General features: G+C 59.7%; 53 protein-coding genes (2 of these 53 only partly in view). 29 read left to right on the top strand and 24 right to left on the bottom strand.

Annotation, left to right across the window (positions count from 1 at the left end):
* From EKK30_RS14645 to EKK30_RS14635, 3 genes are all read left to right on the top strand, one after another.
* Positions 1-419, top strand: partial view of a hypothetical protein gene (locus EKK30_RS14645; RefSeq protein ID WP_290986226.1) — the 3' portion only. Its footprint begins 4 nt before the window's first position; 419 of the gene's 423 nt are visible here — the last part of the coding sequence; its start codon lies beyond the left edge, outside the window; it ends in the stop codon at positions 417-419.
* A 281-nt stretch (positions 420-700) separates the two neighbouring features.
* A complete protein-coding gene (locus EKK30_RS14640; protein WP_290986532.1) occupies positions 701-1,723 on the top strand; it encodes a CocE/NonD family hydrolase in 1,023 nt (340 codons plus the stop codon).
* Positions 1,724-1,901: 178 nt separating this feature from the next.
* Positions 1,902-3,212, top strand: a complete 1,311-nt coding sequence (locus EKK30_RS14635) for an ABC transporter substrate-binding protein (RefSeq protein WP_290986222.1) — start codon at positions 1,902-1,904, stop codon at positions 3,210-3,212.
* Here EKK30_RS14635 and EKK30_RS14630 read toward each other — a convergent pair.
* Both EKK30_RS14630 and EKK30_RS14625 read right to left on the bottom strand, forming a co-directional pair.
* On the bottom strand, positions 3,200-3,970 hold the full coding sequence (locus tag EKK30_RS14630) for a GntR family transcriptional regulator (RefSeq protein ID WP_290986221.1): 771 nt from the start codon (positions 3,968-3,970) through the stop codon (positions 3,200-3,202). The genes EKK30_RS14635 and EKK30_RS14630 overlap by 13 nt on opposite strands.
* Positions 3,948-4,754: a hypothetical protein gene (locus tag EKK30_RS14625; protein WP_290986220.1), complete on the bottom strand. Its 807-nt coding sequence runs from the start codon at positions 4,752-4,754 to the stop codon at positions 3,948-3,950. The genes EKK30_RS14630 and EKK30_RS14625 overlap by 23 nt, the downstream gene beginning before the upstream one ends.
* Before the next feature lie 414 nt (positions 4,755-5,168).
* Here EKK30_RS14625 and EKK30_RS14620 point away from each other — a divergent pair, with 414 nt between their 5' ends.
* The 11 genes from EKK30_RS14620 (at position 5,169) to EKK30_RS14570 (ending at position 17,825) form a co-directional block, all read left to right on the top strand.
* Complete coding sequence (locus EKK30_RS14620) at positions 5,169-6,962, top strand: APC family permease (RefSeq protein ID WP_290986218.1); 1,794 nt, start codon at positions 5,169-5,171, stop codon at positions 6,960-6,962.
* Positions 6,963-7,059: 97 nt separating this feature from the next.
* Entirely contained in the window at positions 7,060-7,662 is a 603-nt protein-coding gene (locus tag EKK30_RS14615) for a dimethylamine monooxygenase subunit DmmA family protein (protein ID WP_290986217.1), read from the top strand.
* Positions 7,659-8,624, top strand: coding sequence for a PDR/VanB family oxidoreductase (locus EKK30_RS14610; RefSeq protein ID WP_290986216.1), 966 nt, complete (start codon positions 7,659-7,661; stop codon positions 8,622-8,624). The genes EKK30_RS14615 and EKK30_RS14610 overlap by 4 nt, the downstream gene beginning before the upstream one ends.
* 37 nt (positions 8,625-8,661) lie before the next feature.
* The gene (locus EKK30_RS14605) at positions 8,662-9,702 is read left to right on the top strand and encodes a DUF3445 domain-containing protein (protein WP_290986215.1); all 1,041 of its coding nucleotides are present in this window, start codon (positions 8,662-8,664) and stop codon (positions 9,700-9,702) included.
* 64 nt (positions 9,703-9,766) lie between these two features.
* Positions 9,767-10,894, top strand: coding sequence for an aminomethyltransferase family protein (locus tag EKK30_RS14600; protein WP_290986214.1), 1,128 nt, complete (start codon positions 9,767-9,769; stop codon positions 10,892-10,894).
* Between the two features lie 54 nt (positions 10,895-10,948).
* Positions 10,949-12,313, top strand: a complete 1,365-nt coding sequence (locus EKK30_RS14595; RefSeq protein WP_290986213.1) for an NAD(P)/FAD-dependent oxidoreductase — start codon at positions 10,949-10,951, stop codon at positions 12,311-12,313.
* 86 nt (positions 12,314-12,399) lie between these two features.
* Complete coding sequence (locus EKK30_RS14590; protein WP_290986212.1) at positions 12,400-14,751, top strand: DUF1989 domain-containing protein; 2,352 nt, start codon at positions 12,400-12,402, stop codon at positions 14,749-14,751.
* A gap of 132 nt (positions 14,752-14,883) precedes the next feature.
* Positions 14,884-15,867 carry an MDR family oxidoreductase gene (locus EKK30_RS14585; protein WP_290986211.1) on the top strand — a complete coding sequence of 328 codons (984 nt, stop codon included), beginning with the start codon at positions 14,884-14,886 and terminating at the stop codon, positions 15,865-15,867.
* 18 nt (positions 15,868-15,885) lie between these two features.
* Positions 15,886-16,290, top strand: a complete 405-nt coding sequence (locus EKK30_RS14580) for a tautomerase family protein (protein ID WP_290986210.1) — start codon at positions 15,886-15,888, stop codon at positions 16,288-16,290.
* Positions 16,291-16,299: 9 nt separating this feature from the next.
* Positions 16,300-16,671 carry a tRNA-binding protein gene (locus EKK30_RS14575; protein ID WP_290986209.1) on the top strand — a complete coding sequence of 124 codons (372 nt, stop codon included), beginning with the start codon at positions 16,300-16,302 and terminating at the stop codon, positions 16,669-16,671.
* Positions 16,672-16,853: 182 nt separating this feature from the next.
* A complete protein-coding gene (locus EKK30_RS14570; RefSeq protein ID WP_290986208.1) occupies positions 16,854-17,825 on the top strand; it encodes a FecR domain-containing protein in 972 nt (323 codons plus the stop codon).
* 4 nt (positions 17,826-17,829) lie between these two features.
* Here EKK30_RS14570 and EKK30_RS14565 read toward each other — a convergent pair whose 3' ends face one another.
* The gene (locus EKK30_RS14565) at positions 17,830-20,007 is read right to left on the bottom strand and encodes a CHASE2 domain-containing protein (RefSeq protein ID WP_290986207.1); all 2,178 of its coding nucleotides are present in this window, start codon (positions 20,005-20,007) and stop codon (positions 17,830-17,832) included.
* 302 nt (positions 20,008-20,309) lie between these two features.
* Here EKK30_RS14565 and EKK30_RS14560 point away from each other — a divergent pair, with 302 nt between their 5' ends.
* Positions 20,310-21,557, top strand: coding sequence for a PQQ-dependent sugar dehydrogenase (locus EKK30_RS14560; protein WP_290986205.1), 1,248 nt, complete (start codon positions 20,310-20,312; stop codon positions 21,555-21,557).
* A gap of 108 nt (positions 21,558-21,665) precedes the next feature.
* Positions 21,666-22,433 (top strand): SDR family oxidoreductase, encoded by a 768-nt coding sequence (locus EKK30_RS14555; protein WP_290986204.1) that lies wholly within the window; start codon positions 21,666-21,668, stop codon positions 22,431-22,433.
* 82 nt (positions 22,434-22,515) lie between these two features.
* Here the strand turns inward: EKK30_RS14555 and eutC are convergent, their stop codons facing one another.
* From eutC to EKK30_RS14540, 3 genes are all read right to left on the bottom strand, one after another.
* The gene (gene eutC, locus EKK30_RS14550; RefSeq protein WP_290986202.1) at positions 22,516-23,292 is read right to left on the bottom strand and encodes an ethanolamine ammonia-lyase subunit EutC; all 777 of its coding nucleotides are present in this window, start codon (positions 23,290-23,292) and stop codon (positions 22,516-22,518) included.
* A gap of 1 nt (position 23,293) precedes the next feature.
* A complete protein-coding gene (locus EKK30_RS14545; RefSeq protein WP_290986200.1) occupies positions 23,294-24,679 on the bottom strand; it encodes an ethanolamine ammonia-lyase subunit EutB in 1,386 nt (461 codons plus the stop codon).
* Positions 24,680-24,779: 100 nt separating this feature from the next.
* Positions 24,780-25,472 carry a TetR/AcrR family transcriptional regulator gene (locus EKK30_RS14540; protein WP_290986199.1) on the bottom strand — a complete coding sequence of 231 codons (693 nt, stop codon included), beginning with the start codon at positions 25,470-25,472 and terminating at the stop codon, positions 24,780-24,782.
* Positions 25,473-25,822: 350 nt separating this feature from the next.
* On the opposite strand from EKK30_RS14540, the gene EKK30_RS14535 reads away from it, so the two are divergent.
* From EKK30_RS14535 to EKK30_RS14500, 8 genes are all read left to right on the top strand, one after another.
* Positions 25,823-27,208, top strand: coding sequence for an aspartate aminotransferase family protein (locus tag EKK30_RS14535; protein ID WP_290986198.1), 1,386 nt, complete (start codon positions 25,823-25,825; stop codon positions 27,206-27,208).
* Positions 27,205-27,957, top strand: a complete 753-nt coding sequence (locus EKK30_RS14530; RefSeq protein ID WP_290986197.1) for a gamma-glutamyl-gamma-aminobutyrate hydrolase family protein — start codon at positions 27,205-27,207, stop codon at positions 27,955-27,957. Before EKK30_RS14535 ends, EKK30_RS14530 begins: the two co-directional genes overlap by 4 nt.
* Positions 27,954-29,300, top strand: a complete 1,347-nt coding sequence (locus EKK30_RS14525; RefSeq protein ID WP_290986196.1) for a glutamine synthetase family protein — start codon at positions 27,954-27,956, stop codon at positions 29,298-29,300. Before EKK30_RS14530 ends, EKK30_RS14525 begins: the two co-directional genes overlap by 4 nt.
* 12 nt (positions 29,301-29,312) lie before the next feature.
* Positions 29,313-30,800 carry an aldehyde dehydrogenase gene (locus EKK30_RS14520; RefSeq protein ID WP_290986195.1) on the top strand — a complete coding sequence of 496 codons (1,488 nt, stop codon included), beginning with the start codon at positions 29,313-29,315 and terminating at the stop codon, positions 30,798-30,800.
* 20 nt (positions 30,801-30,820) lie between these two features.
* Entirely contained in the window at positions 30,821-32,275 is a 1,455-nt protein-coding gene (locus tag EKK30_RS14515) for an NAD-dependent succinate-semialdehyde dehydrogenase (protein ID WP_290986193.1), read from the top strand.
* An 81-nt stretch (positions 32,276-32,356) separates the two neighbouring features.
* On the top strand, positions 32,357-33,652 hold the full coding sequence (gene gabT, locus EKK30_RS14510; RefSeq protein WP_290986192.1) for a 4-aminobutyrate--2-oxoglutarate transaminase: 1,296 nt from the start codon (positions 32,357-32,359) through the stop codon (positions 33,650-33,652).
* Positions 33,653-33,697: 45 nt separating this feature from the next.
* Positions 33,698-35,020 carry an aspartate aminotransferase family protein gene (locus EKK30_RS14505; RefSeq protein WP_290986191.1) on the top strand — a complete coding sequence of 441 codons (1,323 nt, stop codon included), beginning with the start codon at positions 33,698-33,700 and terminating at the stop codon, positions 35,018-35,020.
* A 139-nt stretch (positions 35,021-35,159) separates the two neighbouring features.
* Entirely contained in the window at positions 35,160-36,656 is a 1,497-nt protein-coding gene (locus EKK30_RS14500; RefSeq protein ID WP_290986190.1) for a CoA-acylating methylmalonate-semialdehyde dehydrogenase, read from the top strand.
* Positions 36,657-36,769: 113 nt separating this feature from the next.
* On the opposite strand, the gene EKK30_RS14495 is transcribed toward EKK30_RS14500, so the two are convergent.
* Together EKK30_RS14495 and ald are read right to left on the bottom strand one after the other, a co-directional pair.
* A complete protein-coding gene (locus EKK30_RS14495; RefSeq protein ID WP_290986189.1) occupies positions 36,770-37,126 on the bottom strand; it encodes a hypothetical protein in 357 nt (118 codons plus the stop codon).
* A 279-nt stretch (positions 37,127-37,405) separates the two neighbouring features.
* Entirely contained in the window at positions 37,406-38,530 is a 1,125-nt protein-coding gene (ald, locus tag EKK30_RS14490; RefSeq protein ID WP_290986188.1) for an alanine dehydrogenase, read from the bottom strand.
* A gap of 138 nt (positions 38,531-38,668) precedes the next feature.
* Here ald and EKK30_RS14485 point away from each other — a divergent pair, with 138 nt between their 5' ends.
* The gene (locus EKK30_RS14485) at positions 38,669-39,148 is read left to right on the top strand and encodes an Lrp/AsnC family transcriptional regulator (RefSeq protein WP_290986186.1); all 480 of its coding nucleotides are present in this window, start codon (positions 38,669-38,671) and stop codon (positions 39,146-39,148) included.
* 29 nt (positions 39,149-39,177) lie between these two features.
* On the opposite strand, the gene EKK30_RS14480 is transcribed toward EKK30_RS14485, so the two are convergent.
* The 8 genes from EKK30_RS14480 to nrdR form a co-directional block, all read right to left on the bottom strand.
* Positions 39,178-40,536: a L,D-transpeptidase family protein gene (locus EKK30_RS14480; RefSeq protein WP_290986185.1), complete on the bottom strand. Its 1,359-nt coding sequence runs from the start codon at positions 40,534-40,536 to the stop codon at positions 39,178-39,180.
* A gap of 219 nt (positions 40,537-40,755) precedes the next feature.
* Positions 40,756-41,772 (bottom strand): thiamine-phosphate kinase, encoded by a 1,017-nt coding sequence (gene thiL, locus EKK30_RS14475; RefSeq protein ID WP_290986184.1) that lies wholly within the window; start codon positions 41,770-41,772, stop codon positions 40,756-40,758.
* 32 nt (positions 41,773-41,804) lie between these two features.
* Positions 41,805-42,305 carry a transcription antitermination factor NusB gene (nusB, locus tag EKK30_RS14470; RefSeq protein WP_290986183.1) on the bottom strand — a complete coding sequence of 167 codons (501 nt, stop codon included), beginning with the start codon at positions 42,303-42,305 and terminating at the stop codon, positions 41,805-41,807.
* Positions 42,302-42,805 carry a 6,7-dimethyl-8-ribityllumazine synthase gene (gene ribH / locus EKK30_RS14465; RefSeq protein WP_290986182.1) on the bottom strand — a complete coding sequence of 168 codons (504 nt, stop codon included), beginning with the start codon at positions 42,803-42,805 and terminating at the stop codon, positions 42,302-42,304. The genes nusB and ribH overlap by 4 nt, the downstream gene beginning before the upstream one ends.
* An 8-nt stretch (positions 42,806-42,813) precedes the next feature.
* Entirely contained in the window at positions 42,814-43,959 is a 1,146-nt protein-coding gene (gene ribB / locus EKK30_RS14460) for a 3,4-dihydroxy-2-butanone-4-phosphate synthase (protein ID WP_290986181.1), read from the bottom strand.
* On the bottom strand, positions 43,959-44,552 hold the full coding sequence (locus EKK30_RS14455) for a riboflavin synthase (protein WP_290986180.1): 594 nt from the start codon (positions 44,550-44,552) through the stop codon (positions 43,959-43,961). Before EKK30_RS14455 ends, ribB begins: the two co-directional genes overlap by 1 nt.
* A 4-nt stretch (positions 44,553-44,556) precedes the next feature.
* Positions 44,557-45,678: a bifunctional diaminohydroxyphosphoribosylaminopyrimidine deaminase/5-amino-6-(5-phosphoribosylamino)uracil reductase RibD gene (gene ribD / locus EKK30_RS14450; RefSeq protein ID WP_290986179.1), complete on the bottom strand. Its 1,122-nt coding sequence runs from the start codon at positions 45,676-45,678 to the stop codon at positions 44,557-44,559.
* Positions 45,679-45,682: 4 nt separating this feature from the next.
* Entirely contained in the window at positions 45,683-46,210 is a 528-nt protein-coding gene (nrdR, locus tag EKK30_RS14445) for a transcriptional regulator NrdR (protein ID WP_290986178.1), read from the bottom strand.
* A gap of 158 nt (positions 46,211-46,368) precedes the next feature.
* Between nrdR and EKK30_RS14440 the strand changes: the two genes are divergently transcribed.
* On the top strand, positions 46,369-46,518 hold the full coding sequence (locus EKK30_RS14440; protein ID WP_290986176.1) for a hypothetical protein: 150 nt from the start codon (positions 46,369-46,371) through the stop codon (positions 46,516-46,518).
* Positions 46,519-46,584: 66 nt separating this feature from the next.
* On the opposite strand, the gene glyA is transcribed toward EKK30_RS14440, so the two are convergent.
* The 5 genes from glyA to EKK30_RS14415 form a co-directional block, all read right to left on the bottom strand.
* Entirely contained in the window at positions 46,585-47,889 is a 1,305-nt protein-coding gene (gene glyA / locus EKK30_RS14435; RefSeq protein WP_290986175.1) for a serine hydroxymethyltransferase, read from the bottom strand.
* Between the two features lie 194 nt (positions 47,890-48,083).
* The gene (hemA, locus tag EKK30_RS14430) at positions 48,084-49,316 is read right to left on the bottom strand and encodes a 5-aminolevulinate synthase (RefSeq protein WP_290986174.1); all 1,233 of its coding nucleotides are present in this window, start codon (positions 49,314-49,316) and stop codon (positions 48,084-48,086) included.
* A gap of 238 nt (positions 49,317-49,554) precedes the next feature.
* A complete protein-coding gene (locus EKK30_RS14425; protein ID WP_290986173.1) occupies positions 49,555-50,895 on the bottom strand; it encodes a L,D-transpeptidase family protein in 1,341 nt (446 codons plus the stop codon).
* A gap of 154 nt (positions 50,896-51,049) precedes the next feature.
* A complete protein-coding gene (locus EKK30_RS14420) occupies positions 51,050-51,559 on the bottom strand; it encodes a winged helix DNA-binding protein (protein ID WP_290986172.1) in 510 nt (169 codons plus the stop codon).
* 220 nt (positions 51,560-51,779) lie between these two features.
* Positions 51,780-52,895, bottom strand: coding sequence for an enoyl-CoA hydratase/isomerase family protein (locus EKK30_RS14415; RefSeq protein ID WP_290986171.1), 1,116 nt, complete (start codon positions 52,893-52,895; stop codon positions 51,780-51,782).
* Between the two features lie 279 nt (positions 52,896-53,174).
* Here EKK30_RS14415 and EKK30_RS14410 point away from each other — a divergent pair, with 279 nt between their 5' ends.
* Both EKK30_RS14410 and hemB read left to right on the top strand, forming a co-directional pair.
* Positions 53,175-54,293 (top strand): extensin family protein, encoded by a 1,119-nt coding sequence (locus tag EKK30_RS14410; RefSeq protein ID WP_290986170.1) that lies wholly within the window; start codon positions 53,175-53,177, stop codon positions 54,291-54,293.
* Between the two features lie 154 nt (positions 54,294-54,447).
* On the top strand, positions 54,448-55,491 hold the full coding sequence (gene hemB, locus EKK30_RS14405) for a porphobilinogen synthase (protein WP_290986169.1): 1,044 nt from the start codon (positions 54,448-54,450) through the stop codon (positions 55,489-55,491).
* Between the two features lie 19 nt (positions 55,492-55,510).
* Here hemB and EKK30_RS14400 read toward each other — a convergent pair whose 3' ends face one another.
* Genes EKK30_RS14400 through EKK30_RS14390 form a run of 3 tightly spaced genes read right to left on the bottom strand, consistent with a single transcriptional unit; the run spans position 55,511 to position 56,775 of the window.
* Entirely contained in the window at positions 55,511-56,056 is a 546-nt protein-coding gene (locus EKK30_RS14400; protein ID WP_290986168.1) for a DUF2155 domain-containing protein, read from the bottom strand.
* Positions 56,053-56,343: a DUF1330 domain-containing protein gene (locus tag EKK30_RS14395; protein ID WP_290986167.1), complete on the bottom strand. Its 291-nt coding sequence runs from the start codon at positions 56,341-56,343 to the stop codon at positions 56,053-56,055. Before EKK30_RS14395 ends, EKK30_RS14400 begins: the two co-directional genes overlap by 4 nt.
* A 33-nt stretch (positions 56,344-56,376) precedes the next feature.
* On the bottom strand, positions 56,377-56,775 hold the full coding sequence (locus EKK30_RS14390; RefSeq protein ID WP_290986166.1) for an NADH:ubiquinone oxidoreductase subunit NDUFA12: 399 nt from the start codon (positions 56,773-56,775) through the stop codon (positions 56,377-56,379).
* Between the two features lie 562 nt (positions 56,776-57,337).
* On the opposite strand from EKK30_RS14390, the gene EKK30_RS14385 reads away from it, so the two are divergent.
* Positions 57,338-57,438, top strand: partial view of a vitamin B12-dependent ribonucleotide reductase gene (locus EKK30_RS14385; RefSeq protein WP_290986165.1) — the start only. Its footprint extends 3,655 nt past the window's final position; the window shows 101 of its 3,756 coding nt (coding positions 1-101); its start codon is at positions 57,338-57,340; its stop codon lies beyond the right edge, outside the window.

The raw sequence follows: 57,438 nt of genomic DNA, 5'->3' as shown, positions 1-57,438 counted from the left end.
GAAAATGGCTTTCGCTCATCGCGCTCTGCTGCGCGATGAGCATAGGATTTGGGATCTACTCGCCAGGGGCGCGCGCCGCTGCGCTGACCAGCAGCATTCTGGCGCTCAAGGGTGACCAGTCGAACCTCGTCGAAAAAACCCGGTATCGCTGCTGGTGGCAGGACGGCTATCGCCGCTGCGGCTATACGCGAGGCTGGCGGCATCGCCATTACTGGCGTCATCGCTATTGGCGGCACCGCTACTGGCGTCAGCGCCACTGGCGTCAGCAGTACTGGCGTGAGCACTACTCGCGCGAGGGCTATTACGACGACTCCGGGTACCATCCCTATCGCCGCCACTACTATTACAATTCCTATGCCCGGCCGTACTCCGCGTATCGCCGTGCGTACGGATACTGCATCGGTTTGTGCTGGTGGTGATCACGGCTGAGCCCGTCACGTAAGTGTCGCCGGAGCGTCACGCTCCGGCGCAATTTTTTCTACCGGGCGTCTTGCACGCGGTGTTACCAAATACGGAAATTCCAAGACATTTCATCAGCGTGCCTCCCACGTCCTCGGTCGGATTTCCGTGCATTCTCAATGCATCAGCGTAATCGGGGAGATCGATCGTCAGGCACTTGACGTGCGCCTTGTAGGGCCTTCCAATGCTGCGACGCGAAATTACGCGGCACGGGGAACTTTGGATGGTTTTCTTAAGGGGAATGTTCGTGTCTCGCATCGGCATGGCGGGCACACGACACTCGGGCAAGTTTGGCTTCGCTCTGGTTGCTGCCTTCGCAGCGTTTATCTCACTCTCGTCGAATGTGCGGGCTGCCGACGCGCCGTATGGCGGTTTCGGGCCAGAAGGTCCGCGTATGCGCGAACAACTCTGGATCCTCCCGAGTGGGGAACCTGGACGGTTTTTACGCGCGACAGTTTTCAGGCCCGATGCCGATCCTCGCGAGCCAAACAAGAAATTTCCGCTGGTCGTGATCAACCATGGGACGGATGAATCGACGCGACTGGCGGTGTCGATGCCCGTCTACTACTGGCTGTCTCGGTGGTTCGTAGAACGCGGCTACGCCGTGGTGCTGCCACAACGGCGTGGGCATGGCGCGACAGGCGGAACACTCTCGGAAGCGATCGGCACATGCGCCAATCCGGATCACTACGATTCCGGCAATATCGCCGCCGACGACATCACTGCAACCGTCAACTACATGACCGCTCAGCCGTTCATCGCCTCCAAGGGGGCGATCGTGGCGGGAATCTCGACCGGGGGGTGGGCATCCCTTGCCGTCGCAGCACGCAATCTTCCGCAGGTGCAGGCCATTGTGAATTTCGCCGGCGGCCGCGGTGGCCACGCTTATGGCCAGGCGAATGCAATTTGCGGTGAGGCCGATCTTTTGAAGGCGGCGCGTCGTTACGGCGACAAGGCTCGTGAGCCAACGATTTGGTTCTACGCTCAAAACGACAGTTATTTCGGACCCACGCTCGCGCAGAAACTCGCCGTCGCCTGGAGTGCTGGTGGCGCCAATGTTGAGGAGCACATTCTCCCGGCATACGGAAACGATGGCCACACGGTTGCCGATGATCGGCAGGGTTGGGATATTTGGGGCCCTAGTCTCGACCGGTTCCTGACGCGCGTTCGCGGTTCTGAAGTGGAGGTTGCAGCGGGGCATTCTGCGCCGTTATCTGCGCCTCTGGAGACCTCATCGATCGCCACGACCGGAGCAACGCGCTAAGAGCGTTTTTAGGCGCTTGACGCTCTTGGTCGCTCTTGCACCTATCGACAAGACGCTCCCCGCGATCTAGCGTATCGCTGTTTCGTGCCAGTAAACCGTCGCGACTTCCAACCGCGCGTAGGTGCTCCGATGTTCAGTCAGGCGCGGACGCAATTTTAAAGTCCGGTTAGACGAGGCCATGGCCGTTAGACCAAAAAGTGCGGTTCAGTCGGCTCTTTCAGTGGCGATGCGAGATTTCGGGCTCGGCTCTTCGACCGTACTGAAAATTGGTTTTCTCGCACCTCTCACCGGTCCTCTCAAAGCTTGGGCCGTGCCTGGGCTGAATGGCAGCCTTATCTGGATAGAGCGCATCAACGCGAGCGGCGGCCTGAAGGTCGGCGGGCGACGGTACATGCTCGAACTCGTCCAGTATGACACCATGTATGAGCCGGAGCGGGCGTTGCAAGGTGCGAAGTCTCTGATCGTCGATGCGGGCGTGAAGCTCGTCCTCATGATCGGCGGCAACGATATCACGAGTGATGTGCGAAGAATTTTCAAACAGCACCGCATGCTCGCCGCGACACTGCTTCCGAGCGATCTCTCACCGGACTCGCCAACGCTTGTCGCGCCCAGTGAAGTGCACCCGATCTATAACGTAACGGGCGTCGAGTGGCTTAAGCGCTCCGATCCCAGCATCAAGACGGCCGCTCTTTGCGCGCAACGCGACCTCCTCGGCTTGCCGTCGATTGCGACCTACAGAGCGGCCTTCGAGGCAGCAGGCATCGAACTTTTAGCTGAGCGACTATTCGAACCGGAGACAACCGATTTCGGCCCTATCGTCGATGAAATGATGGCTGGAAATCCAGATGTGCTCTGCTGGGACACGGCGTATGAACCGTTCGTGCACGCGTTGACTATCGAAGCGTTCAAGCGAGGCTATAAGGGCCGGCTTCTGTCGTGCACTTGCGACAACTATCCAGAACTGATCCGGCGCACGAGCCCGGAATTCATGGAAGGCTTCGTCTTCCAATTTCCCGATTTCGACGACCCGCGCCTCAACGAGGGGCATATCAACTTCGAAGATCCTCATGCCTTCTACGACGAGTTCTGCCGGCGCTTTCCAGGGACGTGGAGCGCGGTGTCATGGGAATACGCGTCGACGCTCGAGCTTTGGAAATCAGCCGTTCAGCGCGCGCGTACGTTCGAGCCCTTCTCCGTTCTTGCGGCCATGAAGGTCGGCGGTGTCGGGCCGCATGCGTTCGGGGAAGCGCGGTGGTGGGGGAAGGAACTCTTCGGCATTGATAACGCCCTTGTCGGCGATTGGCCCGTCGTCGCCATCGTGAACGGGCGCGCGCGTATCCAAGAGTTCGGTTCGATCGCCGATTGGTGGAGCAAACACCGGGCCATTCTCATCAAGCACCTACGCTCTCTGAATTTGATGTGGGACCAGCGCGAACATCTTGCTGCCTCCGCAGAGCCTGTCGAGCGGCTGACGGCTCAGGATTCGTAGATCATCTCTTCATGGGCATTCGCCATGTAGAGTTTTATAATCTCGACGGCGGTCTCCACGTTTCGCCTCTCGATGGTATCGTAAAGCGAGCGAAACAGCAGCTGAATGCTCTTGATCTTCGCCGGTGTCAGTGCCTGACGCCGCGCTGCTGCCCACTGGGGATGAGTTCGAACCCCGTGCAGAATTCCATACATCGCGGCAATGAGCGAATTGTGTGTACCACGCGCGATCGTCATCATGAACTCTTCTTCAAGCTCGGCGAATACATCCGACTCGGTCACGATCGCTTCGATGCGAACGAGCTGCGCGTGAAGATCGCTGATATCGCGCGTCGACATGTAGATCGTAGCTAGTCGCGTCATCTCGGGCGCCAGGATCGAACCGGCTATGTTCATCGCAAACGGCGACGCGGTTTCAGCAAGTTGATCTCCACTTAAAAAGGCCGCCGACTGCTGCGCCCCGGGCGCCGATGATCGCGCCTTCTTCCGGTAGGATACGAAAGTGCCGCTGCCAGGCCGGCGAGAGACGATTCCGTAGACTGAAAGGAACTCGAGCGCCTGTCGGATGGAGGCGCGGCTGTCTCCGAATGTCTCCGCCAGCTCCCGCTCAGCGGGAATGCGCGTGCCAAACGGAAACTCTCCTGATGCCACACGCGAGAAAAGACTCGTCGCAATTTCCTTCACCCGTGACGTCACCATGGGATGGCGGGAAACGTCGTCAATCCAAGGCGGGGCTTCAAAGTCGTACGTGTCGGACATCGTTCTGGCTCGTCTCGTGATGTGAAATGCGGTTGGAGGCGGCATCCGCCGATTGGTGCGGCCGTGCGAAGATGGGTACGGCGAGGAGCGCTGTCATCAAGGTGGCGCGCTCCAACTGCTCACACTCCGGCGATAAGGCCGTAAGCAGAGTGGCGGGACGACCTGCGATATCGGCAATTTTGGCGGCATAGATCTCACCGATCACCGATAGATCATTCACCGCCGCCGACGCGGAGAGCAGGCGCACTTCGGGTGAAGCCGGCCCGAAGGCATCGGAGAGCAACAGCGTCAGACCGCGCGCGCTATCCGGAAGAGAGCGTGATGTTTCCAGATGGCCCGTTATAAAAAGCCGGTTGAACCTAACGATGGCGAGGGCCGTTTCGGCGAGCTGGACGTATCGCTCTCGTCGAGCGGCGATCAACGGACCGGGAACTGTCGCTGCCAGATGAAAATGAAACGAGGAACTTGCGCCAGCCATAGGCACATCGAGTGTCGCGAGCGCATCAGTCGTGCGCCGCCACTCGTCCTCGGCCGCATCGAAAAATCGCATAGCCGCTTGATAGTGTCCCAGCAGCAAGCATGCTGCGGCAGCGTTCGACTTGCTGGCGGCGCCAACAGGATCGAACGCCGTCGTGCGGATCAGAATGTTTTCTGCGGCCAGCCAACGACGTGCCGCATCAGAGAATCTAAGGCCGGCTAAATGTTCGAAGCCGCAAAGAGTTGATTTGGTCCAATCCGCTGTTTTGTCAGCGAATTCGAATAGCGCGCAATTTTCCGAATTCATTCGCCGACTCCATTCCCGAAATCAAAATTGCGCGTTTCGAACCAAGAAGCAACCAGATTAGACCAATTCGGGCCAATGTAGTCTCGCACATGCGTGATGTGTGCTAAAGCTCAGTGATCCCAATAAAATAGCGATTTTGTGCCTGCGAAATAATCAAATCAGGTTTCTTTCTGGTGATTTTTTTGACTTGAAGGTAATTGACCGTTCCCTAACATGGGCCGCGTTGGGCGACTGCGGTAATATCTGGTCCGAATTGGTTTTTGGCGCAATTTCATTCGGTTGCACAAAGCCCGGGGCGGAGCCCGACGGTACTTCGCCGGCTCTTTCGACTTTGATCGCTTCGCAATTTAGAGGCGGTTGAAGCTCGGAAGTTGCTCGAATCTTTGTCACCGAACAGGCTCTTCGGGAGAGAACATGGCCACAGATATTGGAACGATAACTGCGGACGGGCCTGGTGCCTCGTCCGGTCAACTGGTCCGGGCGATCGATTGGAAGGGTGCTTTCTGGGTCGCAAGTGGCGTCCCTGCTCTCGTCCTCTTTTCGATCGGCGGCATCGCAGGCGTGGCGGGCAAAGTTGCCTTCCTTGTCTGGTTCATCTCGATGATCATGGGCTTCATTCAGTCCTTCACCTACGCCGAGATCGCGGGTCTCTTTCCGAACAAGTCGGGCGGCGCTTCGGTCTATGGGGCGGCGGCTTGGGTTCGCTACTCAAAACTGATCGCGCCACTTTCGGTGTGGTGTAACTGGTTTGCTTGGTCGCCAGTGCTCTCGCTCGGCTGCTCTATCGCCGCCGCTTACATCCTGAACGCTCTCGCTCCGATCCCGCCTGCCGATGCCCCGCAAGTCGCGGCCTGGATCAGCGCCCATGCCTCCTCGATCCCGGCCGACTCTCCGCGTATCGCCGAATGGTTGGCTGCAAACCAAGGTAAGACGGCCGCCGACGCGATGTCGGCTCTCCTGTCGACAGATGCAGTCTCGGCGCTCACGCCAGCAATCCGCAATTGGACCGCGCTTCACGGCACGCTCGGCCCCGTGTCGTTTTCCTTCAATGCCGCATTCTTCATTGGCGCGGTCCTCATGCTGATCACCTTTGCCATTCAGCACCGCGGTATTCTCGGTACGGCCAACGTGCAGAAGTATATCGGTCTGGCGGTGATCGTGCCGATGTTGATCGTCGGCGTCGTTCCAATCCTGACCGGACAGATCAACTGGTCGAACTTCACGCCGCTTGAACCTTTGAAAGCCGCTTATGCGCCCGACATGGGATCTTGGAATATCGCCGGCTGGACGCTGATCCTCGGTGCTATGTTCATCGCGGCTTGGTCGACCTACGGCTTCGAGACGGCCGTTTGCTACACGAGCGAGTTCCGTGATCCGGGCACCGATACGTTCAAGGCGATTTTCTACTCCGGTCTCCTCTGCCTCGTGCTCTTCACCCTCGTGCCGTTCACGTTCCAAGGCGTGCTGGGCTTGCAGGGCATGTTGGAACCGTCGATTGTCGATGGCTCGGGCGTCGCTGCGGCGATGGCCAACATGGTCGGGCACGGAAGTGCTTTAGTCACGAACCTCCTCGTCATGCTGATGATCCTCGCTCTTATGCTCTGCCTCATGACGGCAATGGCGGGATCGTCACGCACGCTCTACCAGGGGTCTCGTGACGGCTGGCTGCCGCGCTACCTCAGCCACGTGAACGAACACGGCGCGCCCACTCATGCGATGTGGACAGACCTCGTGATCAATCTGGCGGTGCTGGCGATTGCCTGCGCCGACGCCACGAGCTTCTTCTTCATCCTCGCCGTCTCGAACTGCGGCTACATCATTTTCAACTTCTTGAACCTCAACTCCGGTTGGTTGCATCGCATCGACAATGCCGATGTGCCGCGTCCGTGGCGTGCTCCGTCTTGGGTGCTCGGGCTCGGTGCGATCTTCGCTTTCGTGAACGCCGTGTTCATGGGCGCGGGCGCCAAGGTGTGGAACCCGTCGGCTCTCTGGGCCGGTTTGTTTACCGCCGCGTTGATCATCCCGGTTTTCTGCTTCCGCCATTACGTGCAGGATAAGGGCGTGTTTCCTGCTCACATGCTGGAAGACCTCGGGTTGCACGAAGCGGATTTCAAGAAAAAGAAAGCTGGCGCGCTGCCCTACATCGTGCTCGTCGCTGGCCTGCTCGTCGTTCTCGCATCCAACTGGTTCTTCCAGTTGCCTGCTTAAACGAACTAAGGACCGGAGCGACCCTCGTGCCGCTCCGGTCTTCCAGAGTTTTCCGCGGGCTTCCCCGTTGGGAGCCGTTCGGATCGAGGAGCACTTGATGACGCCTATCACGATCAAAAGCCGGCCGGTCTATCCTGGCCTTAGTCCCGACCTAAACGCCCGGATCAATCTCATCGTGTGCGACAAGGGCGGAGCCGCTGCTGTCTCCGAACTCTTCGCTCGCGCCGAGCCGCCATTTGCAAAGCGCTCGACGGTTTTCGTCGCCGATACGCTGAGCACTTCCGAGATGGAAACATTAAAGAAAGAGCTCGCGCCGGCCGCTTGTGAGTTCCTGCCGACCCTTTCCTCCGGTATCGGCCGCTTGCGTGAAGTGCTCAACGACGCCCCTATGGGCCTCCGCCTTTACGCAGCCGGAACCGAGCCGCTCATCGGCTCTGTCGTTCAGGCCGCCGCCGATTATGGCATCGATCACTTGTCGATCCGCACTGAGCATCGCGGCTCGCTGATGCGCCGCGTCCAATGCGTGCACTGCAAGGGCTTCATCGAAAATGTCACGACCAACCCGGTGACCTGCACGCATTGCGGGCTGACCCTCTTCGTCCGCGATCACTACTCGCGCCGCTTGGCGGCATTCCAGGGCGTCTGCATCGACGCCGAAATCCCTGGCGACGTGCCACCGACGGAGGCTATCTATCAATGAGCGGTTCACTTCTTCGCCGCGTTCGCGTTGCCGAGGTTGAGCAGGTCGCTGCCCGGATTAAGCGCTTTCGCTTCGTCGATATCGATAACGCGCCGCTTTCGGAATTTTCCGGCGGCTCGCACATTTCAGTCGTCATGCATTCCGGCGATCGGATGATGCGCAACCCCTATTCGCTCATGGGATCGCCGACGGATACATCGAGCTATCAGATCAGCGTCCTGCATTGCGGCAAGGATTCCCGCGGCGGTTCGCAGTTCATGCACGAAAACGTGGCTGTCGGCACGGAGCTCGAGATCAGTGAGCCCCTCAATCTCTTTCCGCCGGCGAAGCTTGCAAAGAAGCATGTGCTGCTCGCGGGCGGCATCGGCATCACGCCGTTCATGTCGATGATGAATGATCTTGACTCGCTTCGTTCGGATTTCGAGCTGCATTACGGAGTTCGTTCGCTCGAGGAAGGCGCTTACTGCAAATATCTCCAGTCGCGCTATGGCTCTCGCGTGAATATCTATCGTCAGGATCAGGGTCAGATGATCCCGCTCCAGACGATCCTCGGCGAACAGCGGCTTGGCTCGCACATGTACGTTTGTGGTCCCAAGCCAATGATCGATTGGGCACTACAGACTGCAGAGCTTCTCGGCTGGCCTGATGAAAACGTCCATTACGAGCAGTTCTCCGCGCCGCCGTCGGGAACTCCGTTTATCGTCAAGCTCGCCAAGACCGGGCGTGAAATCATGGTCAAAGGTCATCAGAGCATTCTCGAAGCTCTTGAGGAGAATGGCGTTGACGCGCCTTTCCTATGCCGCGGCGGCGCTTGCGGTCAATGCGAGACCGGTGTGATCGCGTGTGACGGCTACATCGAGCACAATGACCATTTTCTATCCGAAGCCGAACGCGTCAGCGGAAAGAAGATCATGATCTGCATGTCGCGCATTCAAACCGGGTCGATAACCCTCGACCTCTGACAACATCTTATAATTCGCATCTTGAGGAGACCCAGCCGTGGCGCTGATTTTCAAGGACGAGACGTTCCGGGACGATTTCACCTACACGAATAGCCCGGCGACGATCCGTAGATTCCCCTTCCCCTTCATCGAAGATCAGTACCGATACTCGGTCAACATCGAGCCGCATACGCCGGGTCCGAAGGGTTCGGTTTTAGAGTTCCCGTTTGACATCGACGAACACTACGTCTCGGAAATGCGCGACCGCGCTATGGTATTGCAGGACGATCCCGGTCGCTGCCAGGCTCTGCCGCATATGATGACGGCGCAGTGGGACATGCTCGAGCTCGTGATGGTTGCGCTGGCGCGTGATTATCCCGATCATTTCACGCTCCATCGCGACGGTGCGCACTGGCACTGGATCAACAAGCCTCTCAAGATCGACCAGAAGTTCGTCTTCGGCGAGGTGAACTCTCTGCCGTATGAGCCGATGGAGTACATCGGCCGCCAGGTTCAGGGCGACTTTTCGATCCAAGACCAACGCGACAATCAATTGTGGATGGACGCAGGCATCATCACCTCGCAAGCAGACTGGTCGCTCGACTTCGACGTGGGGATGAACTTCTTCGAATGGCACGCTCCGGTTCCGCTTGCCCATGAAGCTGGCGTTTTCGAGAGAGCTTTGAAGTTTCTTCTCAACCTGCAGATCGGTAAACCGGTTCGTCGGCTCAACTGGACGATGACTATAAATCCTCGTCTCGACACCTCACCTGAAAACTATCCGAAGTGGGGTACGGACCGCACCACGGTCACACCCGAGAATGTTGGCAAAAAGGTGCATCTGCGCGTCGAAATGCAGGGCCTTTTCCGCCTGCCGCGCTCCAACGCGATCCTGTTCTCGATCCGCGGATATCTCATGAGCCTCGAGCAAATCGTCACCGTGCCCAAATGGGGTCGCCGACTGCCGCGTGTGCTCAAGTCGTTGCCGCAGGAGCTCGTCGATTACAAGGGTCTCAGCCGCTATCGCCAAACCGCGATCGATTGGCTCGAGAAATATGACGACGGCGCACCGACTACGCCAGGCAATGGACCGGATTGATCGCGGTCAACTCAGAGCATCCACCCCACAACCAGTTCAGAAAAACAGCAAGAGGTAATGCCCAATGTCGCTAGCCCACCTGCCCCGGCAATCAATTCTGAATGATCGCCACCGGGCCAACGGCGCCGATCTCGACTCGGTCTCGTGGAACAACATGCCACTGCCGCAGACCTATAAAACGGATCCCTATTTCGAGACCGAAGCCGTGCGCAATCGCGCCGGACTGTTCGATGTCTCGTCTCTTCAGATCATCAACGTTTCGGGTCCCGATGCGCAGAAGCTTTTGAACTACATGTTGACCTCGGACATCTCGAAAGCGAAGCCGGGCGACTCCCACATCTCGAACATCGTCAACGAAAACGGTGGTCTGATCGACGACGTACTCGTCTACATCGACAGCCCGACAGAGTTCCGGCTTTCGCACGGCGCCGGCACGCTCGAAGAGGTTATCTTCAGCCTCGCGCCGAAATACGATGTGAAGGTCGAGAAGGACGACGACGTCCACATCTTGGCGCTGCAGGGACCTGCATCACTCGACATTCTGGCGCCGCATACGCCGATGAACCTCGCCGGCCTCGGCTATTTCAAACATGAGCCGACGACGCTTTTCGGAACGCCGATTCGCCTCGCGCGCGGCGGCTATTCTGCCGAGCGCGGCTATGAAGTCTTCTGCAAGGCCGCCGACGCGCACAAGATGTGGGATTCCATTCTTGAGGCTGGCAAGGACAAGGGGCTCATTCCCGTTTCATGGGCCTGTCTCGACATCGTTCGTGTCGAAGGCGGCCTTCTGTTCTTCCCCTACGAGATGCCGCACAAAGACACGACGCCGTGGGAGGTTCGCGCCGACTGGACCGTCGATTTGTCGAAGCCTGATTTCATCGGCAAGAAGGCGCTGGCGGAGAAGAAGGGCAAGGAGCGTTCCTTCGTCACCGGCCTGGAGGTCGATACTGACCGCGCGATTGAGCCGGGAGCAAAAATCACCGCGAATGGCAAGGAAGTCGGCGTCGTGACCAGCACGACCTACAGCAAATACCTGATGAAATCGTTGGCGATGGCGCAGGTCGATCCGGCTTTCACGAAGCTCGGCACCGAACTCGTTGTGCACGACAAGGGCGATTTCCCTGCCACGGTCGTGAGGATGCCCTTCTACGATCCGCTTCGTCTGCGCACGCATCCCCGCGAGGCGGCTTGATCCCATACTTCACTCTCAAGATCAGAACATAAATCATTGTCGGAAGGACAAGAGATGGCACAACGGATAGCGATCATTGGTGCAGGCCCGAGCGGCATGGCGGTTTTGCGCGCGTTCGAAAGCGCGCGCAAAAAAGGCGCCGAGATTCCTGAAATGGTCTGTTATGAGCGCCAGAAGGATTGCGGCGGCATCTGGAATTATACGTGGCGCACCGGAACGGACGAGTACGGCGAGCCCGTTCACGCGTCCATGTACCGATACCTCTGGTCTAACGGACCGAAGGAAGCGCTCGAATTCGCCGACTATTCTTTCGAAGAGCACTTTGGACGGCCCATCCCATCGTTCCCTCCGCGCGCCGTGCTGCACGACTACATCAAGGGCCGCATCGAGCGCAGTGGCATCCTGCACTACATCAAGCTCAACCACACGGTTCGGTGGGTGAGCTACGATGAAACGACGGAGAAATTTACGGTCTCCGTCAAAGATCTTGTGACGGATACGATTTCCTCGTCAGAATTCGATTATGTCTTCGCTGGCAGCGGCCACTTCTCAACGCCGAATATCCCGGAGTTCCCCGGCCTCACCAAGTTCCTCGGCCGCACACTGCACTCGCACGACTTCCGGTCGGCTGACGAGTTCGCCGGAAAGGACGTTCTCTGCGTCGGCGCCAGCTACTCGTCGGAAGACATCGGCATCCAGTGCTACAAGTACGGCGCCAAGTCGGTCACGTTCTCTTACCGCACGCGGCCGATGGGCTTCAAATGGCCGGCGCGGATGGATGAGCGCCCGCTGCTCGAACGCGTTGAAGGCAAGACCGCGTTCTTCCAGGACGGCACATCGAAGGACGTCGATGCCATCATCCTGTGCACGGGCTATCTGCATCATCACCCGTTCATGGAGGACTCGTTGCGCCTCAAGTCGCGCAACCGCCTCTATCCGCCGAACCTCTACAAAGGCATCTTCTGGATCGATAATCCGAAGCTGATGTACATCGGCATGCAGGATCAGTTCTACACCTTCAACATGTTCGATGCGCAAGCATGGTATGCCCGCGACGTCGTGCTCGGGCGCATCAAGCTGCCGTCGAAGGCCGCCATGATGGAAGACATTCACAAGTGGACCGTCATGGAAGAAGCCATTCCGGATGCGGAAGGCGCAATCGACTTCCAGACCGAATATATGCGCGATCTGCTCGCTCCGACCGACTATCCGCGCCTTGATGTCGACGCCGTCGCGAAGATGTTCAAGGAGTGGGAGCACCACAAGATGGAGGACATCCTCACCTACCGCGACCGCTCGCACAAATCGGTGCTGACGGGCACGCTGGCGCCTGTCCACCATACGCCGTGGATGCGGGCGCTCGATGACTCGATGGAAGCGTTCCTCAATCAGCCGGGCGCGAAGGTCGCCGCCGAGTAGGCGAAAACGAGAAGCAACGATCGATCGTGGGCTGACCGCACAGGTGCGGTCAGCCCCTCGATTGCTTTCAGCGAGACGAGGACACCATGAGCGACAATGTTCTGACGTCCCCCGCACGGCCGAAACTCTTCGTTCCGGGTCAATCTTCCCTTCTGCCTGGCGTCGAGCGTTACGTCCTGAAGGGCGGCGGCACGGCCGTGTACGAACTCGACAAAGGCGATTGGATGGAGATCAGTCCGCTGGAAGGTGGACAGACCGTCGAGATCGTTGCTTTTGCGCCTGGCGGCAAAAGTGACCTCGGCGCGATCGGTCTCAAAGGCAAGGGCAAGCCGACAGGGATACAGAAGGCGCTCGATGCCGACAGTGAGGACGCGCAGCGCGTTCGCTTCGGTCTCTTTCGTCGCGGCCTCGACCTCGGCCGCGTCAAGGCTGCGACAGTTCTGGGTGCAGATTCGGTTCCTGGAGACCTCGTGTCGCTGCAGGCGGAAAAGTCAGTCCTGCTCGTGCTCGGCGCGCCCGCGGAGCCGATGGTTGTATGGGACCAAACCCCCGCTACGGATGTTCTGGTCTTCATTCAGCGCGCAAATCCCAAGCTTCTCAACGAAGCGAAACTCCCCGATCCGATCGCGGAGCCCCGTCTCGACATTCGCATCAATATCGCGAGCGCGGAGAGCTTCGAGGTGCATGAGGGAGAATACATTCAGATCATCGACATTCAGGGCCGGCAATGCTCGGATTTCCTGGCATTCAATCGCAAGGAACTCGACAAGGGCAACGTCCTTGGACTTGACGCCACGACCACGCGAACGATGACGGGCATGGCTTATCCGAAGCCCGGTCTGTTCTCCAAGTTCTTCGACCGCGACCGCAATGCGTTGGTGGAAGTGGTGCAGGATACGGTTGGCCGGCACGACACGTTCAATCTCGCATGCACGACCCGCTATTACGAGGATATGGGCTACTTCGGTCATCCGAACTGCTCGGACAACTTCAACAATGCGCTGAAGGACTATCCGATAGGCAGCTACAAAGGCTGGCCCGCGATCAACTTCTTCTTCAACACGAACGTCGACTGCCACAACAACATCTGGTCCGACGAACCGTGGTCGCGTCCAGGCGACTACGTGATGATGCGTGCCTTGACGGATCTCGTTTGCGGCACCTCTTCCTGCCCGGCCGACATCGATGCGTCGAACGGCTGGAACCTCACGGAGATACACGTTCGGGTTTACCCCAAAGACACCCCGTTTAAGCGCTCGATCGGATACAGAATGGCACCGGATGCACCAATGCAGCTGACAAGAGAATCGGGATTTCACCCGCGCACGTCAGCCCTCACCCGCAACTTCGGCGACTATCGCGGTTTCTGGGTTCCTCATTGCTACGCCAACGCGGGCGCCATCGAGGAATACTGGGCCTGCCGCGAACGCGCAGTCATCATGGACCTTTCGCCTCTGCGCAAGATGGAAGTGCTCGGGCCAGATGCCGAACAGTTCCTCAACGGCATCATCACGCGCGACGTGCGCAAGCTGTCGGTCGGGCAGATCTACTATACGCCGATGTGCTATGAGCACGGCGGCATGGTCGATGACGGGACGCTCTTCCGATTGGGAGAAAACAACTTCCGTTGGATCGGGGGCGATGACGCGAGCCTGATCTGGCTGAAGGAGCAACTCGCCAAGACAAACTTCAACGTTCATCTCAAGACAGCGACGTCGGAGATCAACAACGTTGCTGTTCAGGGGCCGAAGTCCCGCGAGATCCTCGCCTCCATCGTCGAGACACCTCCGGGTCGTCCGACAATGCAGGAACTGGGCGTCTTCCGCTTCACGGTCGGACGCATCGGCGGGGTTTCGGGGATACCGGTGATGGTTTCGCGGACGGGTTACACGGGCGAGCTTGGCTATGAGGTCTTCTGCCATCCCAAGGATGCGCCTGCCGTTTGGGATGCGATCATGACGGCGGGAGCACCTTTCAAGATCCAACCTTTCGGCTTCGATGCGCTGGATATGGTTCGCATCGAAGCGGGGCTCGTATTCGGCGGTCATGACTTCGATTCAACGACCGACCCCCTTGAGGCCGGAATCAGCTTCACGGTGCCTTCCAAGAAGGAAGAGGACTATATCGGCAAGGCTGCTATCGAGAACCGGCGCGCGCACCCGCTGAGGAAGCTCGTTGGTCTCGAAATCGAAGGCAACGAAAAGCCGTCGCATGGCGATCCCGTTTACATCGGGCGCGCGCAGGTCGGCATCGTCACGAGCGCCATGCGTTCGCCGCTGCTCAAGAAGACTCTTGCATTTGCACGGGTGGAAGCAGTCCACGCGGAGAATGGGACCGCCCTTGAAATCGGCCGTCTCGACGGCATGCAAAAGCGTTTCAAGGCGACGGTCGTGCCATTCCCGTTCTACGACCCGAAGAAAGAGCGCGTCCGCATGTAAGTTCGCACATAGCACGCATGCAAACGCGGCCGGGGAGCCAATCCGGCCGCGTTTTTATTTCGGCTGTGTGTTGCATCGCGTACCTCCTGAGGGTAAACGCGCCGACAAGCGCAGCCGCCTAGGAGACGCAAGATGTTCAGAGCCATTCTCCTTGAAAGAAGCAGCGAGCGGTCAGGACCGCGACTAGCAAAGCTAGAAAAGTCGGATCTACCCGAAGGCGATGTCACTGTTCGCGTGAGCCATTCCACGCTCAATTACAAAGATGGTCTTGCCTTTACGGGCAAAGTGCCGGTCGTGCGATCCTATCCCATGGTTCCGGGGATCGACTTTGCGGGCGTTGTCGAAGAGAGCTCAAACCCACGTTTCAAGGTTGGCGACCACGTCATCCTCAATGGCTTCGGCGTCGGAGAAGATCATTGGGGTGGCTTGGCCGAGTATGCACGCGTCAAAGGCGACTGGCTGATACCGCTTCCGAAGGGGATGAGCGCTGCACACGCTATGGCGCTCGGCACAGCAGGCTATACGGCCATGCTTTGCGTGATGGCGCTGGAAAAGCAGGGCGTCACTCCCGATAAGGGCGAAGTGATCGTCACCGGCGCGGGAGGCGGTGTCGGCGGCATTGCCGTGCTTCTTCTATCGCGTTTGGGCTACGACGTCGCCGCATCCACCGGCAGGCCGGAAGAAGCAGATTACCTAAAGGGCCTCGGCGCCAAGACGATCATCGAGCGCAAAGAACTCTCAGAAGCGGGGCGGCCCTTGCAGAAGGCACGATGGGCTGGCGCGGTGGATAGCGTTGGTAGTCATACGCTCGCTAATGTCTGCGCCCAGATGAAGGACGACGGCGTCGTCACCGCATGCGGTTTGGCACAGGGATTGGACTTTCCGGCGAGCGTCGCCCCCTTTATTCTGCGCGGCGTTATTCTCGTCGGCATCAATTCCGTCTACCGCTCACTGGCCGATCGGACCGAAGCGTGGAAGCGACTGGCAAGCGAAATCGATTTCAACAAGGTCGATGGCATGACCCGCACCATCCCGCTTTCGGATGCCATCGATGCCGCGCGCGATCTGATCGATGGAAAGATTCGCGGTCGCGTGATCGTCGACGTCTCAAAGTAATTCAAGCAAGGATCGACGATGCCGTTTCTAAGATTTGACCTCATCAAAGGGCGCACCGACGATGAACTCGCGGCTCTACTCGATGCCGCGCACGACGCCATGCTCGAAGCGTTCAAGGTGCCGGTTCGTGACCGCTATCAAATCGTGCACGAGCATGAGCCGAGCCGTGTTCGTATCGAAGACACCGGTCTTGGAATTCCGCGCACCAACAACGTGGTCCTCGTGCAAGTGACGACACGCCCGCGAACAACGGAAGAGAAGACGGTGTTCTACAAGCTTCTTACAAAAGCCCTGTTCGAAAAGTGCGGGATCTCTCCGAGCGACGTGATGGTGAACTTCGTCACGAATACGGACGCGGATTGGTCTTTCGGCAATGGCGAGGCGCAGTTCTTGACTGGCAAGCTCGGCGGCAAATCGGATTGAGGAACTAAAGTGCATCTTACACACGATCCGAATGCTTCGGCCGCTCCAGCCATCACTTTTGACCAGTTCCTGATGGTCGATATCCGCATCGGCACCATCCTGGCCGCGGAACCTTACCCTGAAGCGCGTAAACCGGCGTTCAAACTCACGATTGATTTCGGCGACGGCGTCGGCGTCAAACAGTCAAGCGCGCAGATCACACGACATTACACGTGCGAAGAACTCGTTGGTCGACAGGTCGCGGCTGTGGTGAATTTTCCGCCGCGTCAGATCGGCAAGTTCATGTCGGAAGTACTTACGCTTGGCTTCCCTGACGCCGCCGGCGAGGTCGTACTGTTTACGCCAGACCTAAAAGTGCCTAACGGCGCACGCCTGTTCTGAAATTCCGCATGCCGTTCCAGGTCAGCTGAGCGACGTTCAAAACTTTTCAAACACATTTAACATGCGGCTGTCACCGAGGTGACAGCCTCGGGGCGCGTTTTTCTCTCTAAATGAGCAAGGAGAGGCGCGCCTGTGATATGGTGCCATGACGTGTCTGAGACTCCGAGGCCGGGAGCCGTGAGATGCTGCGATCTTCATTGACACCTTTAGCGTTTGCGTTGTCCGCCACCATGGCGGCCAATTTGTACGGACCTGCGTTCGCGGCATCCGGTGACCGGATCGGCGATGCAGTGGTTATCACCAACATCGTCATGGCGGACTTCGCAAAGGAAGAGCGCCGGCTCTCGCGCGGAGACAACGTCCGTCAAGATGAGATCATCGAAGTCAACACCGACGCGCAAGGCGAGTTCAAGCTCGATGATGACACCAAGCTCGCGCTCGGACCGGGCTCTCGCCTCGTACTCGACAAATTCGTCTACGACAGCGACAAGAAGACAGGCTCAATCGTCATGGAGATGGCGAAAGGCGCGTTCCGGTTCATTACCGGCGTCGCAAGCAAGCCCACCTACGTCATCAACACGCCGAACGCCTCGATCACCGTGCGCGGCACAATCTTCGATACTTACGTGCTGCCGGATAAGTCCGTCTGGGTGTTACTGCACGAAGGCGCGATCGAGGCCACAGGAAAGAGGAATGTGTGCCGCGTTCTCGACCGCCCCGGTCAGATGATGCACATTGCTGCCGATGGCACGGTCACGGGCCCGTTCAACTGGGCGAAGCTTCCCGACAACAATGCGGTTGGTTTCGATACGGCATTTCCGTTCGTAATAAACTCGCCGACGATCGATCCCAATCCGCAGTTGACGCGCTCGCAGATCATCGAAGCCAATCTTGCTGACGAGCCCGCGCAGAAATGCATCAATCCGCACCCGCAGATCATTCCCGGCCCGCCCGTGAAAACGAGGAAGGCTCAGGCGCCGCAAAAGACGCCACCGAAAAAGAAGATCGCGACGCGCAGGCCGAAGGGGGATGGCGGTTATGGCGATGATTGCCCGGGTTGCATGACCGGCATCGGCATTGCCATCGGCGCCGGTATGGGCGGGTTCGGCGGTCACCGAGGCGGATATGGCGATGGGGGCAATCGAGGTCGTTGACCATTCAAGCGGTTGCTGACACTTTTGCGGCTGTCTCGCGATAATAGTCGGCCATGCCGGGTGAACAGAACTGCAGACAATCGCTGAGCATTCGCTCGATCGCATCGGCATTGCCTTCGGAGATGGCGATTAGGAAGCCGGCGTGCGCGGCTTCCCAGCGCCGGAAGCTTTCGGTGTTGGCGAAGGCTTCGTCACCGAGTAATGCAAACACCATCTCGGGACGATCTTTGCCGCGCGGCGTCACTGCGCCAAGCTCGAGCATAGCAAGTTGCGGAGCCTCCGCCGCCGTACGCTCTCCGACGATAATGCTTACCGCGTAAGCTTTCGTCGCTTCCTCGAAGCGTGCCGCAACGTTGACGACGTCGCCGAGCACCGAATAATCAAACCGCTGCGGGGAGCCGACATTGCCCACGACGCATTCGCCAGTATTCAAGCCGATGCCGATGCGAATTGGCGAAAACGGCTTGCCCCCCGCAGATGCGTCTTTTTCAAGCTCCGCGTTTAGCCGGCCGAGTGCGTCCAGCATACCGAGTGCGGCGTTGCAGGCGTTAAGAGCATGCGCAGGATCAGCAACGGGCGCGTTCCAGAACGCCATGACGGCGTCCCCCATGAACTTGTCGATCGTTCCTCTGTGCTTGAGGATCTCTTCGGTCAGCGGTGTGAAGAGGCGATTGACGAAGCGGATCAGTTCATCCGCACGCATGCCCTCCGATATTTTCGAAAATCCGCGAACGTCGGCGAACAGCAGAGTAACTTCGCGCGTTTCGCCGCCCAGCTTCAGTTTATCTCCGCTGCGCGCAAGCTCCTCCACCAGAGGCGCGGCGAGGTAGTGCCCGAAAGCCGAGCGGATCTGCGCGCGCTGAAATTCCGACTTCAAATAGCTGGTCAGCGACACCGTCAGGTACAGCGCCGCGATCGCCAAGGAAGGATAGATAGGATCCAGCAATAAACCGTATTGACGGTAGGCAAGCCAAGACAGGGTGACGATCGTCGCGATAGCCCCAATGCCTACTGCCGCCGCAACGAGCGCGCCGGACCGGCCGGCGAGCCACGCGACCAAGCCACCGGCGAGAACCAGGAATGCAATCTCGGCGCCGGTGGCGTACGCAGGGCGAACAAGATGATCGCCAGAGAGAATTTGCTCCAGCGCCTGCGCGTGGATTTCGACGCCGGGAACCGCAGCCTCAAGCGGCGTTGCTCTCAGGTCGAGAAGCCCGGTGGCGGTCGCGCCAATGATGACGTGCCGGCCCTTCAAGTCGGCGGTGTTGAAAGTGCCGTTGAGCACGCTCAACGCCGAAATGGTGCGTCGCGCATCCTCCGGCGCGAACTTGAGCCAGAGCTCGCCGCGTCCATCGGTCGGAAAGATGGTGTCACCGACACGGAGAGTTTCTATTCCTGTTTTTTGGCCGAAGGCGGTGAGGCCACTCGCGCCCGAGGATTTTACAAATATCGTCGACTGTCGGGTCCCCACTCGAAATGCTTCGAGCGCAAGCGAGGGGTAGAGTATGCCGCGGATCGAGACGAGAAGCGGAATTCGGCGGACGATTTGATCGCTCGAAGGCAACCAATTCACGGCTCCAATGCCATGTGCCGCTTGGGTCAAAAGCGGTAGCGTTTCCACGCCGCCGGGGAATGCATGAACGAACACCGAGGGATTGTCGCCGGCAAAGGCAATGGATCCTGGATAAGCAGAAATAGCACGGCCGGAACTCGAGTTGCCTGCAATACCGAGCACCACCGGTGCCCGAGCGATCGCCTTTGCGAGCACAGCATCGTTTGCGGGTAGCTGCTTCAGTTCCTCAAGCAGCGGACCGCGTTGCAGGTCTGTCGCCAGCGAGCGTGCGAGTTCATCGGGGGAAAGCCGGTCGGCCTCGGCCAAGACCATATCGAACGTTATGGAGGCGACGCCGGCCGCAGCGAGTTTGCTTACGATCTCCGCGAGGCGTGTTCGAGGCCATGGCCACTGGCCCACTGAGGCGAGGCCAGCTTCGTCGATCGCGATAATTCGTACCGGAAACGAAGGATCGGCGGCACGCGGCGCCATTCGGTTGAAGGAGTCAAAAACAGACAAACGAAGGCGAGCCACCGGCTCTGGATCGACAATCCGAAGAGCCACACAAGCGGCGAGAACCGAGGCTGCCAGCACGAGGGCGATCGGTTGCCGTGTCCTTCCGAGGCTCATCCAAAGGAGGCTCCGCCATCCGCGTTAACCGATAGTGCCGATCTTATAGGCAGTGGCTTCTTGGGCTCGCGGGCTGCAAATCGTGCGGCATAGTACTCCACATAATCCATTCCACGCGCAGAAACTTTTCGGTCTGCCGCCGGTTTTTTCGCCCGTCGCCGTTTGCAGAGGATACGTGAGCTCGCCTAAGCCAAGCGGGTGACTGAACGTTCACTTTTTAGGCTTGCTCGCGCCAAGTTTCTGCATAGTCTTAAAACTATCACAAATCAGGCAATTGCCGTCAGTTGAGGGAATGGGGCGAATTGGAAATTCAGATATCGGCCCTGAGCAGGCGTCTTGGAATTCAATCGGGTTTTATAACTGCGTTGTTCGCCGCCATGCTCATTGGAACGCCCGAAGCGGCCCGAGCCGAGGTCGGATCAGAAGAGCCCCACATCGACTCTCTTGGCTCGCCCGAAGATCCTCGTGACATACCAGACAGCGATTTCCCATACGAACCGCGCAAAATCGCCGACAAGCTTGAAAGCCCATGGTCGATGGCTTTCCTGCCAGACGGGCGGATCCTGGTGACCGAGCGGCCGGGCCGCCTGCGAATCGTCGAAGGCGATCAATTGGTGCCGGCGGCCATTCGGGGTGTGCCGACGGTGCTTTGCTGCAGTCATTCCGGATTGCTCGATGTCCTGGTCGACCCCGACTTCTCACGCAATCATCGAATCTTCCTCAGTTACATGCACGGTACGCCGGAGGCCGGCACGATTCGTATTTCGAGCGCCGTCCTCCAGGGCAACGAACTTATCGACAAGCGAGTAATCTTCGAAAGCCGGCCGGCGGCGCCTGGCCTTGATCAAATCGGGGGGCGGATCGCCTTTGGTCCTGATCGGATGCTCTATTTGACGATTGGCGATCGGTTTCAGATGGAGCGCGCCCAGAACCTTCTGGATGACGGCGGCAAAATCATTCGCATCAATACCGACGGTTCAATACCCGACGACAATCCTTTTGTCGGCCGCAGTGATGCGCTGCCCGAGATCTACAGCTACGGTCATCGCAATCCGCAGGGTTTGATCGGCAACGTCGGCGATGGACAGCTTTGGTCGATCGAACAAGGACCCAAGGGCGGCGACGAACTCAATCTCGTCAAGGCCGGCGCCAACTACGGCTGGCCTCTCGTAACCTATGGCACCAACTACGACGGTACGATCATCTCCGATCGCACGTCGGCGCCAGGTCTCGTTGATCCCATCTACTACTGGGTTCCGTCCTTGGCGACGGCGAACCTTGTTTCTTACTACGGAAACATCATGCCCGACGATTGGCGGGGCGATTTTCTCGTCGGCGGTCTTGCGGGTGAGTGCCTCATTCGCCTCCGCATGGATTCGGGGCGCGTGGTTAAGGAGGAGCGATACCTCCATCATAAGATCGGGCGCATTCGAGATGTCGCCGTTGGCGCCGACGGATACATCTACTTGCTGCAGGACAACAGTGAGGCCGCGCTCTATCGGCTCGAGCCGCTCAATGACCTCGTTGCCCGCGCCAAACCGCTCCAGTAGCCCTCGCCGCGACGGCAGATGTCAAGAAATCGTACGGGCCGGATCAAATGATCCGGCCCGTTTCTGTTACATGTCCACCCTGACGGCCGACACAGGGAGAAGTTCAAGATGGCTAACCGGCTCAAGGGAAAAATTGCGATCATCTCAGGTGGGTCCACGGGCATGGGAGGCGCTTCCTCGCTTCTGTTTGCTGCCGAGGGCGCCGCGGTCGGCGTGATCGACCGTCGCGAGAAAGAAGGGCAGGCCGTCGTTGATGAGATCAACGCGAAAGGCGGTAAGGCCGTGTTCGTTGCGGCAGACGTCGCCGATGAGGGACAGGTCAACGACGCAGTCAAGAAGGTGACTTCGGCTCTCGGACAGGCCAACGTGCTGTTCAATCACGCTGGCACGATCATCATCAAACCTTTCCTCGAGATGACACTGAAGGAATGGGAATGGCTGATGGGAATCAATGTCACGAGCATGTTCCTCATGACGAAAGCGGTGCTGCCGGGCATGATCGAGATGGGCGGCGGATCGATCGTGTGCACATCGTCAATCTCGGCAATCGCGGCAACCCCGCTTGAAACCGCTTACAATACGTCCAAAGCTGCGTGCCACATGTTTGCCCGGTCGATCGCGGTCGAATATCGCGACAAGGGTATTCGCTGCAATGCCGTCGCGCCGGGTTTCGTCGCAACGCCGCACGGACTGCGCGAAGTGGCCGAGTTGCAGAAGCTGGGCGTCGATGCGTCAGAGGCAGCGCTCGCTGTGCAGCAGGGCCGTCTTTGCAAACCTGAAGAAGTAGCGAACGCCGCCCTCTTCCTCGCGAGCGACGAAGCGAGCTTCGTCAACGGGGCGTCGATCTTCGTCGATAACTGCTTTACGGCGGTTTGATTTCCCGCCTTCTCGAACGCGTTGCGCTGCGCGCGCGTTCGAGGATCCGCGGTAAGACGACCGCTTATAGCTCGTGGCTTAGCTATCCGATCAGCTCGGAGCCCTTATGGCCTTCTATCAAGAACTGGGACTCGTCCTTCAGATTGACCCCAGACAATCCACGACGGAAGGCCTCGCGCAATAGCCAGGACGTCTTGAATGCGGCTTCTTCATAGGAGAGGCCACGCTGACGGACGTTGGAAATGCAGTTCCGGTCAGCATCCTTCAAGCCCACACGCGGCGAGAAAGTGATGTAGACGCCGAGACTGTCGGGTGACGACAATCCCGGCCGCTCGCCGATCAAGACGAGTACCGCCTTGCTGCCAAGGATTTCTCCTGACTCATCTCCCAGCGCAACGCGCGCGTCGTCGGCAAGAAGGATGGGCGAGAGCTTCCAGCCCGACTTCGTGACATGGGGGAGTAGAGCGGCGAGATAAGGGATCGTATTTGCCGCCACCGCCATCGACGACAGGCCGTCTCCAACGAGAACGACCAGATCGGGGCGGCCGCTTTCCATCTCGGCTGCGCGCATCAGCGCTTCGCGAGAATGATCTGACAGCTTGCGCCCAAGATCGGGACGGCGAAGATACTCCGAACGATCGCTGGTCGCGCTTGAGATTCGGAGCGTCGCAAGGCCGAGATCGGCAAGCCCCTTCTCGATTGGATTCCAATCGATCGGCGTGGTCACCGCATCGCGCGCCATCGCGTGAGAGAGCGCGAAGTTCAGCACTTCGTGCGTAGGCATCGCCGAACCGGACCGGCCGAGGCCGATGCGCGCGTCCGTGAATTGCTTCAGGTTGGCCCAGGGGTCAGCTGTCATCTTATGCGGCCAATGCTTGCGCGTGAGAGAGGAGCGGATTGCCCGGGCGATGAGGCGCAAGGTGCCCACTGGCATCGGTCACCCCAATTTTCGTCAGCCACGCATCAAATTCCGGGGCGCGTTTGAGGCCCAGCGCTTCACGCACATAGAGCGCGTCGTGGAATGACGTCGACTGATAATTCAGCATGATGTCGTCTGCGCCGGGAATGCCCATGATGAAATTGACGCCGGCGGCGCCCAGCATCATCAGCAAAATGTCCATGTCGTCCTGGTCGGCCTCGGCATGGTTGGTGTAGCAGATATCGCAACCCATCGGCAGCCCGAGGAGCTTGCCGCAGAAATGGTCTTCAAGGCCCGCGCGAATGATTTCCTTGCCGTTGTAGAGATACTCCGGGCCGATGAAACCGACGACGGTATTTACCAGCAGTGGCTTGAACTGTCGCGCGACGGCATAGGCGCGAGTCTCGAGCGTCTGCTGATCGCACCCATGATGCGCGTCAGCGGATAGGGCGGAGCCCTGTCCGGTTTCGAAGTACATGCAGTTATCGCCGACGGTGCCGCGCTTCAGACTTAGGGCCGCATCGCGGCCCTCCTTGAGATGGGCAAGCGTGACGCCGAAGGAGGAATTGACCCCTTCAGTTCCGCCGATCGACTGGAAAACAAGGTCGACAGGTGCGCCTTTTGCGATCGCATCGATGGTTGTGGTGACGTGGGTGAGCACGCAGCTTTGCGTCGGAATCTCGAAACGGCGGATCACGTCGTCCATCATCACCAGCAGGTCTGTGATAGCCCCGATGTTGTCGCTGGCCGGATTGATGCCGATGACGGCATCGCCACATCCGTACATCAGGCCGTCAACCATGGAGGCTGCGATGCCCTTCTTGTCGTCGGTCGGATGATTGGGCTGGAGACGCGCGGACATGTGCCCCGGCAAGCCAATAGTGTCTCGGAATTTGGTGATTACGTGCGCCTTTTTCGCTCCCAGCACGAGATCCTGGTTCCGCATGATCTTGGAGACAGCAGCAATCATCTCCGGCGTCAGTCCCGGCGCGAGAGCCGACACCTTTTGCGGCGTTGCCTTTTCAGAGAGCAGCCAGTCGCGGAACTCGCCGACAGTCATATGCGAAACCGGCGCGAAGGCCGTCGCATCGTGGCTATCGATAATGAGGCGCGTGACGTCGTCCTGTTCGTAAGGAATGATCGCCTCATTCAGGAATTGCTTCAGTGGCACATCGGCAAGCGCCATCTTGGCGGCGACGTTCTCGGCGGCGGATTTAGCGGCCACTCCAGCGAGCACATCGCCGGAACGTGGTGGTGTCGCCTTTGCCAGAAGCTCCTTCAAGGAAGAGAACGTGTACGTCGTACCGCCCGCGTGCACCCGATACATGGCTCGCCTCCAGAGGTTACCGCTCGCTTGCACCATAAGGTCAGCGGCGCATAAGCGTCAATTCGTGCTGCCGAGTCTCGCTTCTTAAGAAGTCACCCTTTTAAGCGCACTTCGCGGCGCACTCCGGGATGGGGACGAGACGCGGCTTGAGCTTGGCGAGATCGGCGACGCCCGAAATGAAGACTTCGATCGAGTCGTTGAAGACCGCGTTCGGATCGAGGTTCTTCAGAGCCGGGATGAGATCCTGGGTGGCGTGATACATCTTCGGATCGAGATTATTGAGTTCGGCCTCTTCGGCCGGACCGATCGCCTTTAGAAGTCCTTCGGCTTCTGCAAGCGCAAAGCCCAATACGAACGCATAGAAGGCAAGGCCGAGACCCGCAGCAGATGCGTCCGGCAGGCCAGCACGCCGCAAGGCGCAGTAGACGATCTCACTGGAGATATGATCGGCAGGACCGGTCGCGTTATAGCGAAAATGCAGAGGAAAGACGCGCGGGTGCCGGTGCGCGAGCAGTCGGTATGCGTTGGCGACTGCTTTCAAGTCGGCGCGCCAATTCTTGGTGGCGGAGGGCATTTCGACACTCCGCAATGCGTAATCGGCAACAGCGCGCAGCAGTTCATCCTTCGAACCGAAGTGGTGCAGGATCGTCATCGGATCTACTCCGATGGTTGCAGCCAATTTGCGGATCGAGAAGGAGATCTCTCCGACTTCGTCGAACAAATTGAAAGCAGCATCCAGTATGTCCAGCCGATCGACGCCGCGTCGTGCTCGAGATTTAGGTTCTGCCGACATTAGCCCGCCGCCTCTTGACTTCTACGGTGTAGAGTTTAGACTGCTAAAGCTTCAAGATGCAAGCCATGCCCGATCATATTTGTGTTTGGTCCGGACTACCGGTGAGAACAACGCCGCGAGGATTATGCCGTTATGGCGCTGGTAGATATCGAGGATCCGGCCTATTACCGAGGCAGTGATTTTCCTCACTGCCATAGGGCGTCGCGTGCCATGCACAGCATCCCGCATCCAAAACGCGAGCTTATGAAGCTCTGTGCACGCATCGGCTACACGCCGCACTAACCCTCCTAGCCTTTCAAGTCCGGGCTGATGGCCCGTCCAATTTTACCTTTTTCGCTGGAGGCTTTCCCGTGTCCAACCGTATCCCTACCAAGCAGATTCAGCAGCTCGACGCACAGCACCATCTTCATCCGTTTTCGGATCATCAATCGCTCCGCGGCAGCGGAAGCGTTCGCGTGATCGTCAAAGGCGAAGGTCCGTACGTCATCGATAGCGAGGGTCATCGAATCCTTGACGGGATGGCGGGCCTTTGGACGACAAATATCGGCTACGGCAACAAAGAGCTGGCGCAAGCCGCCTACGATCAGATGGTCGAACTGCCGTTTTACAATACGTTCTTCAAGACGACGCATCCGCCGGTGGTAGCGCTGGCACGCAAGCTCGCCGAGATAGCTCCAGCAAATCTCAATCAGGTATTTTTCGGCTCATCCGGCTCGGAATCCAACGACACGGCAATCCGCCTCATTCGGCATTACTGGACGCTAAAAGGCGAGCCCAAGCGGCGCATCATCATCAGCCGCAAGAACGCGTATCATGGCTCGACGATCGCTGCGGGATCAATGGGCGGCATGAGCCATGTCCATCAGCATAGCTATCCCGTGTACGAAGGTTTCCGTCATGTGATGGACCCCTACTGGTACGGGGACTCATTCCCCGGCGAGACGCCCGAGGCATTCGGCCTTCGCGCCGCGCGCGCGATCGAAGAAGAAATTCTACGTTGCGGCCCCGAAAACGTCGCGGCATTCGCTGGTGAACCCGTACAGGGCGCAGGTGGCGTCAAGATCGCGCCCTCCACTTACTGGCCCGAAGTTCAGCGCATCGTCGACAAGTACGGCATCCTGCTGCTCGCTGATGAAGTCATCACCGGTTTCGGCCGCGTGGGCACGTGGTTTGCTTCGGAATTCTACGGAATCCGGCCAAATCTAATCACATTCGCCAAGGCAGCGACGTCAGGATATATCCCGCTATCCGGCGTGCTCGTCGACGACAAGATCGTTGAAGCGCTGATGGCGAAGGACGATGACTTCAACCACGGATACACGTTCTCGGGCCATCCGGTGGCGTGCGCAGTGGCTCTGAAAAACTTGGAGATCATGGAGCGCGAGCGGCTCGTGCCGAAGGTCAAAGAGACCACCGGACCGGCGCTTGCGAAGCTCTTTGCGCGCTTCAAGGATCATCCGCTCGTCGGCGAAGTCCGCACGATTGGCATGCTGGGCGCCATCGAACTCGTCGCCGATAGGAGAACACGCCGCCGCTTCGACAACCCCGGCCGAGTGGGCCTCATCTGCCGCGATCACTTCTTCCGCGAAGGCTTCATCATGCGTGCCGTCTACGACACGATGGTGTGCGCACCGCCGTTGATCTGGACGGAAGAACAGTTCGAAGAGGCAGGACGCGTGATTCAAAAGGCGCTCGATATGACGCTTTCGGCCGTTCAAGGAGAGATGGCTGCATGAGCCGGCCAGTCGTCGTAATTCCTTGCAGCACGGAAACCGTCAGCGGCTTGATCTCGGATACGGTGGGGCGGAAGTACTGCGCCGCCGTAGCCGAGGGCAGCGAATGTCAGCCGCTCCTTCTTCCTGTCGGGAAGGGACTTTCCGATATCGGGTCGGTGCTCGCCATCGCGTCGGGCATCTTGCTGACAGGCGCTATCTCCAACGTCCATCCTGAAAACTATGGGCTGGAGGAGCCGGTTTTGCCTGAGGCGATCGACCGCGATCGCGATGCCGTGACACTGCCGCTCATCCGCGCGGCGGTGGAGCGCAAGGTTCCGATCATGGCTATCTGCCGGGGCTTTCAGGAACTCAACGTCGCGCTTGGCGGCTCGCTCCATCAGGCCGTTCATACCGTCGAGGGCTTCGCCGACCATCGCGAGCCGAAGGTCACCGATTTCGACGTGATGTTTGCGCCGCGCCATCCGGTCACGCTGACCGGAGAACTCAAGACATGGCTCGGCCAGGATCGGATCATCGTCAATTCCCTTCATGGGCAGGGGATACGAGATCTCGCCAAACCTCTCGTCGCCGAGGCGTTCGCGGAGGACGGCTTGGTCGAAGCCGCCCGCGTCGCCGCCGGCAATCCGTTCTCACTTGGCGTGCAGTGGCATCCCGAGTGGCAGCTCCGTTCCAACCCAGCATCCCTGGCGCTGTTCCGCCGCTTCGGTGACGCCGCAAGAGGTATGATCGCAAAAGGCCAGGCCGCATGACCGATAATTTTCTGACAGTTGAAGAAGCCTCTGAATTCCTCGACGCCAATCCAACCGTTTCATGGATCGACATCCTGCTGTTCGATATGAACGGCATGCCGCGTGGAAAGCGGATGCGCAGGGGTGACCTTCTTGGCGCGGCGAAGAATGGACTTTTGCTCCCAGCATCTGTCTACGTTCTCGATCCGCGCGGAAACTCTATCGCAGAGACAGGACGTCTCTGGGAGACTGGCGACCACGATATTCCGTTCCGAGTGCTCTCCGGCACATTAAGGCCCGTGCCCGTCGGCAACCGAACGCACGCGCAAGGCGTGATGGTTCCGGTCGATGCCTGCGATATGGATCCGCGGGCGGTGCTCGCGACACAGGTCGATCGTCTCGCACAAGCGGGCCAGAAGCCGATCGTCGCCGTCGAACTTGAATTTTATGTCACACGACGGATGCCGGACGGAAATTTCAGTCTGGTGACGCCGCCTGGGCTGTCTGCTGATCCGGAACGTCCAATGACGTTCGGTTTCGAGGAGATGGATTCGCTCGGCCCCTTCATCGACGATGTCTATCGCATTGCCGATGCGCAGGGCCTCCCTGTCGACGCCGTGATGCAGGAATCGGGGCCCGGTCAGTTCGAGATCAACCTAAAGCACAGCGAAGCTATGACGGCAGCGCTCGATGGCGTCCTGCTGAAGCGCGCTGTGAAGGCCGCAGCCCGCGCCCACGATCTCGAAGCGACATTCATGGCAAAGCCGCACCATGATTGGACCGGTTCGGGCATGCACATTCACGTGAGCCTCATCGATCCGCAAGGAAACAATCTCTTTGCGGGCGATCCGATGGCGCCCATGTTCCGGCACGCCATTGGCGGCCTGCAGGCATCCATGCCGGATTTCATGGCCGTTTGGGCGCAATCGGCGAACGCGTATCGCCGCTATGTACCGGAATCCTATGTGCCGATGGCGGCGCATTGGGGATTCAACAATCGGACCGTAGCGCTGCGCGTGCCGTGCTGCTCAGGACCAGCCACACGTATCGAGCATCGCGTCTCGGGTGCCGATGCCAACCCGTTCCTCGTTATCGCAGCGATCTTGGGTGGAGTGCGGCACGGGCTCATCAACCGTATCGATCCGGGCCAACATGCGGAAGGCAACGCCGAAGAGCTCGACGGGCCCACATTGCCGACGTCGTGGGTCAACGCGCTCAGCCGATTCCGTTCCTCGGACATTGTGCGCGACGCTTTCGGCGCAACCTTCCAGGACATCTACTATCGCTTGAAGGAAACGGAGCGGATCAGCTTCGAACGCATCGTTACCTCGCTCGATTACGAGTGGTACGCTCAGGTTGCATAGGATTTCACCATCATGACATCGCTCGCCCACTTTGAAGCCGTCGCCGGATCAATCAAGCTTCCGGGCGAGGCGGTGATCGACGGCAAATTGGTCGGCAGCGTCTCGGGAAAAACTTTTGCCAATGTCACCCCGCGCAACGGGCGCGTGCTCAATCATGTCGCGCAGTGCGGACCGGAGGACGTCGACCTCGCCGTGAAAAGCGCGCGTCGCGCGTTCGAGGACGGGGCGTGGCGCAAGCTGCACTATCGCGAGAAAAAGCGCATCCTTTTCAAGCTCGCCGAGCTGATGGAACGCGACATCGAAACGTTAGCGGTTCTGGAAAGCCTTGATGTCGGCAAACCTATTTCCAATGCGCTCGGTGGCGATGTTCCGAACGCAATTCGGACGCTTCGGTATTACGCCGAAGCGCTCGACAAGATTTACGGCGAGGTTGCGCCGGAGGCTCCGGATCGCTTCTCATTCGTGCTTCACGATCCGCTAGGTGTCATCGGCGCAATCGTACCGTGGAATTTCCCGCTGCACATGGCGATGTGGAAGGTTGCTCCGGCCTTGGCGATGGGTAATTCCGTCGTGCTGAAGCCGGCGGAACAATCACCGCTCACGGCCCTCAAACTTGGTGAATTGGCTCTCGAAGCCGGTCTGCCGGCCGGGGTTCTGAACGTCGTCCCGGGGTTCGGCGCAGAGGCCGGCAAGGCGCTCGCGCTGCACAATGATGTCGACATGATCGCTTTCACCGGCTCGGGGGCCGTCGGAAAGCTGCTCATGCAGTATTCGGGACAGAGCAACTTGAAGCGCGTCAGCCTTGAGCTCGGCGGAAAGTCCCCACACATCGTATTCGCGGACTGCCCGGATCTCGATCGCGCCGCGACGGAAGCGGCGTGGGGGATATTTTATAATTCAGGGCAGGTATGCACTGCCGGATCTCGTCTCCTCGTACAAGACGCGATAGCCGATGATTTCACCAATCGGCTCATAACGGTTGCCCGAAAAATCGTTGCCGGCGATCCACTCGAGCCGACGACGACATCGGGCGCTATGGTCAGCGAAGAACAGATGAAGACTGCGCTACGCTATATCGAGACAGCGAAACGCGAGGGCGGTTCATTGGCACTCGGCGGCAACCGCACGCGCGCGGAGAGTGGCGGCTTTTACGTTGAGCCCACCGTCTTCGATAGCGTGACGCCCGAGAACACGCTGGCGCGAGAGGAAGTCTTTGGGCCGGTGCTGGCGATTACGCGCTTCAAGGAAGCGGATGACGCCATCCGTATCGCCAATGACAGCAACTACGGTCTAGCGGCGGGACTTTGGACGAAAGACATTACCCTCGCCCACCGCGCCGCCCGCGAGATCCGTGCCGGGCTCGTCTGGATCAACGGCTGGGACAGCTGCGACATCACGATGCCGTTCGGCGGCTTCAAGCAGTCCGGCTTCGGTCGCGATCGCTCGCTGCACGCACTACATAAGTATGCCGACTTAAAGTCGGTCTCAATCACACTCTGACGCCCCCCGGAGACAGTGAAATGAACGTCAAGCCATCAACTCCCTTTCCCTCAGCCGCCTTCATCGACGGCGAATGGGTGACTTCGAAAAAGACCTTTCCTGTTCTCGATCCGGCGACGGGCGAAAAGCTTGTCGATGTTCCGGATCTGACGCCTGAGGACGCCAAGCGCGCCATCGATGCGGCGCATAAGGCCTTTCCCGCATGGGCGGCTAAGCCGGCCAAAGAACGCGCGCAGATCCTGCGGAAGTGGTTCGAACTCATCGTTGCTGAGACCGAACCTCTCGCCCAGCTCATGACGGCCGAACAGGGCAAGCCGCTGACGGAATCTCGCGGCGAGGTTGGTTACGGCGCCTCGTTCATCGAGTGGTTCGCGGAAGAAGGAAAGCGCGCTTACGGCCATACGATTCCGACGACGATCGCTTCGCGTCGTTATCTAACGATCAAGCAACCGATCGGCGTCTGCGCGGCAATCACGCCGTGGAACTTCCCAATCGCGATGATCACCCGCAAGGTTGGTTGTGCGCTTGCTGCCGGCTGTACGATCGTCGTGAAGCCATCGGAAGAGACGCCTCTCTGCGCGCTCGCGCTCGCGAAGCTGGCACAGGATGCTGGCGTGCCGCCCGGCGTTTTCAACGTGATTACGACGCTCGATGGTCCTGGCATCGGCAAGGTGCTGACGGCCGATGACCGCGTGCGGAAGCTGACGTTCACCGGCTCGACGGAAGTCGGCCGGATTCTCTATCGGCAGTGCGCCGACACGATCAAGAAGCTGACGCTCGAACTCGGCGGTAATGCGCCGCTCATCATTTTCGACGACGCCGACCTGAAGCAGGCGGTCGCCGGAACGATGGCGTCGAAATTTCGCAATGCAGGGCAGACATGCGTTTGCGCCAATCGAATTCTCGTTCAGGCGGGGATTTTCGACAAGTTCGTTGCGGCCCTGAAAGAAGAAGCAGGCAAGCTCGTGGTTGCGCCCGGTCGCGATGCGAAGTCCACGATCGGACCGCTGATCAACGCCGAAGCCATCGACAAGGTGAAGACGCTGCTGGCGGGGGCCGTTTCGGGAGGAGCAAAGGTCGAAATGGGTGGCCAGCCCGACAGCCATGGGCCGCTTTTCTTCCAGCCGACAGTCGTCACCGGTGTCACGACCGAAATGACGATCGCCAATGAGGAGATCTTCGGTCCGGTCGCGTCCCTCATTCGATTTGAAACGGAGGCCGATGCGATCCGCATCGCCAACAGCACACCGTTCGGTCTCGCCGCCTACCTATTCAGTCAGAATGTCTCGCGCGCCTGGCGCGTGGCGGAAGCGCTGGAAGCTGGCATGGTCGGCGTAAACGAGGGCGTGTTCTCGAATGAGGTTGCGCCCTTCGGAGGCATCAAGCAGTCCGGCCTCGGCCGCGAGGGCGCCGACGAAGGCCTTAACGAATATCTCGAAACAAAAATGATCTGCCTTGGCGGCATCAACGCCTAGCAGTCAAGTTTCGGCGGAGCATTTGAATTATTGCTCCGCCGACGCGCTTCGATCCTCGCATTCGAACCACGAAGGATTCCCATGGCTACCTCAGCCGAGCTCCAGGCCCGCCGCGTCGCCGCCGTTCCGAGGGGCGTTGGCAACGTGACTCAAATCTTCGCCAAAACCGCGAAGAACGCCGAAATCTGGAGTGAGGACGGAAAGCGCTACATCGACTTCGGCGCTGGCATCGCCGTCGTCAATACCGGGCACCAGCATCCGCGGCTGGTAAAGGCGGTGGAAGATCAGCTGAAATCATTCAGCCACGTCTGCTTCCAGGTGACCCCTTATGAGAACTACGTAAGCCTCGCCGAGAGACTTAACGCTGTCGCCCCCGTGCCCGGACCGGCCAAGACGATGCTGGCGTCCACGGGTGCTGAAGCCGTCGAGAACGCGGTCAAGGTGGCCCGCGCGTTCACAGGACGATCCGGCATCATTTCGTTCGCGGGCGGCTTTCACGGACGCACCCTCATGGGCATGGCCCTGACGGGTAAGGTCGTGCCCTACAAGAAGGGCTACGGCCCCTTCCCTGCCGACGTCTACAATGTCGAATTCCCGAACCTCTATCACGGAGGAAGCAGCGAGCAGAGCATCAAGAGCCTGAAGTCGCTCTTCAAGCATACGGCAGATCCTTCAAGTATTGCCGGGATCATCATTGAGCCGGTGCAGGGCGAAGGCGGCTTCAACATCGTGCCGAAGGACTTCATGGTCGCGCTGCGCAGCCTTTGCGACGATCATGGAATTCTGCTCATCGCCGACGAGATCCAGACCGGATTCGCACGCACAGGCAAAATGTTCGCGATGGAGCACTACGGCGTGAAGGCCGACGTGGTCACGATGGCGAAAGGCTTGGCTGGCGGTCTGCCTTTGTCGGCGATCGTCGGACGAGCCGATGTAATGGATGCCTCGAACCCGGGCGGGCTAGGTGGCACGTACGCGGGCAATCCCCTCGCCTGTGCGTCCGCGCACGCCGTTCTCGACGTGATCGCGGAAGAGAAACTGTGCGATCGCGCCAACGCCATCGGCAAAATCATCATGGATCGCTGCTCGGCGCTTCAGAACAATTCGAACCTCAATTGTATCGGGGATGTGCGCGGTCTGGGCGCCATGTGCGCGGTCGAGCTGGTGAAAGACAAGGCCAGCGGCGAACCCGCTCCGGAACTGACCGCCGCGCTTCTCAAATCTGCAAGCGACCGCGGCCTCATTCTGCTGTCTTGCGGCACCTATGGCAACGTCATCCGTTTCCTGGTGCCCCTGACAGCGAGCGATGACCTCGTTCGTGAAGGCATGGATGTTTTCGAAGCAGCACTGACGGACGCCGTCGCGAAGGCAGCTTAATCATTGGTCCCGGCCAGTCCGGGACGGCTCGAAGGGACCAGCCCAATGAACGTACAGATCAAACCCAATGACCTTGCATCCTTTTGGATGCCGTTTACCGCAAACAAGCAGTTCAAGGCCAACCCTCGGCTCTTCGTCGGCGCCAAGGACATGCATTACGTCACGAATGATGGTCGCAAGGTGCTCGATGGCACGTCGGGACTTTGGTGCGTCAACGCTGGTCACTGCCGTCCCAAAATCGCAGAGGCAATCAAGCAGCAGGTCGAGACGCTCGATTTCGCCGGCACGTTCCAGATGGGTCATACGCGCGCCTTCGAAGCCGCAAGCCGCTTGACGGCGATTGCGCCTGAAGGGTTCAACCACGTGTTTTTCACCAACTCAGGTTCTGAGTCGGTTGAGACGGCGCTCAAAATGGCGCTGGCGTATCACCGCGCGAAGGGGAACGCTACGAAGGTCCGTTTGATCGGACGCGAGCGGGGGTACCACGGCGTCAACTTCGGCGGCATGTCGGTTGGCGGCATCGCTCCGAACCGAAAGATGTTCGGGGCTCTAGTCGCCGGCGTTGACCATATCCGCCATACGCACGATCTTTCCAAGAACGCCTTCACGCGCGGCGAGCCTGAGCATGGCGCTGAGCTGGCCGACGACCTAGAACGCCTCGTCGCGCTGCATGACGCTTCGACGATCGCCGCGGTTATCGTCGAGCCCGTCGCTTGCTCCACGGGCGTGCTCATCCCGCCGAAGGGCTATTTGAAGCGCCTGCAAGCGATCGCCAAGAAGCACGACATCCTGCTGATCGCAGACGAAGTCATCACGGCCTTCGGCCGTCTCGGCATGCCGTTCGGTTCCGACTACTTTGGGATTTCACCCGACATCATCACCACAGCCAAGGGGGTCACCAACGGCACCATTCCGATGGGCGCCGTGTTCGTGAAATCCCACATCCACGACGCGTTCATGAACGGACCGGAGTGGATGATCGATTTCTTCCACGGCTACACGTACTCGGGACATCCCGTTGCGGCCGCGGCGGCTATCGGAACACTCGACACCTACGCGGAAGAAGGTCTGCTGACGCGGGCTACCGAGCTTGCTCCCTATTGGGAAGAGCGCGTTCATGCCTTGAAGGACCTGCCCCACGTCATCGATGTGCGCAACATCGGGCTTATCGGAGCCATCGAGTTCAACCCGGATCCGGCGCAACCAGGAAAGCGTGCCTATGAGCGCTTCGTCAAGGCGTTCGAGGATGGCATCCTCGTTCGCCAGACGGGCGACATCATTGCGCTCTCGCCGCCGCTCATCATCTCTAAGGCGCAGATTGACGAGCTGTTCGACACCTTCACCAAAGTGCTGAAGACGGCGAGTTGAAATCCGCCCTCCTCCCCCTGGGGAGAAATAGGTGCGCCTGACCCGGCGAGGGAGCTGTTTGGCCGAATGAACGCATCCCTCACCCAGACCCTCTTCAGAGCAGAGAGGGAAACGCGATCGAAATGAGAGACACCTTCCAATGCACATGATCGAAAACGCCATTGACGGCCGCCGCGCTGCGGTTCATGCCGCGCGCACGCAGGCTGTCTTCAATCCGGCGACGGGCGAGGAGGTAGCTCGGCTGCCGCTCTCCAGCGTCGAGGACCTCAATGCCGCGGTCGCGGCTGCAAAGAAGGCTGCCCTTTCATGGGGCACGACGCCCCCGATGAAGCGGGTGCGGCCACTCTTCAAGTTCAAAGAACTGCTGGAGAAGAACGCCGACGAAATCGCGCGTGCAATCTCGCGCGAACATGGCAAGACACACGCCGACGCGCTTGGGGAACTGGCGCGCGGCATCGATGTCGTCGATTTCGCCTGCGGAATTCCGCACCTTCTCAAGGGCGAGTTCAGCCGCAATGTCGGTCCGGATATCGACAGCTGGTCGGACAGACAGCCGCTCGGTGTCGTGGCAGGCATCACACCGTTCAACTTCCCGGCCATGGTGCCGATGTGGATGTTTCCCGTCGCCATCGCATGCGGAAATACCTTCATTCTGAAGCCTTCCGAGCGCGATCCGTCGGCGCCGATGCTGATCTGGGAACTGTTTCAGCAGGCGGGTCTTCCAGCCGGCGTTTTCAACATCGTCCACGGCGACAAAACGATCGTCGACGCCATTCTCGACCATCCCGATATCTCTGCCGTGTCCTTCGTGGGATCGACGCCCGTCGCGCAATATATCTACGCTCGCGGTTCGGCGAACGGAAAGCGCGTGCAGGCGCTCGGCGGCGCGAAGAATCACATGATCGTCATGCCGGATGCCGACATGGATCAGGCGGTCGATGCATTGATGGGAGCCGGCTATGGCTCCGCCGGTGAACGCTGCATGGCGATCTCCGTCGCGGTGCCGGTAGGCGATAAGACTGCCGACAAGCTTGTCGAGGCACTCGCGCCGCGCGTTCGCTCGCTTAAGGTTGGCCCGGCGACGGACCCAGAGTCCGAGATGGGTCCGGTCGTAACCGCCGATGCGAAGCGAAAGATCACAGCATTGATCGACAAGGGTGTCGCGGAAGGCGCGAAGATTGTCGTCGATGGTCGCGGGCTAACGCTCCAGGGCTACGAGAATGGGTATTTCCTCGGCGGCACGCTGTTCGATCACGTCACGCGGGACATGACGATCTATCGCGAAGAAATCTTTGGGCCGGTGCTCTCGGTCGTTCGCGCGAAAAACTACGACGAGGCCGCCGATCTCATCAACACGCACGAGTACGGCAACGGTACCGCAATCTTCACGCGCGACGGCGATACCGCGCGCGCCTTTGCCGATAGGATCGAGGTCGGCATGGTTGGCATCAACGTGCCGCTTCCTGTTCCCGTCGCCTACCATTCGTTCGGCGGATGGAAGCGATCGATATTCGGCGACCATGCCATCTACGGGCCGGAGGGCGTGCACTTCTACACGCGTTTGAAGACGGTAACGGCAAGGTGGCCCGCCGGCATTCGCAAGGGCGCGGAATTCAACTTCCCCAGCCTGAAGTAGCAGCGCAGGCAGAGGGATTGGCCGCCCTTAGATCGGCTATGCTTGGGATGATCGCAAAAACGGCGCCTGGATCTCACGATCCGGCGCCGTTCGATTATCTAGTTACTCGACGTCTAGCGAAGATAGGGGCAGACCCGCTCGACACCGCGGCCGTCGATATACGTGCCGGTGCGATAGCTGAAGTCCGGGAAGTCGCGCGCGCAGCGATCCATATCGCGCGGGGCGGCGCGGTGCTCGGAAATGGCCGCCGCGATGATAGCGCCTCCGATAATGCCGCCGACGAGCGCGCCCGGACCCCAACCCCATCCACCATGCCGCCAGCCAACCTGGGTTGCGGGTCCGGCATTATGAGAGACGACCGGAACGCTGGCGCTGAATGGTGTCGCTGCCGCTTGCTCGGTTGCCGCAAAGGTTGCGGTGAGCGTCGCTGCGACAAGTGTCGAAGCAATGAATTTTTTCGATTTCGTCATCGTACGTTCCCACAGAAACGGTGTGCCTATCCGCGAAACGCGGTCGACGGATTCAATCCGTCGCTTACCCGAAAACGATCATGATTGCTGATGATTCGTTGAAGCGAGGTTGCATCGGCTTCGCGTCATTTCGAAGGCGATCCGCCGCCATCGCCGGCGCTAGAACACGAACGCTTATCACGCATTTAAAATAAGAAAGCCGGTCGCTCCGGGGGGACTTAGAGCGACCGGCTGGATGGCCGCCGGTGAGGGATCCAGCGGCACGGGGGTTCGTAGACTTCACTCGGCGGCGATGCGCGCGTTTTTGCTGCCTTCGAGGCTATCAAATCCGAGCGACGCTGCGACGGCGGCGTGAGTGATGCGACCGCCCTTTACGTTCAAGCCTGCTGCGAGATGGGGATCGCGATCGAAGGCTGCAAGACCCTTATCCGCAAGCTTCAGGACGAATGGCAGCGTTGCGTTATTGAGTGCTTGCGCCGACGTGACAGGGACAGCGCCGGGCATGTTCGCTACGCAGTAGTGAATGACGCCATCGACTTCGAAGGTCGGATGCGCGTGCGTCGTGGGCTTCGACGTTTCGAAGCAGCCGCCCTGATCGATCGACACGTCGACGAGCACAGCTCCCTTCTTCATGTCCTTCAACATTGCGCGCGTGACGAGCTTGGGTGCGCTCGCCCCGGCAACCAGCACCGCACCAACGACGACGTCTGCCGCAAGAACCTCGTTCTCGATCGTATCCATCGTGGAGGCGAGCGTGCGAACTCGGCCTTCGAACAGCTCGTCGAGCTGGCGCAGACGCGGAAGCGACCGATCGATGATCGAGACCTCGGCGCCGAGACCGGCCGCCATCCGTGCTGCATGCGTACCGACGACCCCGCCGCCGAGTACAACAACCTTTGCGGGCCTCACGCCCGGAACGCCGCCCATTAGGACGCCGCGGCCGCCGGTTGGGCGGCGCAGCGCTACGGCAGCGGCTTCAATCGAAAGACGCCCGGCGACTTCGCTCATTGGCGCAAGGAGCGGCAAGCCGCCATTCGCATCGGTCACGGTTTCGTAGGCAATTGCCGCGACGCCAGACTCCATCAAGCCGATGGCCTGCGGTGCATCCGGAGCGAGATGAAGATAGGTGAAAAGGATCTGATCCGATTTCAGCCGCTTCCATTCGACCTGCTGCGGTTCCTTCACCTTCACGATCATCTGGGCTTCGCCGAAGACGTCTTCGGCGGTCTTGACGATGCGAGCGCCAGCTTTCTCGTACGCGGCGTCATCAGCGAAGATGCCTGCGCCCGCCCCGGACTGAACGATCACCTCATGGCCGCGCGCAGCCAACTCGCGCACCGAGCCTGGGACCAGGCCGACGCGGAATTCGTCACTCTTAATTTCCGTGGGAACACCGATGCGCATGATCCGCTCCTGTAAAGCAGCTCCGATCTTCTACGGTGTAGGTTGTCACAGGGGCGGCTGAGTTACTCGGCAAATTAGGTTGCAAATCACCGCCTTTTCGCAGATTATCTTTGCTATATTTCAATTTGGCGCAGAAAAATGGCGGAAGTATCTCTCGACGCGCTGGATAAGGCCATCCTCGCCGCGTTGCTTATTGATGGCCGTCAAAGCCAGGTCGATCTCGCGGAGCGGGTCCCGCTGTCGCCCACGGCAATTGCGCGGCGGATTCGAGCGCTCGAGCAGGCGGGCGTGATCGACGGCTATCAAGCGCGGATCAACCGCAAGGCCCTAGGGCTGACGATGATGGCCATCGTCCAGATCAGCCTGGAGAGCCAGAACGAGGAGTTGCTGGCCGCGTTCGAAAAGGCGGCCGCGGCAGCACCGTCTATCCTCTCTTGCTACATGATGTCGGGCCAGGACGACTACCTCATCACGGTGCTCGCCCGCGATCTCGCTGACTTCGAACGTATTCACAAGGAGCAGCTATCACGCCTGCCCGGCGTCTCACGCCTGCATTCGAGTTTCGTCCTACGTGAGGTTGCGAGCCGGTCGTTGCCAGCTTCGAGCCTGCTCAAATAGCGCGTCCCCTTCGAAGCGCAGATGCGCCGTCAGGGAGCCAGTGCTGCAGCGGACGCGGCAGGCGGCGCATCATCCTGATCCCGCTCGTAGCCACCCTGCAACGCCGATCCGTCGCGGCCGTAGATGTCCTGGCGGAACTGAACCTCGCCCGTCGAGGGCTCAGCCCAAGCGGTGATGTAGACGAAGTGAACCGGCACCGGGCGCGTCAGCTTCAATTCCATCGGCTGGCCGGTCGCGAGCTGCTGGCGCACGCGGCCGGGCTGCTCCCAGCCGGGTTCGTAATGCGCAATCCAGTCGGCGAGATCGAAGACATTCTGGACGCGCACACAGCCCGCGCTGAACGGACGACTGCGCTGGTCAAACAGGTTCTTCATCGGCGTGTCGTGCATGTAGACGCCGTACTGGTTCGACATATCCAAGCGCACCAGACCGAGCGCGTTCTTGCCGCCCGGGTCCTGCTTGAAGCGGTAGGTGGTGGCTTGAGGCGACGACCAATCGACGACCTTGGGATCTAGTTCCTGCCCGCTCGCGGTGTAAACACGGATTCCTTCGTCGGCGAGGTACCCCGGTTCTTTCCTCAGACGCGGAATGAGGTCCAACGTCGCGACACTCTCCGGCACGCGCCAATATGGATAGAAGTTGATGTTGCGGATCATGGCCACGACTTCCGGCGTTTGCCGCTCGGGACGGCCGACGATCACGCGAAAACGCAGCTGCACCTCGAACTTGTCGACCGCCTCGACCTGAAATGCCGGGACGTTGACGAGCACATACCGTTCCTCGACGTTCTGCATCATGCCTTTGAGGCGATCATAGTTGAGCTTCAGCTGCGCAAGTCGCTGCGCAGCGGTGAAGTTCAGCACTGGATAGACCGAACGTTCGATCCGCCCCGTTTCACGTAGGCCATTGCGCCGCTGGAAGTGCTTCACAGCTTCCGTCAACTCGGAATCGAACGTTTGGGAGTCGTAATAGGAGCTCTTCGCCGACAAGTCGCCAGTGATCCTCAGGCGCTTCCTGAGGATCGGCACGCGTTCGTCTTCGTCGCCTTCGCGCATCATGCGGCCTTGCGGAACGAGCGGCCATCCGCCGGCATCAACGATCTTCTGGTACCGCTCGATCGCTGCCGATAAGGCGTTCAGCATCACATCGCTGCGCCATGGCGTGGAATCGGGGCGAAGATCGTCGAGCTGGTCCGGTTTGCGCTCGATGGGCGCAGAGTTGGTGGCGGTACCCGAGCCATAGGAGTTCTGCAACGCATCCCAAAGACTTTGGGCCCGGCTCTGTGGCGCGAACTGCGGGAGCATCTGGAAAATCGCAACGAACAGTGCGAGCGCGGCAATCCTGGATAGCGATGTTCCAGACCGCGTTGTCGAAATCTGATCCCTCATCCCGCCTGCTTGGCCCTCTCGGAAATTACGCGCACTCGCCTGCCATATATAGGAACAGGGCTTCAAACGTTACCGCATCGCACCGCATGTGGGCAGCGGCGTGCCTTTTCAGCCACTTACTGTCATCACGCATATGGCCAAACAGTGACGATGGACTGATCCTTTTCCGTTGCGATCCCCTGCAAACACCAGCCCCAATGTTGCAAACCGGGCGCCGAGCTATCGCGAGAAATGGTCATAGCCGAACAGGCTAACGTCCATTGGGGTTCCATCCGACGCGAGCACATGCACTGGGATGTTTTCCTCCAGGATTCCGAGATCGGTGACCGCCACCCCCGCAGATGCAGCCCCGCGCCGAAAATGGCCGATCAAAGCAGGTGGCACGGCGATCAGTAACTCGTAATCGTCGCCCCCGCACAGGATGCGCTCAAAAAGGCTTGGATCGCTGGCGATGGCCGCGGCAGCGGCGTCCGAGAGAGGGACCCGATCAAAACTCAGCAACACGCCGAGTGGACCTGCGAGACGCTTCAGATCTTTGAGCAAACCGTCCGAAACATCGAGGGCGGCAGACGCATGGGCCCGCAGCGTATCCCCTAACGCTAGCCGAGGACTGGGACGAAGATAGCGGCCGACGAGATAGTCCCGTTGCTCCGCATCCAACCCATCGAATCCAGATTGAGCCAGGCGGATTTTGAGTCCAAGCGCGGCATCACCAATGGTGCCCGTGACGAAGACATGATCACCTTTGCGCGCACCCTGGCGAGGGACGTAGCTTCCCGACGGAAGGCTACCGATGATCGTCACTCCGATCGAGAGTGGTCCAGGCGTCACATCCGTATCGCCGCCAATGAGGTGACACCCGAAGCTCTCTTGCGCTGCTTTCAACCCGGCAGAGAAGGCCGCCATCCACGCTCGACGTGGCGATTCCGGAAACGCCAAATTAAGCACGTAGGAGATCGGCCGCGCGCCTTTCGCAGCGAGATCCGAGACATTAACGGCGAGCGCCTTCCAAGCGATGTCCGCGGGGCTCTCGGTCGGCAAGAAATGGACGCCAGCGATGATCGGATCGCTGGTGAAGACGAGATCTTGTCCGGGGGCGGGGGCCAAAAGCGCAGCGTCGTCGCGCAGGTCAAATGCGCCTGGATCGCCGTTCGTCAGTGGCGCGAGATAATCCTGGATGAGTTCGGTTTCGGTGCCGATCCGGTCAGTCTCGGACGGGTCTGGAGTCGTCGGCATGCTTGGTCCAACGCTCCATTCGAGACGCTTGGTCAGGTTGGCGTCACGCGCTTGGAAACAAATTCGTGGCCACGGATGCGTCGGGCGAGCTTATCGAGGACCCCGTTGACGACGCGCGGCTCCTCTTCATCGAAGAAGACATGGGCGACATTCACATATTCGCTGATCGCCACACGCGCAGGAACATCGCTGCGGTCGAGGATTTCGGCGACGCCGGCGCGAAGAATTGCCCGCAGGATGGAATCGACGCGAACGAGTCGCCAGCCTTCTGCCAACTGCTCATCGATCATCGGGTCGATTTCTCGCTGGCGGCGCACCACAGCCCGCAGGATATCGGCGAAGAAGACGCGATCGGCCGTTGCCAGCGTTTCATCGCGGTTGTCGCCTTCGAAGTGCTGCTCGATGAACTCGGCAATGACGTCATTCACGTCGGTACCGGCCATGTCCATCTGGTAGAGCGCCTGAACCGCGGCGATCCGCGCAGCCGTGCGCGAGGTGATTTCGCCCGTCCGTGGTTTCTTGCTGGCGGTCATGCCGGCACACCCCAGAAGGCGCGCTTTGTCTCGATGAGACGAAGACAGGCGCGCGCGGCGTCGCCGCCTTTGCCGTTGATACCGCCTTCGGCACGGGCGAGCGCCTGAGCGCGGGTATCGACGGTCAGGATCGCGTTGCCGACGGGTATGTTCTGGCGCATCGCGACGTCCATCAGCCAATGATTGGCGTTATTGCAAACGATGTCGTAGTGACCCGTTTCGCCGCGAATGACGCATCCCATCGCTACGGCGCCGTCGAACGTTGCACGACCTGCAGCGCGGGCTTCGGCTGCGGCGGCCAGCACTTGCGGAATTTCCAATGCGCCGGGAACGGAGACGCGCTCGAACGTCACCCCGCGCTTGACGCATTCGTTGATCGCGCCTTCGACCAGGAGGTCGGCGATATCTTCATAGAACCGCGCCTCGATGAATAGCACGTGCGCACGGAGTTGTGGTGCGCCTGTCTCATCGTGCGGCGCTGCTGGTGTTTTCTGGACCATGGTTCGGACTACTCGATCTTCCGGGTTCCGGTGACACGCAGCCCGAACGCTTCGAGGCCCACGTACACGTGTTGTGGCGAACTCGTCAAAAGCACCATGTCCTTGACGCCGAGGTCAGCGAGAATCTGCGAACCGATACCGATTTCGACTTGGCGCCGTTCTTTGCTGGGCTCGACAATCGCACCGGGCGCGGTGTGACGGGACACCCATTCTGATACCGATTTCGGCCGCAGATCGCGGATGAGAACCACTACACCGCGGCCATCTGCTTCGACGGCGCGCATCGACTGCTCGACAATCGTGCCAACTCCGTGGCCATCCACGCCGACCACGTCGGACAGAACGTTCACAGCATGCACGCGGACGAGAACCGGACCACCGCGCGAAAGATCGCCTTTGACGAGCGCAAGGTGCTCGCCCGGCTCTACCGTGGTATCATACACGAAAAGATTGAAATCGCCGGCAATCGTTTGCACCGGCGTCTGCGCCACGCGCTTTACGATGCGCTCATTTTTAAGACGATAGGCGATCAAGTCTTCGATCGAGCCGATCTTGAGACCGTGCGTCTTTGCGAAGAGAGCGAGGTCCGCCATTCGGGCCATCTTGCCGTCTTCGTTCATCACCTCGCAAATGACCGCCGCGGGGTTGAGGCCCGCGAGCTTGGCGAGATCGATCGACGCCTCGGTATGTCCGGCACGAACCAGCACGCCGCCTTCGCGCGCGATCAACGGAAATACATGCCCGGGCGACACGATATCGTCAGCGCCCTTCGTCGGATTGACGGCGGTCGCGATCGTCCGTGCGCGGTCGAATGCCGATATGCCCGTCGAAATGCCCTCCCGCGCTTCGATCGAAGCCGTGAAGGCCGTGCGGTTCCGCGAACCGTTGTGGCGAACCATGTAGTCGAGGTTGAGTTCGGCGGCGCGCGCTTGTGTCAACGACAGGCAAATCAGGCCGCGACCGTGCTTTGCCATGAAGTTGATAACATCGGGCGTCGCCATTTGCGCCGGAATGATGAGATCGCCTTCGTTCTCGCGATCCTCGGCGTCGACGAGAATGACGATACGGCCATTCTCCATCTCCTCGATGATCTCTTCGATCGGCGAGAGCACGCTACCGCTTTGCGCGGCCGGCAGATTTGAGGGGCCCGACATCAGGGGCGAAACTCCATCAGTCGCGCGACGTAGCGCGCGAAAACGTCCACTTCCAGATTGACCAGATCGCCGGGGGTTTTCGCTCCCCAGGTCGTCACCGTCAAGCTATGCGGAATGAGATTGACCCCAAAGCGGGATTCCGCAACCTCGTTGACGGTCAGCGAGGTTCCGTCAAGGGCGACCGAACCTTTAGGAGCTATATAGCGGGAAAGATGCTCCGGCGCTTCGAAAAGAAAGCGCCGGCTTTCGCCATCCGGGGTGATCGAGATTATCTTAGCGACGCCGTCGACGTGACCCGAGACGATATGCCCGCCAAGTTCGTCGCCAACGCGCAGGGACCGTTCCAAATTGACGCGGCGACCCGGATGCCAGCTGCCCAACGTGCTTTTGGCAAGCGTTTCATTTGAAACATCGACGCTGAATTCGGTCCCCGTCGCGAGTGGCCTGATCTCCGTCGCGGTTAGGCAGACGCCATCGCAGCAGATGGAGAGACCCGTTTCCTCAGGCGTCAAACGGTAAGCAGTCTTGAGCTTGAAACCGCCGGCAGAGCGATCCACCACCTCGCCGACGTCGGTGATCAATCCGGTAAACATCCGATCAACGTCCTTCCTTGTCCGGGAGGCGGCGATATCGCCACATCGTATCCGTTCCGATTGGCCGCCGCTCGAAAGCGGTCATGCCGAGATTTCCCACCCATCGCTCGACAGCCTTGGCAGCATCATCGTCAGAGGGGGTTCCAGCCATATAGAGCACGATCTCATCCGCAAAAGACGCCTCGGCGAAACCGCGCCATATTGCCGGTCCTCCTTCGACCAGAAGCCGGGTGATGCCGCGCGCTACGAGCGCTTCCATGGCGGCAGGCAGCCAGAGCGTATTGGCGACGACTCCGACGTCGATAATCTCGGTGCCGCCCTCCGCGATCGCACGCCGAACGTCCGTATTGCTGTCGGCTGAGGTCATAAGCCAGACTGGAACGACGTGCGCGCTTTTGAAAAGTTTTGCATCGACCGGTAGATCGAGAGATCGCGAAAGAACGACGCGCACGGGGGAGCGATCTAAAAGTCCCGGAAGACGGCACGTAAGCTCGGGATCGTCGTCGCGGACCGTGGCGCTACCCACAAGGATGGCATCAAATTCCTTGCGCAAGAGCATACCGTGGGCGCGCGAACGCTCGCCTGTCACCCACACCGGTGCGGATCCGGATCCCCGCGCGATGTCGCCAGTTGCGTTTAGCGCGAGCTTGAGCGTTATGAGCGGGCGGCGTTCGGTGACGCGAACGATGTGACCGCGCGTGATCCAGCGGGCTTCGGAGGCTCCGACCCCGCGGATGACTTCAAGTCCAGCATCGCGCAGCCGATCCAATCCGCGGCCGGCGACTCGGGGGTCGGGATCCTCAATTGCAACGACCGCCCGCTTCAACCCGGCAGCGATGATGGCATCGGCGCACGGACCCGTTCGGCCATAGTGAGAACATGGCTCGAGCGTGACATAGATTGTGGCACCTCGTGCACGCTCACCGGCGACAGCGATCGCTTGCGTTTCGGCGTGGGGACGGCCACCCGCCGCGGTGGTGGATCGCGCAATCACCTCTCCCGTTGCGTTATGTGCAATGACGGCGCCAACGCTTGGATTGGGAGCCGTCGCGCCGAGGCCGCGCTCGGCCATGCGAAGCGCGATCGCCATCATTTCGGCGTCAAACGCATGACTCGGACTCGCCATAGAGCTAGTGCTTTTTCTCGCTCGCGATCTCGTCGACGACGGAGGAACCGAAGCGCTCGGTGAGATCAAGCGGATCGCGGGTGTCGCTCGCCAGCTCTCTGAGCACGGAATGGAAGTCCGCAGCGTCGCGGAAGTCGCGATAGACGGACGCGAAGCGTACATAGGCGACAGGATCCAGTTCGCGCAAGGCCGCCATAACGAGTTCACCAATTTCGGCGGACGTGATCTCCGTTTCGCCAGAGCTTTCGAGCTGACGAACCAGGCCGGAGACTAAGCGGTCGATCCGCTCCGGCTCGATCGGGCGCTTACGCATAGCGACCGAAATAGACTTCGACAGCTTGTCGCGATCGAACAGAACCTTACGGCCGGAGCGCTTAACCACGGTCAACTCTCTGAGCTGCACGCGCTCGAACGTGGTGAACCTGCCGCCGCAGTCGGAACAGACGCGCCGACGCCGGATCGCCGAGTTTTCGTCGGACGGCCGGCTGTCTTTCACTTGGCTATCCTCGCTCCCGCAGAAGGGACAGCGCATTCCTCGATTCCTCCCCTTGGCCCGCCACTCCCGCAGGCGCTGACAGCCTTGTTTCCGGAGAGACAGATTTCTTCTTAACCACAAGCCAGATTCCGGCGCGCAACACACATGCTTGCGCGGCTCAGCCGCGAAGTTTTCAACAATGAGAAAGCCTCACGATGAAAACGTTTCCATACCTTCTCGCAGCCATGTTCGCGAGCTTCATCCTTACATACGCCATTTTCGCCGCCGCGTCCGATGATGCAGGAATCGAGCACTGGGTGGCGGAGCAGACTTCGGCGTTTGCGGCCGTCGCAAGCGGGCATTGATTGATCATGAAACAAAAAGAGCGCCGGGACGACCGGCGCTCTCGCATTACCAAATTCAGACTTGGCTCAAGCGTAGATGGGGAACCGATCGCAGAGCGCTGTCGCCTTCGCCTTCACGGCTTCTTCGACTGCACCGTTGCCCTCTTCGCCGTTCTTCGAGAGGCCGTCGAGAACTTCCGAGATGAGGCGGCCGATCTCCTGGAATTCGGCGACGCCGAAGCCGCGCGTCGTACCAGCCGGCGAACCGAGGCGGATGCCCGACGTCACCATCGGCTTCTCTGGGTCGAACGGGATGCCGTTCTTGTTGCAGGTGATGTGCGCGCGGCCGAGTGACTTTTCCGCCTTGTTGCCGGTGACCTTTTTCGGGCGAAGGTCAACGAGGATGAGGTGGGTATCGGTGCCGCCCGAGACCAGCGCGAAGCCGTTCTGCACCATGACCTCGCCAAGGGCCTTGGCGTTGTCCATTACGTTCTTGATGTAGACCTTGTAGTCCGGACGAAGGGCTTCGCCGAAGGCGACGGCCTTCGCAGCGATCACGTGCATCAGCGGACCGCCCTGAATGCCGGGGAAGATCGCCGAGTTGACCTTCTTGGCGATATCTTCGTCGTTGGTCAGGATCATGCCGCCGCGGGGACCGCGAAGCGTCTTGTGCGTGGTCGTCGTGACCACGTGGGCGTGCGGGAACGGGCTCGGGATGAGGCCGGCCGCAACGAGACCGGCGAAGTGCGCCATGTCGACAAGGAAAGTCGCGCCGACTTCATCGGCGATCGCGCGGAAAGCAGCAAAATCGATCTTGCGCGGGTAGGCGGAGCCACCGGCAATGATGATGCGCGGCTTATGTTCATGCGCGAGCTTCTTCACCTCGTCCATGTCGATGAGGTGCGTATCGGGCTTCACCATATAGTGGACGGCGTTGAACCACTTGCCCGACTGATTGACCGGGGCGCCGTGGGTCAAGTGCCCGCCGGCTGCGAGAGAAAGACCGAGAATCGTGTCGCCCGGCTTGGCCAGCGCAGTGAAGACGCCTTGGTTGGCCTGAGAGCCCGAATTCGGCTGAACGTTAGCGAAGCCGCAATTGAAGAGCTTCTTGGCGCGATCGATCGCCAGTTCCTCGGCAATGTCGACAAACTGGCAGCCGCCGTAATAGCGCTTGCCCGGGTAGCCTTCGGCATACTTGTTTGTCAGAACTGATCCCGCAGCATCGAGCACAGCCTGCGAGACGATGTTCTCGGAAGCGATGAGTTCGATTTCGTGCTGCTGGCGACCGAATTCCTTTTGGATGGCGGCGAAGACTTCTGGGTCCGTCTCCGACAGGTGCGCCTTGAAGAAGCGCGACGTCTGCGAATTTGCGGCGGCCGGTGCAGTCGACATGAGCTTTCCTCTAATTTTCGAAATGTTTTTGTAGCGCTGGCGGGGATGAATGAGCAAGCCCGGCCGGACGCGGGGTTCAACCATAGTACGGGCTCGGACGCCAGCGCTCAACACCCCACCGGCCCGCGTAATATGAACGCGGGATGGCGCTTTGCGCTCAAAGGGGCAGTCAGGACCTACTCTTTCGCGGGGGGTTACTCAGCGGCTTCCGCGAGGCTTTCCATGAGGGCCAGCGGGCACTGTGACCAGAGTTCAGACAGGGCGCCGACGAGATGATCCATATCGGCGTCCGCGTGCTGTGGCGAAGGCGTGAGCCTGAGACGCTCCGTCCCGCGGGGCACGGTCGGATAATTGATCGGCTGAACGTAGATGCCGTAGCGATCGAGCAGCACGTCAGTCAGCGCCTTGCAGCGGACCGGGTCGGCGACAAGGACCGGGACGATGTGGCTCGGGCCCGGGATCACGGGCAGGTCGGCTGCCGCGAGCTTGCGCTTTAGCGTGCGGGCACGTTCCTGATGCTGCTCACGCTCGATGCTGCTCGCCTTCAGGTGCCGGATCGAAGCGACCGCGCCCGCGGCGATGGCAGGCGCCAACGACGTCGTGAAGATGAAGCCTGGTGCGTACGAGCGAATGGCATCACACAGCGTCTTCGAAGCGGCGATGTAGCCGCCCATGACGCCGAAACCCTTCGCCAAGGTGCCGTTGATGATGTCGACGCGGTCCATGACCCCGTCGCGCTCGGCGACGCCGCCACCGCGCGGGCCGTAGAGGCCGACAGCGTGAACTTCGTCGAGATAGGTCAACGCGTTGTATTTCTTTGCGAGATCACAGACGGCGCCAATCGGAGCGACGTGCCCGTCCATCGAATAGACGCTCTCGAATGCGATGATTTTCGGGGCGTCGCGCGGCACCGCTTTCAGTTTGGCTTCAAGATCGGCAAGGTCGTTGTGCAGGAAGATCTGCTTCGGGCCGCGGCCATTGCGAATGCCGGCAATCATCGACGCGTGATTTTTCTCGTCGGAGAAAATGATGCAGCCAGGAAAGAGCGTTGCAAGCGTCGAGAGAGCGGCTTCGTTGGCAACGAAGGCGGAGGTGAAAACAAGCGCCGATTCCTTGCCATGAAGGTCGGCCAGTTCGCGCTCAAGCTCCACGTGGTAATGAGTCGTGCCGGCAATGTTTCGCGTTCCGCCGGACCCGGCACCGACGAGGTCGATGGCTTCATGCATGGCGGCGAGCACCTTCGGGTGCTGGCCCATGCCGAGATAGTCGTTCGAGCACCAGACCGTGATGGGCTTGGCGGCCTCGCCCTTGATCACATCGGCCTTGGGAAAAGCGCCCCGGCGGCGCTTCACGTCAGCGAAAACCCGATAACGCCCTTCTTGCCTTACGGTATTTAGGGCATCGGAGAGCTTCTGCTCGTAATTCATTCCCGTTTCCGCTCCCTTAAGCACGACGTTCATTTTTGGCCGTTATGGACCCGTGAATAACAAAGGACCAGTGCCGTTTCGTCGCGCAGTTGCATGAAATTTCGGTCATGCTCAAGCACTTTCTGCTCCCGCATCGCACCCAAAATCTCCCAACCGATCCTAGTCCTTTACCTTGCGATCCAGCTCTCGATCTTGAGGCGGATCAAACAATACCAAAGTATGTGGGAGAATTGTGGGTCTAGTAAGAGGCAGCGATCTCACCCACCCCATCCCGCTGGTAGATGTCGCGGCGGAACTGGACCACTCCGTCCGCCGTGGCCCAAGCGCTGATGTAGACGAAGAGCAGCTGAACCGGCTTTTTCAATCGGACATCCAAGGGGCGGCCGTTTTCCTTCATTTCAGCCACCCGGTCGCTGTCCCACCCGTTCTGGCCCGCAAGCAGCCATGCGGCCAAGTTTTCGATGTTGTGAACGCGAATGCAGCCCGAACTCTCCGAGCGGAAGTTGCGCCCGAAGATCCGGTCCGACGGCGTGTCGTGCATGTAGACCGAATGAGCGCTGTCGAAATTGATTTTCAGAAAGCCCAGCGGATTTTCCTTTCCGGGCTTTTGGCTATAGCGGTATGTCCCCGGCGAGACCTTGTCCCAATTGATCTTCTCTGGGTCGACCTTGCGGCCGGTGCCGTCATAAGCGTCAATGCCGAACTTAAGAAGGACGTTTTGGCCCTTCTTCTGCATCTCACGGCCGCGAGGGATGAGATCTTCGGAGATGACCGTCGGCGGCAGGCGCCATGTCGGGTTGAAGCTCAGATCAGTGATAGGGGTATGCAGCAGCGGTGTGGGCCTCTCGGCCTTGCCAACGACGCCCGCATACCTTGCGACGATCGCGCCATTCTGGACGGCCTCGATCTGAGCCGCGGGAATGTTGACCAGCACGTACTTCTGCGAGGCGGTGGGCACCGCTTCCTGCAGGCGCGTGAGATTGACCTTGAGCTGCTTTAGACGCACGTCGGCGGGAACATTGAGGGCCAAGATCGTGCGTTTGTCGGCGATCCCGGTCGGCGTCAAACCGTTCGCCGCCTGGAACCGTTTCAGAGCCTTATCGACGTCGCCATCGAAATAATTCGATGAGGCATTGCCTCCCCGAAGATCACCGGAGGCGGTCAGGCGGGCCCGCAACAGCGCAACCGCCGGGTCGGTCGTGCCAAACTGCATGAGGCTGTCGCGCGGCGTTTTATTCGGTGGGACCGGGAGTTGAGGCCAGCCGCCCTGGCTGACGATCATCAGATACTGCCGGACAGCCATCTTGGTTGCTTCGATGTTGGCCTTGGCCAGCGTTGCGAAGCCTTTTGGCGGATTGGCTTCCCACTCACGCACAAAATCGGGGTCGGTGGGATTGGTCGAGTACGAGGGGGTATCGTTGCTTGGCGAGCCAAAGTTCAACCAGCCGAAGCTTTGGGCGGCGGCGCCGTTTGGGCTGACCCAGATCGGCCCGCAAATAGCTGCCAGGCCGCAGGCGAGCGATGCCAGTCGCCTTACCGAGCGCGTGCCAGTTCCCAATATCAATCGCGCCGCGCGCACCTTCGTCTCCCCCGAGCCGTTTGCGACCGCATGTTTCTGTTTGCGTCACTTTATCTGAATTGACGGAAACGAAAAGGACCACCCGCTTTCGCAGAGTGGCCCTTCATGCTGCGGGACAACAGCATGGCAAACGGAGGTAGCGCGAAGGTCCTTATCAGAGGCGATAGCGGATCTGGTCAGACCAGAAACGTTCGAGACGCACCAATGCCTTATTGAGGTTCTTCACGTCTTCGCTGGACACTTCGCCAACGGTCTGCACCGAACCCAACTGACGGAGATAGAGCTTGCTGACGACGTCGCGGGCTTCGAGACCCTTGTCCGTCAAGCTCACCCGGACCGACCGGCGATCGGTATCGGAGCGCTTGTAGTGGATGTAGCCCATATCAACGAGCTTCTTGAGATTGTAGGAGACGTTAGAGCCGAGATAGTAGCCACGCGTCTTGAGTTCGCCGGCCGTTAGCTCGCTTTCGCCAATGTTGTACAGGAGCAAAGCCTGCACGCTGTTGAGTTCGGCACCGCCGCGACGGTCGAATTCATCCTTGATGACGTCGAGAAGAAGCCGGTGGAGACGCTCGATCAACCGGAGCGCCTGGAGATATTCTCCACGAAAGCCTTCTTCGTGGACTGGCGCGTGATGGCGCCCGATATCATACGCTAAACTCATAACCCTGCCTCATACACTGTTTGACGCTACCCCGGTTTGCCCCGGGTTTTGACAAAACAATAATCTGGAGGGTTGAATTTCGCCTAAATAGATATAGTAAAAGAATAGTATCGGGGGTGGTTATAAAGGGAATTTTAAGCTATTTTCTGAACAAGCGGGCGTCTTGGTAAGTATTTTATTAAAATCGAATGCGAATTTTTACAAGCTTTACTTTGAATCCTTAGACACGGGCGGCCTGCATTTCTGTGCGAAGCGGCAACTCCAAATCTCCTTCAGGGAGAGGCGCGAAATAGCTGTCGAGGATATCGGGCACGATGTCTTCGTATCGACCAGGCATCCACGTTGGCTTGCCGTCCTTGTCTCGGAGCAGAGCGCGCACACCCTCGTGGAAATCGTGATTCTCGAGGCATCGTACGGCGAGGCGATAATCTTCGATCAAGGTTTGCCGGATGTCGAAGCCGAGTGCTGCCTTGATGTGACGGAGCGTGATCTCCAAGGAAATCGGAGAGCAGTTCCGCAGGCCTGCCAGCGTCTTCGTCGCCCATTCTGAACCCTTCACGTCGGCGCGCTCGAGCGATCGGAAGATCCCATCGAGGGTCGGCTCGGAGAAATGATCCAGGATTTGCATTCGCTCCTTCTGCAATTCTCCCGGCTCTTGCACCTCATTCAATCCATCAAGCAGGGGATCAACCGGCACAGCGTCCTTCAGCTGAGAGAGAATGCTGGGGTAGTGGTTTGATGAGATACAATGAGTGACGAGGCCCAGCCATTGCGCGTCGGCGCGCCCAATCGCACGCCCCGTCAATCCGAGATAGAGCCCAATAGGCCAGGGCATCTTCGCCAATACGCGCGCAACTCCGACATCGGGAAAAAGACCGATCTTCGTTTCGGGCATCGCCCATTTGAACTTTTCACCTGCGATGCGGTGCGTATTGAAAGCCGATAGCCCCGCGCCCGAACCCATGCAAAAGCCATCGATGAATGAGACCGTAGGTTTGGAAAAACATTCAAGCAGCCAGTTCAGCGAATACTCGTCTCTGAGATAGCCCTTCGCAACTTCGATATCGGCTTTGGCGGCGGCGGATAGCGCGAGCACGTCCCCACCGGCGCAGAATGCCTTGGGGCTGCTGGATAAGAGAGCCACGATGTAGATATCTGGGTTACGCGCGATACGTGGAATCGCTGCGCTCAGTGTCCTGCACATTTCATTGTCGAGCGCATTGAGCGAATCGGGGCGGTCGAGAGTAAACGTCTGCAGCGCCTGTGACTGGGCAGCGATGATCTTCGATGGCGATACGGGCGGCGCGGCGCTCAGATCGATGTTATGTTCGTTCACGAGAAACTCGATTGCTATGGGCAATGCTTCGACTCACGAGATGCTATGCCCCCTTTCGATCCGGATCGCTAGATTTTGCGTCGATTGAGCGCGTTCGGCGCTCACAGATGTTTCTTTCGGGCCTTGTAACAGAGCTGCAACGCCATCGCCTTGGCCTGGCGCGCGAACTCTGCAAAGATGCGGGCGGCATAGTCGCTTGGGGGTCAGGCGGATAGGCATCACTCCACTGTTGCATCGGACGCTCCGGCACATCCGCGATTGACGAGGACTACCGAAACAATGATTGCGTCACGGAGCGACGGCAAGTTCGCCAACCATGCACGTCGGCGAAAAGCGACGGCCGCAATGGCGCTCGGCGCTGTTCTCGTCTGCTTCGTGTCGCCCGACACCTACGGTGCACAAAAAAAGCACCCGGCTCCCACCGCGCAAGCCACGGAACCGGCCGTCAAGCCCGATGCGGCCCCCGCGGCAGCAACTCCTGAGGCTAAACCCCCACAGAGCGCTCCCAATCCGACGAAAGCCGCCTCGGCTTGGACGCCCGCGGAGATTGCGGACGCCCGCGCGCGCTGCGCCGTCGTCCTTCAGCGCGTTCACGCCGTGGCGCTGCCGCACGAGCCTATCCGCGAAGGTGCGTGCGGGGCGCCGGGTCCGGTCGAGTTGATCAGCATCGGACGGAATCCTGAAGTCGCGTTGTCGCCGCCCGCGATCGTGCGCTGCGATCTGATTGAGCCGCTCGTCACCTGGTTTGAGCAGGATGTTCAGCCGCTGGCGCGCAAGCTGCTCAAGTCGCAGGTCATCCGCATCGAGACCATGAGCTCGTACGACTGCCGCAACGTCTATGGCATGAAGGGAGCCAAGCTGAGCCAACACGCGCTCGCGAACGCGCTCGACATTGGCGGCTTCATCACGGCTTCCGCAAAGACAGCAGAGGTGCTGGACGAGTGGGGCAAGCCCCAGCGCGAGATCCTGGCGGAAGCCGCAGAACGTAAACAGGCTGCCGAAGCTGCCGCGAGCAAAACGGCGCAAGCCGGAGTGACGGGCAATCCGGTTCCGGGCGCGCTGCCCTCGATGGTGCCATCAACGGCCGGGGCGGCCGCGGCTGGTCTCGCTCGCTCTACCATCGTCGATGGCCTGCCCAGAGCGGAGGTCATCGCGACTGCATCGCCCATCAACGACGCCAACCGGCTCGGCGGGCCGGCTTTGCAGCGAGATTCGCCCACCCGCCCCACGCCATCGATCGACAATCCTGATCCGAAAATGCAGGCGTTCCTACACGAAGCGCACAAGGCTGCCTGCAGGATATTCGGCACCACGCTTGGACCCGAAGCGAACGCTGCCCACCGCAATCACTTCCATGTCGATATGGCCGAGCGGAAGTTCACCAAGATCTGTGACTAAGGCAGCGACCGCCGGACGGAGCGGCGCCTTCCTTGGCAACCGAACCAGATAACTGCTCTGCACTTGGCGACTTGCGCTCAAGTCCCGGCCATGCCCATTTGTCGGGCCTAAACCTTTGTTCTTGAACCAACTGAGTTTTGCAGGACCTTTTCGCATGTCGTCTCGCACGCGCCCCCCGGCCGCAAAAAATGACACAACAGCGGAACCGCTGTCCGGCGGATTTCCCGCCATTCGCATGCGCCGAAACCGCCGTAGCCCATGGTCGCGTCGCCTCGTTGCCGAACATCATGTCTCGCCGAGCGATCTCATCTGGCCGATGTTCGTCGTTGATGGCGAAGCCCAGCGCGTTCCCGTGACCTCGATGCCGGGCGTCGAACGCTTGAGCGTCGACCTCATTGTCGAGGCGGCGAAGGAAGCGGAGCGTCTCGGCATTCCGGCACTGGCCTTATTTCCCTTCACCGATCCAAAGAAGCGGAGCGAAGGCGCCAATGAAGCATTCAACCCAGACAATCTCGTCTGCCGGGCCACGCGCGCCATCAAGGCGGCGAAGCTCGACATTGGCGTGATCCTTGACGTGGCGCTTGATCCTTATACGAGCCACGGCCACGACGGCCTCATCATCGGCGGCGAGATCGCGAACGATGAGACGACGGCGGCGCTCGTCAGACAATCGCTCGTGCAGGCCGAAGCTGGGGCAGATGTGCTTGCGCCCTCCGACATGATGGACGGGCGTATCGGCGTCATTCGCTCTGCGCTGGAAGCGTCCGGATACAAGAACACGCAGATTATGTCGTATGCCGCAAAGTATGCGAGTGCGTTCTACGGGCCTTTCCGCGATGCCGTGGGTTCGACTGGCCTGCTCAAGGGCGATAAGCGCACGTATCAGATGGACCCTGCCAACACGGATGAGGCGCTGCGTGAGGTTGCGCTCGATCTCGACGAGGGCGCCGATATGATCATGGTGAAGCCCGGGATGCCGTACCTCGACATCGTCCAGCGCGTATCGAGTGAATTCGGCGTACCGACGTTCGCGTATCAGGTGTCGGGAGAATACGCGATGCTCGCTGGCGCCTTCGAACGTGGCTGGCTCGACCCGGACAAGACCATGATCGAGAGCCTTCTGGCCTTCAAACGCGCGGGCGCATCCGGCGTGCTCACGTACTTCGCGCCGAAAGTCGCCAAGCTGCTGGCAGACTAACGCCAGCAGAGAGAAAAACCTATCGCCGGACGCGGCGGCGGAAGTCCTGGTCTGCGGGAATCTGGTCAGCAGGCGGCGGTCCGTTTGCAGGGGCGCCCGCAGCGTCGGCCTGGCCTGGATTGTCCGACGGCGGGACCGTACTGCCGTTTGGATTATCTTCTGCGATCGTCCGGCTCGGCTTATCGCAATGCGTCAGCCAGACATCGTAGGTCGGATGTTCGAGACCGTAGATGCCTGGGCTTTCCGCGAACATCCAGCCCGTGAAGATGCGCTTTTCCGAGCCATCAAGCTGCGTCTCGTCGATTTCAACGAATGTCGTCGTCTTGGGCTCATCGGTTGGTGGGCGCGAGTAGCACGCGCGCGGCGTGATCTTCAGCGCCCCGAACGTCGCCGTGGTGTTGAGCGGTATTTCGACCTTAGAAATGTGCGCCGTCACCTTGTCGAGGGCGGAGAACACGGCGACCTGATTTTCGATGCGATCGGCGCGCGCGGGGATCGACAAAATGGCTGCGCCAAAAAAGACGGCAAAGCCGAGCGCGGGCGCACTTCCCAGGAACGAAATCAATCGACTCCGCGCACGATTACGATTTCCGACTGCGAAGCGCCTTGGCGCAACTCGACCGCCCGTTGATATTCTGGAGAACGGTAGCACGCGACAGCCTTCTCGTAGCTTTCGAATTCAATAACGATATGGCGCAACTTCGACGGGGCTTCCGGAGCGACGAACTCGCCGCCGCGGACCAAAAATTTCGCGCCGAACTTGTCGAACGCGATTTTGTCCTGAGCAAGATACGCGGCGTAGCCGTCAGGGTCCGAAATCGTCACATGGATGATCCAGTAGCCTTTTGACATGCGGGCGCAATCCCCGAGGAACACCGATACCGCTTAATTCGGCTTCCACGCCTTATAGTCGCTGGATGACTTCGCGCGCTCGCCCGCGCCGAGAATCGACCCCTTGGGGCGATAAGCGCGCGATGTGCCGGTCATGTTCATCTGATGCGGCTTTTGCCAAGGCCGGGGGATGTACCGCTCTTCGGTCGGTGGCGTGTCCACCGTATAATGGAGCCAGCCATGCCACTCCGGGGGCACCTGACTAGCTTCCGAGATCTTGGGATAGGTCACCCAGCGCGCGGGAACACCGAGCGGGCCAGCGCCGCTTTTCTGGATGTAATAGCGGTTCCCGAACTGGTCCTCGCCGACGAACTTGCCCTTCCGCCACGTGAAGAAGCGCGTTCCCCAGGTGTTTCCACCCCACCAGCTGAAGATCTCGCTGAACAAGCTCATTACCGAGCATCCTTTTCCGCCGCAAACAGTCCACGAATTAGCTGCACTGCGGCACTGATGTCTAGACGCCAATGAGGCGATGCAGGCGCGCAACAACAGCAGTGTGGAATCGCACTAGAGTTGGGCCGGAACGGCGCTGAAACCCTGCCATACAGCAGCGTCCACAAAACGCCCTCCGAGGCGAGCCTGCTGAAACCCAAGCAAATCCGGCGTAAATCGGGCTTCCTCAAAAAGTTGCCCACACTACTACATCTAGTGTCGGTTGCGGGTGCCACCCCAACATCTATTTATTTTCCCTTGTCCGACTCTCGGCGAATCTCTAGCGTCGTCCTTGTTGCGACACTCCTAAGACACGCGTCTTTTGATCCACGTCGCGATCACACACTCAGGTCGGCATGAAGCCGACGAAACTGCCGTTTCGGTCGTTTTCGTCGGTAGGGGTCATGCGGCCTAAGTCATCCCGCCAAACGCGTCGGCCTCAGTGGCCGGTGCGCGGCGACAAACATACGGCGTCCGGTCTCGTTTCGCTTACGTACGCCCCGCAATTCGGGGGCACTTTTACATGAAGATCACGCGGCGGTTCACGAAAGCCGGACTTTCTCCCTATGCTTCGATCCCCTTCCGGCGCGCCACGTCCGAGATCAAGAACCCCGATGGTTCGGT

Source organism: Hyphomicrobium sp., assembly GCF_003987855.1.
In the GTDB taxonomy this organism is placed as follows: Bacteria; Pseudomonadota; Alphaproteobacteria; order Rhizobiales; family Hyphomicrobiaceae; genus Hyphomicrobium_B.
This window is presented reverse-complemented; position numbering and strand designations above follow the sequence as displayed.

Excerpts from the sequence above, each read along its gene's own strand:
- EKK30_RS14410 (WP_290986170.1), top strand. The coding sequence starts at position 53,175 with ATGATTGCGTCACGGAGCGACGGCAAGTTCGCCAACCATGCACGTCGG.
- EKK30_RS14455 (WP_290986180.1), bottom strand. The coding sequence starts at position 44,552 with ATGTTTACCGGATTGATCACCGACGTCGGCGAGGTGGTGGATCGCTCT.
- EKK30_RS14395 (WP_290986167.1), bottom strand. The coding sequence starts at position 56,343 with ATGTCAAAAGGCTACTGGATCATCCATGTGACGATTTCGGACCCTGAC.
- EKK30_RS14440 (WP_290986176.1), top strand. The coding sequence starts at position 46,369 with ATGAAAACGTTTCCATACCTTCTCGCAGCCATGTTCGCGAGCTTCATC.
- thiL (WP_290986184.1), bottom strand. The coding sequence starts at position 41,772 with ATGCCGACGACTCCAGACCCGTCCGAGACTGACCGGATCGGCACCGAA.
- EKK30_RS14570 (WP_290986208.1), top strand. The coding sequence starts at position 16,854 with ATGCTGCGATCTTCATTGACACCTTTAGCGTTTGCGTTGTCCGCCACC.
- hemA (WP_290986174.1), bottom strand. The coding sequence starts at position 49,316 with ATGAATTACGAGCAGAAGCTCTCCGATGCCCTAAATACCGTAAGGCAA.
- EKK30_RS14485 (WP_290986186.1), top strand. The coding sequence starts at position 38,669 with ATGGCGGAAGTATCTCTCGACGCGCTGGATAAGGCCATCCTCGCCGCG.
- glyA (WP_290986175.1), bottom strand. The coding sequence starts at position 47,889 with ATGTCGACTGCACCGGCCGCCGCAAATTCGCAGACGTCGCGCTTCTTC.
- gabT (WP_290986192.1), top strand. The coding sequence starts at position 32,357 with ATGGCTACCTCAGCCGAGCTCCAGGCCCGCCGCGTCGCCGCCGTTCCG.
- EKK30_RS14610 (WP_290986216.1), top strand. The coding sequence starts at position 7,659 with ATGAGCGGTTCACTTCTTCGCCGCGTTCGCGTTGCCGAGGTTGAGCAG.
- EKK30_RS14590 (WP_290986212.1), top strand. The coding sequence starts at position 12,400 with ATGAGCGACAATGTTCTGACGTCCCCCGCACGGCCGAAACTCTTCGTT.
- EKK30_RS14600 (WP_290986214.1), top strand. The coding sequence starts at position 9,767 with ATGTCGCTAGCCCACCTGCCCCGGCAATCAATTCTGAATGATCGCCAC.
- ribD (WP_290986179.1), bottom strand. The coding sequence starts at position 45,678 with ATGGCGAGTCCGAGTCATGCGTTTGACGCCGAAATGATGGCGATCGCG.
- EKK30_RS14515 (WP_290986193.1), top strand. The coding sequence starts at position 30,821 with ATGAACGTCAAGCCATCAACTCCCTTTCCCTCAGCCGCCTTCATCGAC.
- EKK30_RS14625 (WP_290986220.1), bottom strand. The coding sequence starts at position 4,754 with ATGAATTCGGAAAATTGCGCGCTATTCGAATTCGCTGACAAAACAGCG.
- hemB (WP_290986169.1), top strand. The coding sequence starts at position 54,448 with ATGTCGTCTCGCACGCGCCCCCCGGCCGCAAAAAATGACACAACAGCG.
- EKK30_RS14390 (WP_290986166.1), bottom strand. The coding sequence starts at position 56,775 with ATGAGCTTGTTCAGCGAGATCTTCAGCTGGTGGGGTGGAAACACCTGG.
- EKK30_RS14495 (WP_290986189.1), bottom strand. The coding sequence starts at position 37,126 with ATGACGAAATCGAAAAAATTCATTGCTTCGACACTTGTCGCAGCGACG.
- nrdR (WP_290986178.1), bottom strand. The coding sequence starts at position 46,210 with ATGCGCTGTCCCTTCTGCGGGAGCGAGGATAGCCAAGTGAAAGACAGC.
- EKK30_RS14620 (WP_290986218.1), top strand. The coding sequence starts at position 5,169 with ATGGCCACAGATATTGGAACGATAACTGCGGACGGGCCTGGTGCCTCG.
- EKK30_RS14630 (WP_290986221.1), bottom strand. The coding sequence starts at position 3,970 with ATGTCCGACACGTACGACTTTGAAGCCCCGCCTTGGATTGACGACGTT.
- ribH (WP_290986182.1), bottom strand. The coding sequence starts at position 42,805 with ATGGTCCAGAAAACACCAGCAGCGCCGCACGATGAGACAGGCGCACCA.
- eutC (WP_290986202.1), bottom strand. The coding sequence starts at position 23,292 with ATGACAGCTGACCCCTGGGCCAACCTGAAGCAATTCACGGACGCGCGC.
- EKK30_RS14500 (WP_290986190.1), top strand. The coding sequence starts at position 35,160 with ATGCACATGATCGAAAACGCCATTGACGGCCGCCGCGCTGCGGTTCAT.
- EKK30_RS14580 (WP_290986210.1), top strand. The coding sequence starts at position 15,886 with ATGCCGTTTCTAAGATTTGACCTCATCAAAGGGCGCACCGACGATGAA.
- EKK30_RS14595 (WP_290986213.1), top strand. The coding sequence starts at position 10,949 with ATGGCACAACGGATAGCGATCATTGGTGCAGGCCCGAGCGGCATGGCG.
- nusB (WP_290986183.1), bottom strand. The coding sequence starts at position 42,305 with ATGACCGCCAGCAAGAAACCACGGACGGGCGAAATCACCTCGCGCACG.
- EKK30_RS14540 (WP_290986199.1), bottom strand. The coding sequence starts at position 25,472 with ATGTCGGCAGAACCTAAATCTCGAGCACGACGCGGCGTCGATCGGCTG.
- EKK30_RS14585 (WP_290986211.1), top strand. The coding sequence starts at position 14,884 with ATGTTCAGAGCCATTCTCCTTGAAAGAAGCAGCGAGCGGTCAGGACCG.
- EKK30_RS14420 (WP_290986172.1), bottom strand. The coding sequence starts at position 51,559 with ATGAGTTTAGCGTATGATATCGGGCGCCATCACGCGCCAGTCCACGAA.
- EKK30_RS14525 (WP_290986196.1), top strand. The coding sequence starts at position 27,954 with ATGACCGATAATTTTCTGACAGTTGAAGAAGCCTCTGAATTCCTCGAC.
- ribB (WP_290986181.1), bottom strand. The coding sequence starts at position 43,959 with ATGTCGGGCCCCTCAAATCTGCCGGCCGCGCAAAGCGGTAGCGTGCTC.
- EKK30_RS14555 (WP_290986204.1), top strand. The coding sequence starts at position 21,666 with ATGGCTAACCGGCTCAAGGGAAAAATTGCGATCATCTCAGGTGGGTCC.
- EKK30_RS14480 (WP_290986185.1), bottom strand. The coding sequence starts at position 40,536 with ATGAGGGATCAGATTTCGACAACGCGGTCTGGAACATCGCTATCCAGG.
- EKK30_RS14615 (WP_290986217.1), top strand. The coding sequence starts at position 7,060 with ATGACGCCTATCACGATCAAAAGCCGGCCGGTCTATCCTGGCCTTAGT.
- EKK30_RS14530 (WP_290986197.1), top strand. The coding sequence starts at position 27,205 with ATGAGCCGGCCAGTCGTCGTAATTCCTTGCAGCACGGAAACCGTCAGC.
- EKK30_RS14565 (WP_290986207.1), bottom strand. The coding sequence starts at position 20,007 with ATGAGCCTCGGAAGGACACGGCAACCGATCGCCCTCGTGCTGGCAGCC.
- EKK30_RS14640 (WP_290986532.1), top strand. The coding sequence starts at position 701 with ATGTTCGTGTCTCGCATCGGCATGGCGGGCACACGACACTCGGGCAAG.
- EKK30_RS14520 (WP_290986195.1), top strand. The coding sequence starts at position 29,313 with ATGACATCGCTCGCCCACTTTGAAGCCGTCGCCGGATCAATCAAGCTT.
- EKK30_RS14545 (WP_290986200.1), bottom strand. The coding sequence starts at position 24,679 with ATGTATCGGGTGCACGCGGGCGGTACGACGTACACGTTCTCTTCCTTG.
- EKK30_RS14505 (WP_290986191.1), top strand. The coding sequence starts at position 33,698 with ATGAACGTACAGATCAAACCCAATGACCTTGCATCCTTTTGGATGCCG.
- EKK30_RS14635 (WP_290986222.1), top strand. The coding sequence starts at position 1,902 with ATGGCCGTTAGACCAAAAAGTGCGGTTCAGTCGGCTCTTTCAGTGGCG.
- ald (WP_290986188.1), bottom strand. The coding sequence starts at position 38,530 with ATGCGCATCGGTGTTCCCACGGAAATTAAGAGTGACGAATTCCGCGTC.